Genomic DNA, 51,153 nt, shown 5'->3' on the forward strand with positions numbered 1-51,153 from the left:
GTCCCAGTGTGGCTGATCATCCTCTCAGAACAGCTAGGGATCGTCGCCTTGGTGAGCCATTACCTCACCAACTAGCTAATCCCACCTAGGTTCATCCAATCGCGGAAGGCCCGAAGGTCCCCTCCTTTCCCCCGTAGGGCGTATGCGGTATTAGCAGTCGTTTCCAACTGTTATCCCCCTCGACTGGGCAGATCCCTAGGCATTACTCACCCGTCCGCCGCTCGCCGCCTCAGGAGTAAACTCCCTTGCACTGCCGCTCGACTTGCATGTGTTAGGCCTGCCGCCAGCGTTCAATCTGAGCCATGATCAAACTCTTCAATTAAAGTTTTGTTGCTTCCGTCTTGCGACTTCAGCGGCTCAATGAATTCTGATTTTTTGTTTCTAACTAAAGAAACAAACTGTACATATTACTATGAACACTCAATCACCCTTCCCGTTAAGGAGAATGACTTGAAAACATTGATTTAAATTTTTGACTGCTAACCCGAAGGTTAAGCAGTTTCGATTAACTCAACACCTGTGAGTGTCCACACAGATTTCTTGTTTTATCTTGTTAAAGAGCGTTGACCACATACCGTTGCCGGCGGGTCGGGCTGATGCTTCATCAGCTCAGGGTCGTGCATTTTACGCATTTCCCGTTTCGCGTCAAGGAGTTTTTTACAACTTCTTGCTGCGCTTGAATTAAGTGCTTAAAAGCGACTCAATTCAACCTAACTCGTCAGGCTGCTTAACGCCGTCTGCCGTGTCAGTGGATGCGCATTATAGGGAGATTGAGAAAGTCCGCAAGGGCTTTTTGTAGGAAAATAACGATTAATGGTTTAGACGTTTACTTATCAAACGATACGTATAAAAAAGGGGCTAAAAAGCCCCTTTATCTCGATTAAGTCTGGCAATATATATGAGTCACGCTCAGCTAGATCATCATAAATACTGTTATCTATGGACTAAAGAAGCGAGATTCTTGCTCAACTTCGACTTCTTCACCGTCGATATGAGTTTTCACTTTTATCTCGATATTAGTAACTGAACTAGACAGCTCAACCGGATCGATACCGACACTAATAGGGAGAGTTAACACTTCACCACCCGCAATAGTGACCGAAGTTGGACCGTACCATTTATAGTTGTCTAATCCTTCGACACTCATAGTGTATTCGTGGGATTGCTCTGTCTTATTAAGAATCTTCAAGGTGAAGGTGTTTTCAATCAAACCTTGATTGTTCTCTCTATAGAGTTGGTTGCGGTCACGAATGATGTCCATACGCACAGGTGCTATGGTCGCACTGGAGTATATAAAGACTAATATCATCGCTATCAGTACCACGCCATAACCGACAAGTTTAGGTCGCAGCACTTTTTGCTTAATTCCTTCTAACTTGTTCTCGGTGGTATAACTGATAAGCCCTTTTTCATATCCCATACGATCCATGGTTTGATCGCAGGCATCGATACAAGCGCCGCAGTTAATACACTCATATTGCAGACCATTACGAATGTCGATTCCCGTAGGACATACCTGCACACACAAGTCACAGTCGATACAGTCGCCAAGCCCTAGCTCTTTAGGGTCATCTTTGCGTGAACGCGGACCACGGGTCTCACCACGTTTAGTATCGTAACCCACGATAAAAGTATTCTTATCGAACATGGCCGCTTGGAAACGAGCATAAGGGCACATGTGGATACACATGATTTCACGCATCCAACCCGCATTGCCGTATGTGGCAAGTGTAAAGAACACGACCCAGAAGTAGATACCGCCAGAAGCATTAAGCGTAAATACATCGACATAGACTTCACGACTTGGCACAAAATAGGACACAAAGGTCATCGCCGTCATCAGTGAGAGCAATAGCCAGGCCGTATGTTTTGCCGTTTTGCGCCAGAGTTTGTCAAAGCTCCATGGCATTTGATCTAACTTAATGCGTTTATTGCGTGCGCCTTCAAGTTTTTCCTCGAACCAGATGAACATAAAGGTCCATACTGTTTGGGGGCAAGTGTATCCACACCAAACACGGCCAAGATAGGTGGTCACAAAAAACAGAGCGAAGGCAGCGATCATAAACAACGCTGCAAGCAAGGTGAGATCCTGCGGCCAAATCGTTAAACCGAAGACGTGAAACTTTTGTTCGCCCAAGTTAAACCATACGGCTTGACGGTCGCCCCAAGGGATCCAAGGTAAAAGCAGGAAAAATAACATGGCAATCCAGCCCATGCGGCGACGTACGCTACTCCACAAACCGTCTATGGCTCGGACATAAATCCGATTACGAGGATTAAAGCGATCGGCTTTACTCGCATCTGGCTGGTGAATCTTAATTCGATTGGTTTTCGAATAGTCCTTGTTGTTAGATTCTGAGTTCATCGTTACAGCCTTTTACTGCTTTAATATTGGACGAAAACTAGCTTATTATACCCATATTCTTAATGGTTATTCACTTATGTTGGACTAAAAGATGAAAGGTTGGATCATATTGGCGCTACTCGCGGGTGCTTTATATTACTTATACACAGAAACAGATAAATTAGATGTTCCTATTGCAAAGACTGAGGCGATGATCAAAGAAATAGAGAATAAAGTTGACTCTATGACAGGAACAAAAATTATTAAAATCGACCATAAACTGACTAAGGTAAGAACCGACATCATAGAACGTTTATCCACATTAGAACTCGAAGCCTTCAATCAAATTCCAATGACACCCGAGTCTATTGCCGACTTTAAGGCTAACTATTGCGGTACTATGGCACCTCAACATCCAGTATTTAGCAAAGATAATCAGCTTTATCTATGTGATCACCTTTAATCATTACAGACTCATAGGCAAACGGGATTTTGCTATATAGCGCTAAGGTTTAGACTTAGGTGATTGACCTTATATATGATTCCGCCTAGCCTTTGAGGCATTACAGCATAAAGGCCTATGAATCATGACCCAACAAGTATCAGACATTTTTGATCCCACCCTATGGGATGAAGTCAGTGGATTTCATTTCGACGATATTACTTACCACAGAGCCAAAGCGCACGGCACAGTACGCATTGCCATTAATCGCCCAGAGTGCCGTAACGCCTTCCGACCTAAAACCGTTGATGAATTATTTATCGCACTCGACCATGCACGCCAATGGTCTGATGTGGGTTGCGTACTGCTTACGGGGAACGGCCCTTCGGCAAAAGATGGTGGCTGGGCGTTCTGTTCAGGTGGCGATCAACGTATTCGCGGCAAAGATGGCTATAAATATGAAGGCGCTGAAGAAGGCAAAGCCGATCAAGCCAGAATGGGCCGCTTACATATATTAGAAGTACAACGCCTTATCCGCTTTATGCCTAAAGTGGTCATCGCCGTTGTGCCGGGTTGGGCGGTAGGTGGCGGCCATAGCTTACACGTAGTGTGCGACTTAACCTTAGCCTCGAAAGAACACGCAATATTTAAACAAACCGATCCCGATGTTGCGAGCTTCGACTCAGGTTATGGCAGTGCGTATCTCGCCAAGATGATAGGTCAAAAACGTGCCCGCGAAATCTTCTTCTGTGGTTTTAACTACAGCGCCGATGAAGCCTTCGACATGGGGATGGTCAATAAATCCGTTCCCCATGCAGAGCTAGAAACCGAAGCATTAATGTGGGCCAAAGAGATTAACTCTAAGTCGCCTACGGCTATGCGTATGCTTAAATACGGTTTCAACATGACTGATGATGGTATGGTCGGTCAGCAATTATTTGCCGGTGAAGCGACGCGTTTAGCCTATGCGAGCGCCGAAGCACAGGAAGGACGCGATGCCTTCCTCGAAAAACGCGATCAAGATTTTTCAGCCTTCCCTTGGCACTACTAATTTTAGAATCGTATTAATTTACGTTTAAATGCTCAAAGCCCTCCATCGTGAGGGCTTTATGTTTTTTACAACGGATAAATAGATAAAACCGTTTAAACTAATCTGAAAACACAGCTTTTAACTTTAATGAGAATTGTTATCATCTAAGTATTCCCGCTGGGAGCCTATTTAGAGGACAAGATCATGACTAAGACACTCACTTTTGCTGTACTACATTTTAGCGTCGCTTTTACCGTAACCTATTTATTAACTGGCAGCGTAGTCGTCGGTGGCGCAGTAGCCTTAGTAGAACCCGCGATTAACACTGTAGTGTTTTACTTCCATGACAAAGTGTGGAAACGCATTGAGGCAAAAAAGCAGCACGAGCTAGATGCCATTCCAGCATAGAAAGTTAAGCCACCAGCATTTGCTATTACTGTAAGTTAATCGTCATTTTGTCGTGAATCTAAATGAAAAAACCGCCAATAAAGGCGGTTGTGGGAGAGGAATAAGTCTCATACTAAACAGCCAAGTAACCCTGATCGTACCGTTCTAAATGATACTCACCCAGAAATAAAGATTCATACTAATTCCTACTACAAAATCTGAGTCACGCTACAACTGAGTAATAAAGTATCATACAGGTTGTCTTGAGCATCCACAGATTGATGGCCCCATTCAAACACGTTTCTGGACAGAAATCATTCAGAGCAGAAGTCTGGATTGTGTACTTCCCAAAACAACCCCCATTCTAAATCAACCTAAACCGTTCACTTCCCATTCTAGCGCTGCCGAAGACGTTTGCTCTTCCAAGATGAATTTGACACGACCATTGTCCAGTAAACAGATAGCCAAATAAGTAGCGTATTTTATAATCGATACATTTGCCTTTGATGTGTATTAAAAATTAGATACAAAAATCTTTATAATGTATGCAAAATTAGATACTATTGTCGTTGTAGTGTATTTAATTAGAGATACAAAATTATGAAAAAATCCGGTGTCTATGCCGTTGCACTCAAGCAAGTCAAAGCAAAAATCAGCGCTTTACTCGGTTTATCTGTGCCTAAACCGCCGAAAAATGGTTGGGTGCGCAGTATCCGTGAGGCCTTGGGGATGTCGGGCGCGCAATTAGGTGAACGTCTTAATCTCTCTCGTAATCAAGTCTCCATATTGGAGCGTAAAGAAGCCGATGAAACCATCACACTCAAACAACTTAAACAACTGGCGAGCGGGCTCGATGCCGAACTGGTTTATGCGATTATTCCGCGTCAGTCGATTGATGACATGATAGAAGCGCGCGCTATGGAGTTGGCCAAGCAGCGTTTGGCCATGAGCCACCAATCGATGTTTTTAGAAGCACAGCAGTTAACCTCAGAGCAACAACAGCAAGCGCTGGTTCAATTAGCCAATGAGATTAAATCGGGCAGCACCCGAGATTTGTGGAAAGTCAGTTTGCAGGAGAAATACCAATGAGTCTGTTTGTTGAGCCAGAGGGCGCAACCCAACTAAATGCCGATGATGTTGCCGGGCTGAAATTTGATCACATCACGACTCGCGAAGAGCTTAATGAGCTTGAAAATGCCAACATACTACAAGGGTTGAGTTGGTTAGCCACGACGCCTAAAACCAGCATGGATGACATTCTTTCTATGGCGTTTGTGGAAGAGTTGCATCAACGTTTGCTTGGTGATGTGTGGGAATGGGCCGGCAGCTACCGTCACCGAGAGTTGAACATTGGTGTCGATCCGCTGAATATCCGGCCAGATTTACACAACTTTCTGGAAGACATCAAATGCTGGATTGAGTTTGAACACTATGACAGCCTAGAACTCTCGGCTCGGATACAGCACAGGTTAGTTAAAATTCACCCTTTTCCTAACGGCAACGGACGTCACTCGCGCGTGATGACGGACTACATACGAATGGTACTACTCAAACAAAAGCCTTTAGTTTGGTCCAATACAGATTTGGATAAACAAAGCCAAGAGCGGGGTGAGTACATTGCGAGCTTACGCCAAGCTGATGCCGGCGTTTATGCGCCTTTAATTCAATATCTTCAGGCGAAAGGGAATGTGACTTAAACCAAGCGTTAAGAGCTAAATATACAATTACAGTGTGGATAGTTAATTTCGGCAGTTCACCTTGCTCTTTTGTTTCCGTACTTCTTAGCTATTTTTAAAAAAGGTTTTTGCAAACAGTTTTATACGAAATATCAACGAATTGGCATCGCCGTAGTGTTTATTGGCTTCCATATCACAAGCTATTGCATACCATGCGTTAACCCAATGAGTATTGAGGACCTTAGTTAAGCTACCTATGAGTTTCATGCGAGATTCCGCTCAGTTAACACTAATGATTGAGAGGCCTTTATGCTCCCCACATTTAAGACATGAATCAGGCACTTTGTCCCCTTCAAAATAATGCTTGTTATCACCGCATTTTTCACAATGAGAGCAATAAACAGCATCGTGCATTTTGGCCGCAACTTTATGAAGTTCTGATAAATCTACGTTTAATTTCATGCTTTAATTTCCGAAGTACTCAATGATGCGCTCAGAAGAACGGTAGTTCCGCGACAGTTCGAGTTCGTCCAAATCGATATTGGCCATCGCCTTGAAATCCTCGAAGGCAATCGGATATCCGCCAAGCGATTGATAAATCGCCTGGTTAGGATCTCCGACAATAAAGGCCTTGGTCGCACCTTGACCAGCTTTCAGAATGGCGGTGATGATCGAATACTGAATTCGTTTGGTGTCCTGATACTCGTCGATCAGCACGAAAGAGAACAACTGTGCCAGAAGAGTGCTGATCGCAGGATGACGTGCGATCAGTTGGTACGCATAGTAAAGAATGAGCTCAAAGTCTAGCTGCCGACTTTCGTGCAGAATCTCAAAATACTTGCCCAATATGACGTGAAGACCCGAATGCTTCCAATCTTGTGGGCAGGAGAGCACATATCCAGTTTCGGTGTAATAAAACTCACAATCCCAGAATGTTATTTTTGGCTTCTGGTAAGGCTTGCACAATGCCTCCAGGATTTTCTCGCGCTCATGCTGATCGATCACACGGAAGCCTCGATCCAACGCTTCGTGATAGATGCCGTACGGTTTCAATATCCATTCAAGACAGAACGAATGTATCGTTCCTATCCATAATCGGGATGTATCCACCCCAAGGCTCTCAATGCGCTCGTGGATTTCGTCGGCGGCACGGTGCGTATAAGTGATGGCAACGACAAACTGCTTGTTCGATTTCAGCCTGGACAACTCATAGGCGATTTTGTAGGTGAGCGTGCGCGTTTTCCCGCTGCCCGGGCAAGCGATGAGAAAGACGCTCCCTGGCTTCAGAATGGCTGCTTCCTGCTCGGGATTCAGATCATCTTTGTTCCACATGAACATGATCAGAACACCGCGAGTACATCGTTGATGCGATCATCTGGGAACGTGGCAAGCATCTCGTTTCGGATGCCGACGAAGTCGATGTCTCCATTTCGGAAGGCCAGCAGCTTGGCCCTAAAGTCGTCGAATACGGCAGACGCAGTGAAGATATCTTCTGCATCGATGTAGTTCACGCGGTAGCTCAGCACGTTAAACCAGACTTCCTTAGTGACCACCGGATGCGCAAAAGCGATGGCGTCCAAGATGTACTTCGGAATGGCGGTCTGCGGATCGATCTTCTTTCCCAGCAAGATGGCAAACCATCCCTTGCCGTAGTTGTCCGCCATGGTCAATGCGCGCTGACCGAACAACGCGATGTCCGCTGATTCGAGCTCCGCCTTGGCCGTCGCGATGGTTGGTGCATCCTTGTAGACATCAGGAAGGATGCCGACCACCTTACGCGCATTGCCGGCGGCAATGAAGTCGACCTCGAAGGTATGGGGGGCAAAGAATGGAGAAACCCACCCGTTATCTTTGAAGGTGTCTTCCAATAACGCTTTCCTGGCGACCCCTTTTTCCTGGGATGCCTGATACTTGCCCTTGCGCCGGAGCAGCCCTTCGGAGTCTCCCGCCGCCGGCGTTGTGTCAATGATGGACTTGTCAAGGTCGGTGACGATGCTGCACCGCTTCCGGATTCGGGCATCATCGAAAAGAACCGCGACGTTCTGAAATCCAGTGCTGCGGATATTAATTAAACTGATGCCGAGTTCATCAAGGCTGACGCCTAGCACGTTCTTGATCAGGATCGGAACGAGAATTTCTTCTGCATCGCCCTCCACTAAGAGGACGCTCTTGGCAAACAACAAGTTGCTACGGACAGCATCCAGGTAGCGTTGAATGTTGCCGATCTCTTCTGGGTTTAGGCCAATTGCAGGCTGGTATGCCTCGCAACGATCACCTTCTCTGCCGAGGATGTTCACGTTCTGAACATTGCTGACCTCAGAGATGTGCGTCGAATGGGTCGAATAAATGATCTGTGTGTCGTCGTATTTGAGCTTGTCGAACAGTGTTTTCTGGATATGTGTGTGAATGTGAGCTTCCGGCTCTTCGATAAGCAGAAAGTTGGCGATCGACTGTTTAGCCTTTTGATACTTGAATTCAAGCAGTTTCAACGTGAGGAATATCAGGTTTGCTCCACCAAGGCTCAGCTCGTGGATCGGTCCTTCGTGGCTCTCCCCCGATTCGCCAACGAACAGCTTGAGCGACTGGAACAACTTGTCAGCTTCGTCTGGCAGATCCGACTTGATAGAAAGAGAAGACGGCGAATACGCCTCACCCGCCGCATCCTTGATGGTGTCTCTGATATCCGTCCGGACGACCTGCACGTCTGGCAACGCTTCGATGGAGTCATTCAATGCCTTTACCCCGTCGGTGATAGCCTGGAACGCCACGGGGTCGATATCGCCGCTCTTGCCCTTCAGAAGCGAAAAGAGCGGATTTGTCCGGTTGTTGTGAAATTCGGAGACGACGTCCCGTAGCGCCTGGACGAAAGTGAACGAAATTTCTTTGGAGACGGACAGCACGTTCGGAATCTTCGCGCCGATAACACGAAATTCAACCTCTTCATTGAATCGAACATTCGCGAAGTCGCCGACCACATCCTTATAGAAGGCCTCGTCGTTGAAGTCGGCTTCACTCCGACCTGTGAAAATCGTTTCATAGTCGTCGATGGTGACCGGGTTCAGGATAGCGTCGAGGCCTGCCTGATCACCATCGTTCAATTGAGAAAGTCGCAGCCTGATTTCCTTCTTCGGACGAAAGATCAGGTTGTAAGTGGCCTTGCCGTTCGCCTCTTCCTCAATTACGCCCGTCCCATGTCGGAAGAGCGCCTGCACTGATTCATCCGCAGAGATTTCCTCAAACTCAAGACTGATGATGATCCAATGTCCCTGCCAGCGCCCTAGGCCGCGATGAAAGTCGGTATGCTCCAGCCGGTAGGCAGAGCGAATCATGTTGTCATCAAGCAGCAATCTGATTGCGCGAAAGAGATTGGTTTTGCCAGATCCATTTTCGCCGATGACAGTGTTGATACCCTTCTGGAACAGCAGCTTCGTGTTGGGAAAGTTCCGGTAGTTGACCAGGCTGAGCTTGGATATATGCATTTGATTCAATCTTGTTGTTGAAATCCACATGCCGATCGGCCGATGGATTGGTTGAACACTGCAGCCATTGATCCCAACTACGGAATGGCCAACTGTCAGTTGGTTTTAGAACGGCACCGTGTCTAAGGTAGGAATCGGTTGGAGCGCATTTTTAATCTCGGTTAGCCTTGCAAGTAGTTCATCGAAAGTCACGATCACGATCTCTGCGAACGCATTTCGAACGAGCTCGAATGACTTTCTTTGCTGATGCTCTTGTGGCGTCATGCCAGCGACAACTATGCAGCGAACCGCATAGCTGTGGAGGTCGTATCGGTTCATGTTATTTTTTATGACGGGTAGTTCACTCTGCAATTTGAAACGCTGATCTAGAATTTGAGCAATCGCTCCACCCAATTCTGTCGATGGGCCAAAAACATCATCTCCACGATAGGGAGATTTTCCTAGCAGTTCGGTTTGCGGCTTTTTTATCTCAATGAGGCCAAGATTGCCCGTGGAAGCGGATGCGTATAGAAAATCTGAAAATTTTCCGCCGGACCCGTTAAGTCGCTTGCCACCTGCATAAGCTTGCCCCTGAACCAGCATGGCTGGAACGGCAAATGCAAGACTAAGTATGAAAGGATTTTCCAGAAAGAAGCTTTGCCACTTGCTTTCCGTCAGTCCTTTTCCAAGCATTTCCTGGTATCGCTCAATCAGTTGATTCAGTGTGATGAGCTCAATATCATTCTTTAATGCCAGCAGCGAGCGCGGCTCAGATTCCGCCAGTGCTTCTATATTGTCTTGAACCATGCGAACAGCGGCGCGCCGATCACGCTTGGAAAGCGTCACATGCTGCCGCCCACCATCGGTCATTTCCGTTAGTGCATCAGGTCTTACGCTCTTCTTTAGAGCGGGAAATTGTGCTGAATCGGCAGCATGTAATAAGGTCTGGTAGACATGAAATTGCTTGTCCTTGCGCGCGTCTCTCTGGTGGCGAGAGGCTATGCGATTTAATTCTTTTCTTAATTCATGAAATCTTCTTATTCCGAGAATAAAGAATGGCGAATCAATTTTCGCGTCATTTCCTTTGTGGACAATGAGTATGCTTACGTTTTCTAAGCTGGCGGCTGTTTCGCAAATTTGCCGATATTCCCACAGAAGCCCCAAACCGAATCGAAAATCTTTGGCAAACCCATCCGGCAACTGCTCAAGAAGCCCAACGACATCGTCAGTAGTCTCTGGCAGTATGTAGGGCTCGATAACAGGCCGAGCGACGACGATGCGTTCAAGGGTGCCGTATTTAGGTTGCAGGTAATCGTCGCGATCTTCTCGAATATTAAGAGGCCAAATGGTCAATCTGTCTGGACACACATTGAGCAGTCTCGCTATTGGCGAATCCGGCTTGCGCTCCGCTGCGGGAATATCAGTGAAGAAAACGTTAATGCCTTCCTCTTCCGGTTCGGCTGCTTCAATGACAAGGAAGGGGCCGCCGTCCAAACGCTCACGTTGATTGAATGCTGAAGGTCTGATAGATGCCATGAACTATTCTTGATCCCTACTGTTCAGAGAAACGATTTGCGGGCCTTGCCTCAGCGCAACCTTATGGTGCCTTCCGATCAGAATCGGACGACACACGATTGATGTCAAAGGGGAGTGCCTTATCTGCCGCGATTCGGGTCAGCAGCATCCGAATCGCATCCGAAATTGATAACCCCATTTCAGCCAGAACAACAGTTGCGGCTTCTTTAATCTGCCCGTCAATCCGGGCACGAACGACGTCGTTACTTGCCATTGTTGCGCTCACAATAGATGTAGCTACATTGTGGCTCATAAGTACTATTGCGTCACTTACATTTTGTTGTGAACAGTAGAGCATCCCGGCGTGCCGCCGTCGGGCTCGCGGGCGTTGCCCCGCGCCTCGTGCCGAGTCGCGGCCATGCGGCTTTGATCCCTGATGCCTCCGGCCGTCTCTTCGCTCCTGGCCTGCGCGCGGCGCTTGCCCTCCAGGGGATCGGCTGGACAGCCCATCCCCGCCGCGCCTTGCTTGGCGCCCCTCGCATGCACCGAACAGGTTGCACCTGATCGACCAACAGCCATCCAGCTAGGCGTGCCGCTGGCACGCAGGGGCGCTCGCCGCGCGGCGTTGGTTTCAGCGCACCCCCTGGCCCATTGGCCGCTGTTCGTCTTTCCCCAAGTTCATCGCTTTTTCCCGCGACCGTAGCCCGCGGTGCCTGGCCGTCAAGGCGCGCAGGGCCGAGTCCTCGCTGCGCTGCGGGCCGCACCAACCCTGCGCTTCTCCCTTGACGGCCAGTCCCTCGCTGGCCCGGTTTTTCGCGGGCGATGAACTCAGGAAAGACGGCGGCAAACAGGACCGGCCCAGGTCTCTGCGCCGAACCAACCGAAGCCACAACGGGCTCCGAATCTTGGAATCCGGTCAGCTTTGAAACCACAGCAACTCATTGGAGAAAACCATGCAACTCGCATCTCGATTCGCTTCCCATTCCCCGACGCTGCGCAGTGACTACCCGCTGTCCGACGACCAAATCCGCCGCGTAGCCCCGTCCATCTTCGCGGAGGCCCCGCACGATAGCCGCTCCGAACGGTACGCCTACATTCCCACCGCCGCCGTGCTGGCGGAACTGCGCAAGGAAGGGTTTGAACCCTTCATGGCAGCGCAAACCCGCGTGCGGCACGACGACCGCCGCGACTACACCAAACACATGATTCGCCTGCGCCATGCCAGTCAGATCAACGGCGCGGAAGCCAATGAAATCGTGCTGCTGAACTCGCACGACGGCACCAGCAGCTATCAGATGCTGGCCGGAATGTTCCGGTTCGTTTGCAGCAATGGCCTTGTGTGCGGCGATACCGTGGCCGATGTGCGCGTGCCGCACAAGGGCGACGTGGCCGGTTCTGTCATCGAAGGCGCTTTCGAGGTGTTGAGCGGCTTCGAACGCGTGAAGGAATCCCGCGACCTGATGCGCGCTATCACGCTGGACGAAGGCGAAGCCGAAGTGTTCGCCCGTTCCGCGCTGGCCCTCAAGTACGACCCCACCGATAACAAGCCCGCGCCCATCACGGAAAGCCAAATCCTGATGCCGCGCCGGTTCGACGACCGCCGCCCGGACTTGTGGAGCGTGTTCAACCGCACCCAAGAAAACCTGACCAAAGGCGGATTGCATGGCCGCAGCGCCAACGGACGCCGCCAGCAGACCCGCCCCGTGCAGGGCATTGATTCCGATGTGCGCCTCAATCGCGCCCTCTGGATGTTGGCCGATGGCCTGCGCCAGTTGAAGGCCTGATTCCCCACGCGGCAGGGGCAGGCAGCAGCCCTTGCCGCTTTCTTCGCTGCTGCATCCCTGAACCGATAGGAGTTATCACCATGAACGCCATTACCCAAACCGAAGCCCGCGCCCTCAACACCGCCGCCGCTATCCCGCTGGAAGCCGCCGACCCGACCAAGAACCTGATTTTGGTTCCGCTGTCGCGGCTGGTGTCGCGTCCTGCTGGCCGCAACGTGCGCAAGACCCCGCGCATGTCCATTCCCGAACTCGCCGCGAGCATTCAGCGTGTCGGCCTGCTGCAAAACCTCATCGTCATTGCCGCCGCCGATGGCGAGCATTACGAAGTCGTGGCCGGTGGCCGCAGGCTGGCCGCGTTGAAGCTGCTGGCGAAGAAGCGCCGCATCAGCAAGGAATGGGAAGTGCCTTGCCTGTTGGTGGCCGATGGCACCGCCCGCACGGCCAGCCTCACCGAGAACGTGCAGCGCGAAGCCATGCACCCCGCCGACCAGTTCGAGGCATTCGCCGCGCTGGTGGCCGAAGGCCGACCCATCGAGGACATAGCCGCCGATTTCAGCGTCACGCCGCTGGTGGTGCAGCGCCGCTTGAAGCTGGCGAACGTCTCGCCCCGGCTGCTGGCCGACTACCGCGCCGAAGCCGTGACGCTCGATCAGTTGATGGCCCTTGCCATCACCGACGACCACGCCGCGCAGGAAACCGCGTTCTACGACGCGCCGACGTGGCAGCGCAACCCTTCCCAATTGCGCGACCGCCTCACCGAGCGCGAGATTGACGCATACCGGCATCCGCTGGTGCGTTTCGTGGGGCTGGATACCTACGGAGCCGCAGGCGGTGGTGTGCGCCGTGACCTGTTCGCGGAAGGTGACGCGGGCGTGTATCTGACCGATGCCGCGCTGCTGGAACGGCTGGCGCAAGACAAGCTGGCAGGTATCGCCGCCGAGGTGAAGGACGAAGGCTGGGCGTGGGTGGATGCCACCCCCGCCGTGACCCATGCCGACCTGCACGCCTTCCAGCGTGCGCCGAGGGAGCGCCGCGAACCGAACAAGCGCGAAGCGCAGCGCATCGAGAAGCTGCAAACCAAGATGCACGAACTGGCCGCCGCCGTGGATGACGCGCTTGATACCGAGGACGAGGAAAAGGCCGATGCCTTGCAGGAAGAAGGCGAAGCCGTGGGCGAGCAGTTGCAGGCGCTGGAAGATGGTTTGCAGGACTACGGCGCGACCGTGAAGGCCGCGGCTGGTGCCATCGTCACCATCGACCGCAACGGCGAAGCAGTGATTCATCGGGGGCTGATGCGCGAAGCCGAAGCCAAGGCGCTGCGCACGCTGGAACGCTTGCGGCAGGGTTTTGGCAGCGAACGCGAAGCCGAGAATGACGATGGAGGCGAAGACGACGAGCAGCACAAGACTGCCGCCATGTCCGACAAGCTGGCGCAGCGGTTGAGCGCCCACCGCACCGCCGCTCTGCAAATCGAAGTCGCCCGGCATCCACAAGTGGCGTTGGCCGCGCTCGTACATGGCATGGTGCAGACCGTCTTGCAGGGCAGCCACTACGGCCACGACTTGCCGCTGGGCGTGAGCCTCAAAGCGCAAAACCGGCTGGACGGCATCGCCCCGGACATACCTGATTCGACCGCCGCCGTGGCGCTGCGCGAGTTGCAGCAGTTCGCAGGCGAGGGCTTGCCGGAGGACAGCGCCGAACTGTTCGCCGTGCTACTGGTGAAGTCGCAAGATGAACTGGTGCGGCTGCTGGCGGTATGCGTGGCCGTCACGGTGGACGTGGTGACACCCCGCGCCATGCAGCCGCAACCGGGCGCGGAACTGGCGCAGGCCGTAGGGCTGGACATGGCGGCATGGTGGAAGCCCACCAGCGAAGGCTATTTCCGCCACATCGCCAAGCCCGCGATTCTGGAAGCCGTGAAGCAGTACGCCCCGGCGCACGTCACCCGGCTGGCGAAGTTGAAGAAAGGCGACATTGCCAGCGAAGCCGAACGGCTGGCGGATGGCACGGGATGGATGCCTGTCGTGTTCAAGGCCGAAGGCACCGACGACACGACGGCGCAGGATGCGCCGCAGGCCGTGACGAACGACGAGCCGGAAGCCATCGACAACGAGCAACAGGCCCACGCACTCGCCGCCTGATCTTCACCACCACCGAACGCCCCGGTTCCAGCCGGGGCGCTTCGCTGTTCCATCAGCATTGGCACCAAGCCGTACCGTCCTGGTGCCGATGATAAAAAAAATCCGGGCGCGGCGGGGGCCGCGCCCGGTTTCAATGCCCAAAGCCAGAACGCCCCTTCGTCGCCTTCGAGCAGGCGGCGAAGGGGCGGCGCACAAGTGACCTTGTGCGCGTGAACCCCCCGAAGCCCATGAGTGCTTCGGCGCACAGCGCCGACGACATTCCGAACGCGCCCCGCCGCAATGGGCGGGGCGCGTGGGGCTACGCCCCGGCTTGCTGCGACAGGTTGCACGAAAGCGTGCCGTCCTCGACGCTGGCGGTTCGTCGCCTGTACGTCACGAAGGACGGTTCACCGACACGCCGCCCGGCCCTCCAATGGAGCTTCCACGCCACGCCTCAAGCACCAGGCCGCAAGCTACGGCAGGGCGCTTTCAACTTGTCGCTGGGCGTTCTCCTTGCCCCAGTCAGGGCGCAAGCCGGTCAAGCCGTCGTGCGGGGAGCCGAGTCGGCCATGTTCCCTTTCGGAGCGGGTCGGCCCAAGGCGTCCTGTCTGCTTGTGAATCCTGGCGGTGGCCGGGCTTCTATGGCTGCAACCTTCCAGCGAAAACAATTTCCCCTGCGCTGCGCGCATTCCTCGCGGGACAAATTCTTTTCGCTTTCAGGCGCTCCACTGAGTTGCGCCCGCAAGCGGTGCAGCCAGCCCGTCCCCCGCCGGCCGGATCACAACAGGACGCGATGGGCGCGAACCCTGTTCAACCGAAAGGAAACTCATCATGGCAAACATCGGCACCTTCACCGCAGAGAAAGACGGCTTCACCGGCCAGCTCCGCACCCTGACCCTCAACGTCAAGGCCAAACTGGTTCCCAACGACAAGGGCGAGAACGAAAGCGCTCCGGATTTCCGCCTTCAGGCGGCAGGCCACGATTTCGGCGCGGCTTGGAAGAAAACCAGCGAGGCCGGGCGGGATTACCTGTCGGTGGCCATCGACGATCCTTCATTCCCGGCGACGGTCTATGCCCGCCTGATCGAAGGCGAGAACGGCACACACGACCTGATCTGGTCGCGCAGCAAGCCCAAGGCTGCCTGACGGCCGCACACCGCGCCCCGCCCTTTGCGGTGGAGCGCGGTGCTGCTGATCGCAGCAGCGCGCGCACAGGGTTTCAGTAGTTGCCTCATGCCCCGCATGTCCTGGGCCAGCATCGCATCGTTGATGGTCGAATGGCTCGAAGCCGTGGCAGCAGCAGGAACAGCATGGCGTGTCGGCGCATTGCGCCGCCGGGCTTTCGGGCTGCGCCCCATGCCGCCAATGGCGTCATGTCCATTCGGCTTCAATCCCTCACGCCTTCGCGCCTGCCGGCGCTGCGCACTCCGCTTGCACGAATCAAGACGCGCGCTATGGCGCGTCGCGCTCTTTCAGCACGGCCTCGAACTCTTGCCGCACCTGCGCCAGCAGATCGTCGGCCTTGCGCGCATCGTCGCCGGCGTAGGCCAGCGTCAACAGCGTCAGCGGATGCACTTCCATGACCTCGCACAGCTCGGTCAGCTTGTGCAGGGTCGGACTTTTCAAGTCGCGCTCCAGCGTACTCATGTAGGTACGGCTGGACACGTCGGAGAACGCTTCCTGGCTCAAGCCTCGCGCCTTCCTGACTGTCCGTATTGCCGTTGCCAATGAGTGTTTCGCTGTCACTAACTTGGTTTCCCCATAAAACCAAGATGACAGCCCATTGCGATCTATAGGGCTACAACCTATAGTGTTCATTCATGGCTGGAAGGCCCACTTTCGTGCTTCTACTGAAATCCGCATGCGTGGATTGCGACAGAACCGGGAAATCACATCCGTGCCTTTCCAGCTTCCCACACTCACGTTTTTGCGCTTTCGTTCTTCTATGGATTTGGTGACTTGCGCCTCTGCGCTTCGGATCAGAAGCCCATTCGCCCATCCTAGGCTTCGTAGAGAGGGCTCCCCATGGCCATGCCGCTTGTCACCGTTGATGAACGTGCGCAGTTGCTGACCCACGGTGCGGCACTCGCTGCTGGTCAGGGACTTGACGTGTCACCTGTAGTGCGGTTGTTCACGCCCGACGCACATGCGACGTGGCTGCTGGTGTCACTTGACCCTGTCGATGGCGACACGGCCTATGGCTTGATCGACCTTGGTATCGGCATGCCTGCGCTCGGGAAGGTCAAGCTGTCTGACCTAGCCAGCATCGTCGGGCCACGCAAGCTGCCGGTGCGGCGAGATCGGTACTTCCAAGCGGCACGCCCGCTGGCGGAGTACGTCCAGCGGGCACAAGAAAGCGGTTCGATCACCGACTGATGGAAGCCAGTGCGGCTTGGCGAGCCGGGGCAATTATGACTATTTCGGTACTACCTAAGACCTACTCGGTCTGAATCGGCATTGATGCACCTAGGCGGTGCAAGTCAGATGCAAACGGTCATGATCTTCGGCACGGGTTACGGCACGGTACCTAACGTCGCTCACGATCTTGGACCCCGCGGCTGTCGCATTCAGACGATCCGCGCAACGAGTTGGAGCCACACGATCTTGACACGTGTCGTTACAGCTTAACCGTTTTTTATGACAAACCGATGTCATTTCTGTAGCTCCTACATCTCGTGAATCGTGGCGACGTACCCCAAGCAAAAGGGAGGTTTCGCCATGACAGATCGCAGCGCCGAACACTGGTATCCGACAGCTGCTTATCTCTACGTTCTGCACCTCGACGGCCCCGCACTGGCCTGGGAGTACCTGCGCCGCAATCCCGACTACCGCCGCGACTGGCTACGCCGTCGCCGTCGGCCGGACGCTGCTCAGGCTTGGGGCTTACGTCTCTTGGAAGACCCGGCCTTGGATTCGCGCGACACGCATCCAGCTTGGTTTCCCGATCACGATGCCGTGGTGCAGGTTTATCCCGATGCCGACCCGCCACCCCAAGCCCATGCCTTCGAGTTCTGGCGCGTCCCTGGCAGAAAACAACTGATCCACGACGGCAAACGCCTAGTGCTTGTGTCGCATTGGCCCGGCTGCTGCTTACGCCTCGCGCTTGGGCCGGGGCTGGATGACGGCATGGCCTATCTCTATGCCGCCCGCGCCTGCGCAACACCCTGCGCGCGCTATCGCATGCTCGCCGCTGAAGTGGACACCTTGGCGGCCGCCACGATTGCCACGCCTGCAGCGGCAGCCCGCTCACGGCCTACACCGGCAGCGGTGCTGGAGCTGCACACCTTGCAGGCGCTCGACGCCGCCCTGGCTGGCGCGTCCTTGCGCGACGTGGCCGAAGGGCTTTTTGGGGCCTCTGTCGTCGCAGATGACTGGCACAAGGACAGCGCTTTGCGTGCCCGTGTGCGGCGGCTGGTGCGCCGTGGCGATTCCTTGATGCACGGTGGCTATCGGCGCCTGGCGCAACTCCCGCCACTGTCGCAGTAGGGGGGACGTTTAGCGTCCCCTGCAGAACGTCCCTTAGCAAGCAGCCCGACTTTCTTGAAAGTGCCTCTATCCGGCCGCGTGGTGTGGCCGGGCTTGATGGAGGTACACCCCATGCGACCCGCTCCCTTGCGACCTGCCGCCGCTGCTGTCGCTGCGCCTGCGCAGCCCCAACGTTACCTGACCAACGACGAAGCCGCCGAGTACCTGCGCCTTTCGCCGCGCACGCTGGAGAAACAACGCGTGATCGGCGGCGGCCCGAAGTTTCGTAAGTTCGGCCGCCGCGTCATGTACGCGGTGTCCGACCTCGATGCCTGGGCCGACCAGCGCAGCTACGAGGCAACATCCGACCCGGAGTACGCCGAACGCCATGCGGGTGACTACCGTGATGGCCGCTGATCGCTGGCGCGTGGGTGGCCGTCACCATGTCCAGCCCGCCAGGGCAAGCCTTGCAGCGCGAACAGCTCGACCTGTTCCGCGCGCTGCCTGGCGACATGGCACCCCGCGACAGTCAAGACTTGATGGCCTTTCCGTTCTTCTCGCTAGCGAAATCGCGGCGCGTCGCGCCGATCGACTTTCGCGCCGGCGGCATCACCATCCGCGTGGAGGGCACGGCCGAGCATGGCATAGCCACGATATGGGATGCCGACGTGCTGATATGGGCCGCGTCGCAGATCGTGGAGGCGCGCGACGCGGGCTTGCGCCCGTCGCGCTGGATACGCGCCACCCCCTACGAGATCCTGCGCTTCATCGGGCGCGGCACGTCCCTCAACGACTACCAGCGCCTGAAAGCCGCGCTCGACCGGCTGCAATCGACCACCGTGGCCACGTCCATCCGCGAAACCACGGGAAGACGATTGCATCGCTTCTCGTGGATCAACGAGTGGAAGGAGCTGGCCGATGCCAGCGGCGTGCCGCTGGGCATCGAACTGATCCTGCCGGACTGGTTCTATGCGGGCGTGCTCGATGCCGCCCTGGTGCTGACCATCGACCCAGCCTATTTCCGCTTGAAGGGCGGGATCGAACGCTGGCTGTACCGTCTGGTGCGCAAGCACGGCGGCAAGCAGCCGGGCGGCTGGCAATTCGACTTCCGGTACCTGCACCGCAAGTCGGGCAGCGCTGCGCGCTTCTCCGACTTTGCTTACGACCTGCGCGTCCTGGTGGCGCGGCAGTCGCTGCCCGGTTACGTCCTGGGCATCGAGCGGATGCCGGACGACGGAATGGAGCTACTGACGTTCCGGCCCGTGCTGCACACGGCACGGGGATAAGTCGGGGAAAAGGTGTGGACGGCCTCGTGCTATCAGGAGTACCGGGTATCGTGCTATCGGGAGTACGCCTATCGTGCTATCAGGAGTACGAAAACGCCGGGAAGCCAATAACGGCGCGGGTTTGCGGCCCCTCTAACTTCCCTAACAAGAAATACATAACTTGTAGTAGAAGCGCGCCGTTTCGGTGGACAACCGCGAAACGGCACGGCGAACAGCGTTTTGCACGGCAGGCAAAGCTTGGCTTTCCAGTCTGGAGGGCCACGCCATGATCGTCGCGCTGCTCAACCAGAAAGGCGGCGTCGGCAAGACCACGCTTGCCACACACATCGCCGGCGAGCTGGCGCTACACGGCCAGCATGTCGTCCTGCTCGATGCCGACCCGCAGGGTTCATCTCTGGACTGGACACAGCGCAGAAGTCAGCAAGGCTTGCCACGGCTGTTCAGCGCCGTGGGCCTAGCCCGCGAAACGCTGCATCAGGAAGCGCCAGAACTCGCCAGGCGGGCCGATCACGTCATCATCGACGGCCCGCCGCGCATCGCCGCCCTGGCGCGAAGCGCGGCAATCGCTGGCTGAACAGCCGCTGCCCGCGCTGCGTTCGGAAGTGCATCAGCGCATCGTGTTCGCCGACAGCGTGGCCGCTGGCCGGCTCGCACGCGAGACAGCGCCCGACAGTGCCGCCGCCCGCGAGATCACCGCCCTGGTGGACGAACTGCTGCGGTGGCCGACATGACAGCGCAGCAGCCACCCAACAGCAAACGCACGGGCAAGCGCGTCGGCATCGGCGCGCGTCCGCCCGCGAATCCGCACGCCGAGGCGTGGATTCGTCAGGGCGATGCCGACGCGCTGGGCAAAGGCGACCTCTACACCGCGCGCCTGACCCTCGACATCACGCCCGCCATGCGGGCGCGCATCAAGGTGTTGGCCTTCACGCGAGGCGTGACCGTGGCCGACCTGCTGCGCGGTCTGCTGGAGCGGGAGTTTCCACCGGAGAACACACCATGACCGCATCCGCTTTGCCTGCCGCGAACGCGGCACCGGCTGCGCTGCCGCTGCATCCCGTAGCACTCGCCGGACAGGCCGGCAACGTGCCGCTGACGCGCGTTTCGTTGGCCTATCTCGAACACCGCTTCAAGCTCTACCTGCGCTTCGGCGAACCCGCACGCACGCTGCGCCTGGACGACTGGCGGCGCTGCGCGGTGTTCCTGCCGAGCGCGATGTTCTGCCGCATCCGCTGGCAGGCCAACGACTACGGCACGATCCGCTGGCAACTCATGGTGATGCAGGCTTGCACACCGCTGGACGCGGCGCAGCGCATCCCCGGCGTGCAGCCGGGTGCACGCTTGCTGCTGCACGCCGAAGGCGATGCCAACGTGCGCGCCGTGCTGGAACGTATCGACGGCATCGAGGCGCTGGGCATCGCCGCCATCGACGTGTCGCCCGCGTACTGGTGCACGCTGGGCAACCGTCTTGCGGCTCGCCTTGCGCTGCCCGAATACAACGCCGAGCGGCATACCGCCTGGCTGGCCGGGAAGGTGCTGCCATGACGGCCCCGACCACCACGGCCAACGCGCCCGCCGTACCACCGCGTCCTCGCTCACGCCTGCGCGCTCGCATCGTGCTGGCGACACTGGCCGCCATCGGCTTCGCTGCGCTGACCTGGGCGGCTTTCGTGTCGCCGCTGCCGCGTCTGACCTACAACCCGTCCGACAGCGTGGCGGTCGGTTGGTATCGCATTGACCCGTTCGACCCGCGCACCGCCTCATTGCCACGCCCGTTGTCCGTGGACAACATCGTGCTGGTGCCGCTTTCGGCCACGGCCGCCGCGCTCGCTGCGCAGCGCGGCTATCTGCCGACGCGCGTTCCGCTGCTCAAACGTGTGGGCGCGGTCGCGCCGCAACACGTCTGCATCGTCGCCGGTCAGGTACGCATCGACGGCGTGCCTTCCGCCGCCGTGCTGCCTGCCGACCGGCTGGGCCGGGCGCTGCCGTCCCTGCAACTTTGCCGCCGCCTCGAACCGGGCGAGCTGTTCCTGTTGAGCGTGACCAATCCAGCATCGTTCGACAGCCGTTACTTCGGCCCGGTCAGCGCATCCGCCGTGATCGGCATTGCGCATCCGGTGTGGCTGGAGATACGCCCATGATGGCCGCCGATTCGCTACGCTCCGGCGTGCCATCGGGCATGTCGTTCTCGCTGCTGCTGCCGTGTCGTCGCGGTTGCCGTGCTGGTGCATTCGCACCGCACGTCGCGCAGCATCCGGCGCAGCCGTCCAACGTGCAGGCGTCTTGCCTCGAACGCGCCCGGCCTGCGGCCATTGGCGCGTTCGCCGGCGCGCTGGCTGCTCACGCAGCAGCGCCGCCGGGCCGCCGGTGCCTGGAGCGACAGCGAAGGGCAAAGGCGGAAGGCAAGACAAAAGGACGCGGCACTGGGCCGCGTCGAAAGCCTGTCTGCACATGGGGGGAACACAGCACGGAGCGGCTTTGCCGCCGTGCCGCGTTCGGCGCGAGGGTCGCGCCAATGCAGGCATGCCCGCGTGCTTCGCACGACAGGACACGCCTGAGCTTGCCGGGAGAATGGCGATGACCGACCGCCGCGACGACGATTTCCGGGTGCGCCCCAGCGCCCCGAAGAACCGGGGCAAGGGCCAGGGGCAGAGCTTCGTTTCCAAGGTGCTCAAGCAGGCTGGCAAAGCCAGCAGCGGCAAGTCGGCGGTGCGCCGTCCTGGGGCCGCAGGCACCGGCCAGCGCCCCGGCTCTCGGCTCGGGCGCGGCCACACGGCAGCGCGCTTCGCCGGGGCGAAGCTAACGCCCATGTCGCGGCGCGTGACCATCAAGACCTTGCTGGTCAATCACCAGCGGGCCAGCCCGCAGTCGCTCGCCAAACACCTGCGGTACGTCGAGCGCGACGGCGCGGGCCGCGATGGCGAACCTGGCCAGGCCTACGGACCGCAGTCCGACGAAGCCGACCTGGACGCCTTCAAGGAACGCTGCGCCGATGACCGCCACCATTTCCGCTTCATCGTGTCCCCCGAAGACGGCGTGGAGCTGGACGACCTGCGCACCTACACCCGCCATCTGGTGAACCGCATGGAAGCCGACCTGGGCACACGGCTGGATTGGGTCGCGGTCGATCACTGGAACACCGACAACCCGCATACCCACTTGATCGTGCGCGGGCGCGACGACACCGGCAAAGACCTCATCATCGCGGGCGACTACATCGCACACGGCTTTCGCCATCGGGCCGCCGAACTGGCGACCGAATGGCTGGGGCCGCGCACCGAACTGGAGATCCACCAGACCTTGGGGCGCGAGGTCGAACAGGAGCGATGGACGAGCCTCGATCGCACGCTGCAACGCGAGGCCGGCGAGGATAGCAGGGTGCGAATCGAACGCTTCAATGAGCCGGACTTACAACGCCAGCGCCTGCTGCTGATCGGCCGGCTGCAACGCTTGCAGCGCCTGGGCCTGGCCGACGAGGTGCAGCCCGGCACCTGGGCCGTCCATACAGACGCGGAGAAGACGTTGCGTGCACTGGGCGAGCGCGGCGACATCATCCGCACCATGCAGCGCGCCATGCGCGGCGAGCCGCGCGAGCTGGCGGTGTTCGAGCCAGGCGACGACGGCCGAACCATCCTCGGCCGCGTGGCCGCCAAGGGCTTGGCCGACGAGCTGCACGACCGGGGCTATCTGGTCATCGACGGCACGGATGGCAAGGCCCACTACGTCACGCTGAACGCCCGCGACGAGCTGGCGAACTACCCCACGGGCGCGGTGGTGGAAGTGAAGGGTTCGGCCGACGTGCGCGCCGCCGACAAGAACATCGCCGCGCTGGCGAGCGATGGCCTGTACCGCGCCGATCATCACCTGGCGATCGAGCAAGGCCGGGCAGTACCCGGACGCGACCCGCAGGAAGTTGTCGCCGCCCACGTCCGGCGGCTGGAAGCCCTGCGCCGGGCCGGCGTCGTGGAGCGCGTGGCCGAAGGGCTATGGAAGGTGCCGGACGACATGGCCGAGCGTGGCCGTCAGTACGACGCGCAACGGCTGGGCGGTGTGTCCGTGGAGCTGAAAACGCATCTGCCCATCGAGCGGCAGGTGCGCGTGATCGGCGCGACTTGGCTCGACCAACAATTGATCGGCGGCGGTCGTGGGCTGGGCGAACTGGGCTTTGGCGGCGACGCCAAGCAGGCTATGCAGCAGCGCGCCAACTTCCTGGCCGAACAAGGGCTAGCCGAGCGGCGCGGGCAGCGCGTGATCCTTGCCCGGAATCTGCTGGGCACGCTGCGCAGTCGGGAACTGGCACAAGCCGCCAAGGACATTGCGGCGGAAACCGGCCTGGAACATCGCTCTGTCACAGACGGCCAGCGCGTCGCCGGCATTTACCGGCGCTCCGTCATGCTCTCCAGCGGGCGCTACGCGATGCTCGATGACGGCATGGGGTTCAGCCTAGTGCCGTGGCGGCCGGTGATTGAGCCGCGGCTGGGGCAACAGCTTGCCGCCAAGGTTATCGGCGGAAGTGCCTCTTGGGAACTCGGACGAAAGCCCGGTATCGGTATCACTTAAATATCAAGGGGAGCTGAGTCCTAGGCACTGTCTGCTTGCCCGTCGAGATTCTTTTTAAAGATTCAATCAGCGCCAGAAACTCCTCGGATTGCCTCAGTGCTTCGCTTCCCGCAGTTTGCAGGTCCAAGACATCCTTGGCCTCGATTGTGAAGGCTGTGGGCACGCGTAGCAGCGAGTGCCGGATCTTGTCGTCCGGCACGTCGTTCAGACTTACGCTTACTACATGGATTTCTGCGTCAGCTGCAAAGGGGCTGTCCGCTTGGCCACGGGTGCGAGCAATCTCGGAACGCCAGTGCTGCAGGTCGTCGTTAAGCATGGCCAGCGTCACCTGGGTCTCGCGAGCGCCTGCACCGAAGATCAGCGACTCAAGTACTTGCGTCGTACTGGGGACTCGGTCGCTACTGTCCACGCGCTCGCTCAGGCCGCGTTCGGAGTTCACAGTCACCAACACGAGTCGGCGCAGGCTTCCGGGCTTGACGTCCGAGAAGTTGGCGCTCATTGAGCCCGAGGCTACTAGCCGGTCTAGCATCAGACGTACGCCGAGGTTGTCGGAGACACCACCGTCTACGAGGTGGATAAAGGGCCGATCCTGCGCATTGCGGTAGCTGTCTATGCTGCTTTGCAGGATGCGTGATCTGAAATCTTGCCCACGGATAGGCAAAGATCGAAGAGGCGGCGGACAAGTATTCGCGTTGTTTCGTACCGTTACGGGCGACAGCAGCAGCGGCACTGCCGACGAGGCCGCCACCGCGAAAGACAGCGGCGTGGCATCGAGGTCGGAACAGATTAGCCGGAACTGCTCGGTAGTGAAATCGAAAGGGGCACCGGTAGTGAGGTCGGTTGCCGTGATCATCAGATCGGGCGCGCCCGGTCGTCGACGCACGTCACCAAAGGTGCGACCTTCGAAAAGTTCGTCCAGGCGTTGAGCCAAGATCTGGCTGCGTCCAAACCAAGGTGAAGTTAGTCGATAGAGACGCGCAGGCCAGAGAGCTTCACGTACGAGTCGCGCCTCAAAGGGTACAAGCAGAAAATCCGGTTCGAAACGAGTCAGCGTGGCATCGCCGAATGCCGCGAAATGCGCGGCAAGGATGCTGCCCCCCGACACGCCGCTGACCAAAGACACCTGGTCCAGCAGAGTTGTCTCCTGGCCCTCTAGAGCGAAGCGTGTGGCCTTGAGTTCGCGCAGCACGCCCAGGCCAAAGGCCGCCGCCCGCGCGCCTCCACCTGACAGTGTTACCGCGACAACGACCGGTTGGTTGACCTCTGGCGGCCGGATGCGTTGGTCGCCCTCGGCGGAAGCCACTAAGGTGGCCTCGGAAAGTGGTGGGTTGATCCAAGGACGGTAGGTGGAGCACCCTGTCAGAACTACCATCGCCATCGCGCAGGCCAAACCCAACCGCGTGGATCTACACGCCTCCAGTCGCTTTACCCCCGCAAATAGCATCGCGCAACCTCTCGAATAGAAAAGAACGAAAGGCCACGGCAATTTTGCGGTGGAACCGAGCGAATTCAGAATGATGCTGGCGATCCAAGAAAGGCACCCCACCAACCCTCTTAATGGGGTTTCTCGCACTTTGCTTGTGGCGCGCGCAGGTATGGAATAAATGCTATTCACGAGTCAGCACTTCTCCAAGCGCTATTGATCTGTTCAAGGCAGGTGGAGATTGCAGACTTTGCATGTCCGAGCAGTGTATAGGACCCTTTGAAATCAGCGAGAGCGTTGCCGTGCCCGAAGCAGCTAGCAGCAGCAACTCGACGACCTGTTTGTTCATCTACTGCCTCGAACTCCAAACTGGCTCCGCCGGTTGTCACTGGCCCAACAAGCAACGTCGTTAGGGTATTGACTGCTCGATTAGGTGTCTCAATGGTCGTAATTGCCACACGCACACGTATGCGGCCTGACGAGGAGGGAGCTTCGGACTTGGTTTGGAGGTGTCGCAGTTCACTGTTGACATGATCGAGAAGCTCACGCACTTGCTCCGAGTCAAGACCATCAATGCGTCCAGTTCCCGTCACTATCTGAGCACCCTCGACTACTATTTCCCGGTAATGACGGGGCTCAAAGCCAGGCGCTTTAAAGAGTAAAACGTTCTCGTACTTCGTTTTTTCCAATGCATCGTAATTACCAAGAAACGCAGATCTCGTCATTCCGTTTGATGCACAGCCAGACAAGGTCGCAGCAAGGCTTAGCACCAGAAGGAGCCGGGCCGGTGAAATAGAGGTATTCATAGAAAGTTTCGCTTATCCCATTTTCAAACAGACAATTCCGGAGACAACAAGCGCAATGCCGGCCCAACGTATCAAGGAAGCCGTGTCACCGAACACATACACACCCACAAGAAATGCACCTAGTGAACCGATGCCGGTCCAGACCGCATAGGCTGTTCCCATGGGAATATGCTTGAGTGATAGCCATAGGAAAAATCCACTGGCTGCCATACAGGCAACCGCAATGGCCGGCCCCACGTAGCGCATCGCCACATTGATTGCACCCAGCTTGAGGCCGAGTGGCCAACCTATTTCGAAAAGTCCAGCAAGCAGAAGCACTAGCCATGGATTCCACATCAGCGGGTTCATGTATTTCTCCAAATCTATTCAGAAAAACTTAGCCATCCAACCATCGACAAAATCGGCAGGTTGGCGACAGTTAGTTTTATTCCTAGAGTCTTTCCAATAACGCTGAATCAGCCCCCTGCGTTGCCCCAGCTACGGGACATGACGGGGCCTAACACGTTGATCAGATGGTTTAAATCGGCTGCGTCGGATGTCGCGTCGCTTCTTGACGCTGCTTTCTGCCGGGCCACTTCATCCCAAACAGCACTTCGTAGAGCAGCGGGATCAATCCCAGCGTCACGAGAGTGCCAAGCGCTAAGCCACCAATCATGGCGATGGCCATGCCCTTCCACAGCGGACCTGCAAACAACATCAGTGGCACCAGACCGGCGATACAGGTCACCTTCGTCATCACGATCGGACGCAGCCGCTGCATCGCCGCCCCCACCAGGGCCTCATGCCGCGCGAGCCCTTCCGCGAGGCCCTGTTCAATGCGTTCGAGCAGCAGAACAGCGTTGTTGACGATGATTCCAAAAAGCGCGAGCACACCAAAGGTCGCCATGAAGCTGAAAGGCGTCCCTGTCGCCTTCAATGCAATCACGACACCAATCAACGTGAACGGAATGGTTGCTAGGATGACGATCAGCTTGCGGAACGAGTTGAACTGCCAGATGAACAGCAGCAGCATCGCCAGAAGAGCAAACGGCATGTAGTGCGAAAGCGAAGCATTCGATTCAGCTGATTCTTCAATTTCTCCACCAAGCTCTATGGCATAGCCTGCAGGTAGTTCGATTGCAGCGATCCTAGGTGCGAGATGATCCACGATCTCTTGCGCGGTGTATGCCGTGTTCTGCCCCTGAACCGTAACCGTACGAATGAGATTGCGGCGTTGAATAACGGACGGCTCGCTGGACAGCGTGACATCGGCCACTTGAGCAAGAGAAACGGGTTGTCCACCCGACGCAGGATAGATGGTCGTCGCACCTACGTCTGCAGTACTGCGCCGATCACTGGACGTCCCACGCATCACGATTGGCACGCTGGTATCACCATCGCGGATCACCGAGATCGACTGGCCGATGTAACGGGTGCCAAGCCAGGCGGCGATGTCGTCGGTGGTAACGCCAGCACGTCGCGCACGGTCTTGATCGACTCGAACATCGAGACGGCCGACACGAGTGTCCCAGTTGTTCTTGATGTTGGCAGTTCCAGGCAAATCCCGAAGTGCGGACTCGATCTTTGCCGCTGCATTCATGAGCACCTCATGATCCGGCCCGCTGACCCGGTAGACGGCTGTGCCAGCTTCGGTAGTACCTAACGAGAACCGCTGAGGCTCTGCGCGTACCTCTCCATGATGCTGGGCGAAATAAGCCCGCGTCCGGGCAATCACCGCATCAATGTTGGTGCCTGTCTTGACCGTCACGACGAAGTACGCAATGTTCGATGCTGGCAACGGTGGATTCAATCCGAGGATGAAGCGCGGTCCACCGTCAGCCACGTAGCCAATGTGATCCGTAATTTCGGGGTTGATTTCTTGATCGCCGAGCCAGCCACTGACCTCCTTCACTTTCGCAAGCGTGAGGCGTGAATCCGTTCCTGGTGCGAGTTGAACAGGTATCTGGAATTGCACACGGTCGGACTTCGGCAAGAAGTCGTATGGCAGTGTCGTAAATCCGTACAGAGCGACGGCCAATGCGCCCGTCATCACACCGACGTAGATCGCCTTGTGGCCGAGTACCCACTCAAGCACCTTGCGATAGCCGCGATAGAAGCGTGTGTTGTAGGTCTGCGCGTCGTCTGCTGGCTGATGGTGCACTTTGGCGAAGTGGTAGCACAGCAGAGGTGTGACGGTCAGGCAGAGCAGCCAAGATCCGAGCAAGGTGAGCGCAAGGACGATGACCAGAGAGCGCAGATATTCACTCGTCGCACTCTGTCCAAAAAAGAACGGTGAAAAAGCGATGACGATGACCAAGGAGGACGTCAGCAGTGGCAGTGCAAGCGTGCGGCCAGCTTCGAGACAAGCCTGTTTGCGGTCTTCCCCAGCAGCCAGGCGCCGTTCAATGTCTTCGGCAATCACGATGCCGTTGTCTACCAAAAGACCCAGCGCGATGATGATGGCGGCCATCGAAACGCTCTGCAGTTCGATGTTCAACGCGCGCATCACAATCAGCGCCCCCAGAATGGTCAGCGGTACGATCATGCCGACGATGATTCCTGTGCGCCAGCCCAGGAATAGGACGACGACGCCAAGCACGATGACGATCGTTTCGATCATCACATGGTTCATCTTGCCCATCTCGTGCTTAACGATGTCCGCCTGGAATGTCACATAGGACAGCTCGAAACCTGCGGGTAGAAGTTTCTCAAGCTCGGCCACGCGGGATTTGAGGGCCGCGCCGAATTGCTCCACGTTCTGGCCCGAAGTCATGGACACTGCCATCACCACGGCAGGCTGGCCCTTATAGATTGCGGCGGACTCAGGTGGATCTGCAGGTTGAACCTGCACCTGCGCAAGTTCTCCCAGTGAAATTGAAGGAGCAGGAGAAGCACCGCGCACACCCTGAGCTTGCGCCATCATGATCGGCAATGCGCGCAGCGATGCAGCGTCGCGAACCTCTCCACTAACGGCCAGCGAAGCGTTGATGCCGCCGATGGCGATTTGCCCGCCTGAAAGAACGACGTTTTGTTTAACGAGTTGATCGATCACCCCTTGAGGGGTCAATCCAAGCTGGGCTAGCTTGGGCCGGTCAAATTCAAGATAGACGCGCTCTTCCTGCAGACCATAGAAGCTGATGCGATCAACGCCAGGAAGCGCGTACAGGCGGTCGCGCATCTCTTTCAGCGAAACCCGCATCTCGCTCATGGAGTAGCCTGGAGCAGTCACAGCAATGGACGCCACGGCAACACGGCCAAAGTCGTCGTTGACAAACGGCCCCAACGTTCCCTGGGGGAGCATCGGTTGAGCATCGGCAACCTTTGCACGCACGCGCTGCCAAATGGGGGCTAGGTCGGTGTACCGCTCCCAGATCGTGACTTGTATGACGGCCCCGCCCGCGCGAACGGTCGTGGTTACGCGCTTGACCTCGGCCAGCTCCCGCAAGCGCTCTTCAATCGGGCGCGCAATCAATTGTTCGACGCGTTCAGCCGGCATGCCAGGGTTCAGAACGGCGACAACCGCATCTCGAATCGTGACCGATGGCTCTTCCTGCGAAGGGAAATTGAGGAACGTGGCAATGCCGGCAACAAGAATGATGACCGCGGCAAGGTAGGTGAGTCTGCTGGCGCGCAGCGCCATTTCTGTGATCTTCATAGCGACGTCTTCCTATAGCGCGTCAGCGTCCGGCCAATTGAGTCGTGGCTTTGAGTGGAGTGACTTGTTGTCCGTTCGTCAGCCAGCCCGCGCCAGCCGCGACCACCATCTCGCCCCGCTTCAGGCCACCCACGACGCGAACGTTGTCGCCGCCTGGCTCGCTCTGGAACTGCACTTCCCTGCGGTGCACCTTCTTCCCCGTCACGTCATACACAAACACTGCGGCTTGTCCCGCTTTCTCACTGAGCACCAGTGCCGAATAGGGAAGCATCAGGCGGTCTGGTGAGGCATCCTTCGCTTCCGGCGCCTTCAGCAATACTTGAACGGCTGACCCGGGTCGAAGACTGCGCGCCTGAGTGGCATCTTGAGGAACTAGCACGACAGGCAAAAGTGAGCCATTTTCTGCACGCAAGCCAATGCGTTGTACCGAAGCACGAACGGGACTTGCTGACTCGCTCAGACGCAGTTCTGCGACTTGCCCAACTTTGATGTGCACTGCTTGGGTCGTCGATGCAGTCGCAAGGACTTCTACGCCGCTGCGCAGTCCATCCACTTGAAGCACGGGCGCTCCGGCTGCAATATCAGTGAAAGGCAGAGCGAGCTTCTCCGCGACGACGCCGTCAAATGGCGCATGAATGGCGGTACCCCGTCTCGCACGCTCGGCGAGGCCCAATGTGGCCTTTGCATTGCGTACCTGGCTTTCAGCAGCAACCAACTGTGCTTTCACACTCTCGAATGCCGCGGGGGATATCACGTTGCCCTCAAGCAGCCCCCGTTGCTGCGTTGTTTGAACGATTCTGTCTGCCAATGCGGCTTCCGCAGCAGCGAGTGTCGCCCGAGCCTGTTCTAGGCGGAGTTGCTCGGGCTGAACATCCAACTCAGCCAGAAGCTGTCCGCGAGAGAAGCGATCTCCCACGTCCACATGAAGCTTGCTGATACGCCCGCCAGTCTCGAACCCCAAGGTACTCCGCTCACTGGAGCGAGCTAGACCACTCAATTCAATGCGATTGGCCACAGAACCTACATCCCCCACCGTGAGCAGCTTGACCGCTCGCGGTGGATCGGAAGCAGGCTCCTTCTGACTACCACAGCCGGCAAGCGATGCGAGCAGAACAAACGCGAGGCCGACTTTCTGCATTTGCCAGGACTGGGATTTAAAGGGAGTGCAAGACACGGGAAGGCCTTTCATCAGCGTTTATCAATAGGGGTGAGTTCCAGTTCGCCGCGGGCGAGCGCCTGGAGGGTGTGCATGAGTCGAGAAAGGTCTTCGGCAGCAAACGTCGGAAAACCCATCATTTCGGCGAGGAAGACTCCGTCCAAGGCAAATAGAACGATTCCGGCGATATCGGTGCCGCGTGGAGATTTGCTCGCGTTCTCGTACTGCCTGCGGTACCAGCCGCGCACAGGCTCAAGCAGCGTGGGGTCTTCAGCCACGGCCGCCAGCAATGCAGCGCTCATCTTTTGCATCCCGCCGTCAGGCATAGCCGAGACCTGGCTGGATAGCCAAGGGTCTGGATCGCCGACGAATGGCAGCTCTCGCTCTTCCTGCCCGCCATCAAACGCCGAGACCTGGTCATCAATCATCGTGAGGAGCAGATCGCGCTTGGTCTTGAAGTGGTACAGGAACGCACCTTTGCTCATTCCTGCCCGTGCAACGACCGCGTCAAGCGTTAGGTGCCCGGCACCTCCCTCCATGACTACGTCACGCGCAGCTTGAAGGATGCGCTCCCGTGTTTGTTGCGCTTTCTTAGAGATGGAGGGGGCTTCAGCGCCGTTGTCCGCCGAATGCGACTCCTCTGGGCTTGATTTCATACGAGTTGCCATGGTGAAACTCCAAAGATGCTTGATTTTTGAATCGTCTGGACTGTATAGTACACGCCATGAACTATGCCCGTCAAGACGGCCTCCTCAATTCACAACCTAGTGGCTCAACATGTCCGATCCCTACGCCCGCCGCGGCCTTACTGCTGTTGCATTCCTATCGATCACGCTTCTCGCCGCGTGCAGCCACTCGCCTCACAGGGTGGAGACATCACGCGTTGAGGTTCCGGCCAAATTCATGAACGAAGCGGGTCTGGCTGTGCAGCAGGTGCCAGCACAAGCACTCCCGGCCGAGTGGTGGACGGCGTACGGTGATCCGCTGATTGACGCGCTGGTGCGCAACGCGCTGGAGCACAACACCGATCTCGCTATTGCAAGAGCGCGGATTGATGAAGCTGTGGCGATCACCCGACGTACACGCGCTTCAATGTTCCCTAGCTTGGCGCTCACGCCCCAAGCAACGCGCGCGCGCGACTTTTCTTTGGCACCGACCATCAGCAGCGATGCCAGGCTTCCGCTGTCGGCTTCATGGGAAGTTGATCTAGCGGGCCGCCTCTCGCATGCCGCTGATGGCGCACGGATGGACGCAGTTGCTGTCGAACAGAACTGGTTCGCGACACGTTGGCAGATCGCCTTTGAGACAGTGTCCGCTGCACTGCAGCAGCGGCAGGCGGCAGAGCTGGAAGATCTGGCAAAAGAGCGACTTCAAGTCGCCGAGCGCCTTGAGCGTCTGACAGAGCAGAAGTTCAAGGCAGGTCAAGCTACGGGCTTTGACATTGAACGCACGCGTTCCGAGGTCATCGCCCTCCGGGTGGAGCAAGAGCAGTTGCGACGCGTACGCGGCGAAGCAACGCATGCCTTGGATGTGCTCGTTGGCCGGATTCCGGGGGCGCTTGGCAGCGGTCCTGCGCTTGCCTCTCTCACCATGCCCGATTGGACTCCCCGAAGCGTGCCTGGCGAGTTGCTGCAGCAGCGCCCCGACGTCCGAGCCGCGCAGGCGCGCCTTGCGGCGGCGACGGCGCGATGGAACGCTGCAGAAGGCGAGCGGTTCCCCAAACTTGTGCTCGATTTGAGTGGTGGTCGCCAACGCTTCGAGAACAACGGAACCCGTGTGGCGGGGAACATTTTCTCTTTGGGCTTGGGTGTGACGCTCCCGATTCTTGACGGTGGCGCAATACAAGCGGGAATCGACGAGGGCTCCGCACGCAGTCGCGGCGCACAAGCTGACCTGGACCGCACGGTGTTGCTCGCACTTCAGGATGTGGAGAACGCTTATCTGGGCTGGCAGACCCAGCGGACCTCCCTGCAGCATCAGGTCGATGGTCTTGCCGTCGCTGATCGACTCCTTGACCGCAGCCGACGCCTATTTGAAGCGGGACAGGTGGACGCGACCGTTGTCGCAGAAGCGGAGCGTGGCACCTTGTCTCAGCGAGCGGCTCTGGTCCGTGCTCGCGCCGAAGCAGCAGTGCAATGGGGTGTTCTCGCTAAGGCGCTTTCTGGTTCGCCAGAGCATGTGAATTTGCAGTCTTCACCCTGACTCCTTGAGTTGGAAGAACGCAGCAAGGCAGCGCATCTTGAATACTGAATAGATTAACGATTGGCAGGGGCGCATGGAAATCCGACATCTACGTTGTTTTATGGCGCTCGCCGAGGAACTCCACTTCGCTCGCGCCGCTGCGAAACTACATATTGAGCAGTCCCCGCTGTCTCGCACGATCAAAGAACTCGAAGAGGAACTAGGGGCGCAGCTATTTGTTCGAAATACACGAAGCACGAGATTGACACGAGCGGGGTTGATGCTCATGGAGCACGCTCCTCGGGTGTTTGCATCCTTGCAACAGGCGCGGGACTGCGTGAAAGCGGCAAAGAATGGCTTTCATGGGCAACTCCGCGTCGCCTTGTCAGACTGCACAACACTATTGCGCTTGCCAGCACTATTGGCATTGTGTCGCGAGGAGGAGCCCGAGGTCGAGATTCGCTTCTTCGAGGTGCCACTGTCCCAACAAATCAAAGGGCTTCACGACGACCTGTATGACGTCGGTTTTGCACAGTCCGACGAAGTCGGGGATGGAATCGTCGCACTTCCCGCGTGGACTGACGCGCTTATGGTTGCGCTGCCAGCTCGGCATCCGTTGCTGGCTCTCAAACGCATTCCACTGGATGAACTGCTGCGCTACCCGCTAGTGCTGTCCGATCCTCAAGTATGCGAGGGCCACGCCAAGCACATTGAGCGAGTACTTAGTCGGGCTGAAATGCAGCCTCTAATTGCCGAGCGGGTTACCACTTTCGACCTGATGATGGCGTTGGTATCCGCTGGTTTTGCGCTCGGAATTACAGGGGCTGCACAAATTGCAGCCTCCCGAGAGCCAGGAGTCGTGGCGAGGCCGCTTTCGACACGCGTACCCCCTTTGACGACCTATCTGCTCCGACTTGAAGGCGATCCGTTTGACGAGCTTGCACGCTTCATCCAGCGCGTACAGGCCATCGAATTCCCAGAGTTTCCTAGGTCAACAAAGAGCCGAAATCCCGATCTTCCGGAGGAATTGATGCCATGAAACTCGCCATCCCGCTCATCGCTGTACTGCTAGTCGCATGCGGCCAATCCGAGAAACCGCATAAAGCCACTAGTGCAGAAAAGAAAACCCCGACCGTAGAAGAGCTGGCGGCAGACCCGGAGCAGCTCAAGCAGTTGCGCCAGCAATGCAAGACGGATCGGCCTAGTTTGGGCGACCTGCTTTGCGACCGGGTTGCGGAGGCAACACGTAAGCGGTTCTACGGTGACGGAAAAACACCATACACACCGCCTAAAGAATCCCCCAAGTTCTGAATTTCAGCAATTCGCTAGTCTGCCTGAACTTTCTGTTCGGCACGCTGATGTTCGCCTGTGATTGCGGAGTCATTCCCTGGCTGGACACAGCGCGAATTCATTCTTTCTTCTCGACCTTTCTGCCCCAAACGGTCTTTGACCGGCACTAAGCCAGCACCGATCCTGACGCCTGCGGCACGTTTCTAAGCCGCGTTTCCCAAGGGAATCAGCGTAGGAGAGATTGGAGGCGGGGCTATGCAAGGTACGAATGTGCTGTTCGGTCAGATAGCCGTGGTATTCGGCATCGTGATCGCCGGTGTGTGGGGCGCCACGCAATGGACTGCAGCAGCCCTCGGCTATCAGGTACGCCTTGGCACCCCCTGGTTTGATTTCCTCGGCACACCGGTCTACCTCCCGTGGAAGCTGTTTGAGTGGTGGTTCTTCTTCGATGCCTACGCGCCACGCGTTTTCGACACGGGCGGAGCCATAGCGGGTGGCAGTGGCTTGCTGGCGGTGGTGGTCGCGGTCTGCATGTCGATCTGGCGCTCTCGTCAATCACGCCTAGTCACGACCTATGGCTCGGCACGATGGGCAAGTACGGAGGACATTCGCAAAGCCGGCCTTACGCAGCCGATCGGCGTGTTCCTCGGTCAGCACGATGGCAAGTACCTTCGGCATGAAGGCCCGGAACACATCCTGACATTCGCGCCTACGCGCTCAGGCAAAGGCGTCGGCCTAGTGGTGCCGACGCTGCTTTCTTGGCCTGCATCAGCCGTGGTCCACGACATCAAGGGCGAGAACTGGCAGATCACAGCAGGTTGGCGCTCACGCTATTCACACTGCCTGCTGTTCAACCCGACTGATGCGAAGTCGGCGGCCTACAACCCGCTGCTAGAGGTTCGGCGCGGCGCACATGAAGTCCGTGATGTACAGAACATAGCCGACATTCTGGTAGATCCAGAAGGCGCGCTTGAGAAGCGCAACCACTGGGAGAAGACTTCGCACGCGCTGCTGGTCGGGGCCATCCTGCATGTGCTCTACGCGGGCGAAGACAAGACGCTGCGCGGTGTCGCCAACTTCCTCTCCGATCCGGCCAGCCCCTTCGAGCTGACCTTGCACCGGATGATGACCACGCCCCACCTGGGCGCTGGTCCGCATCCGGTGGTGGCCTCTGCGGCACGCGAAGTACTCAACAAGTCGGACAACGAACGCTCGGGTGTGCTGTCCACGGCTATGTCGTTTCTCGGCCTGTACCGCGACCCCACGGTGGCCGAAGTTACCTCGCGCTGTGATTGGCGCATTGCTGACCTCATTTCCGCCGAGCACCCCGTGTCGCTGTACTTGGTGGTGCCGCCTTCGGACATCAGCCGCACCAAGCCGCTGATCCGCTTGATCCTAAATCAGATCGGACGACGGCTTACCGAATCACTGGACGGCAGCGACGGCATCGAGCGCCGCCACAAGCTGCTGCTGATGCTCGATGAGTTTCCGGCCCTGGGCCGGCTCGACTTCTTCGAGACGGCCTTGGCCTTCATGGCGGGCTACGGCATCCGCAGCTTCCTCATCGCGCAGTCGCTCAACCAGATCGACAAAGCCTACGGCCAGAACCATTCGATCCTCGACAACTGTCATGTGCGCGTGACGTTCGCCACGAACGATGAGCGCACGGCCAAGCGCATTTCCGAGACGCTGGGCACCGCGACCGAGCTGCGCGCGCAGCGCAACTATGCAGGCCATCGGCTCGCGCCGTGGTTGGGGCACCTGATGGTGTCCCGCCAGGAAACGGCTCGTCCGCTGCTGACGCCTGGCGAAGTGATGCAACTTCCGCCTGACAAGGCGGTAGTGATGGTGTCCAGCGTGGCCCCGATCAAGGCTACGAAGCTGCGCTACTACGACGACACCAATTTCAAGCAACGCGTGCTGCCGCCGCCCGTGTTGGCGGACGGCCGATACGCCGACACGCCGCCACTGCGCCCGGACGACTGGAGCGGCCTGCCAATGCCCGCTGTACCCGCCGCGCCAGCGGCCGACGCCGCCGAAGGCTTCAGCGCATCGGCCGACGACGGTGGTCCACGCCGCCAACCAGAGCTTCACGAAACCGTCGCATACGACCCCGAACTGGCAATGAGCACCACCGACCTCGGCCTGTTCGATGACGACGACGACTCGCCACTTCCCCTTCCTCGCCAGCTTGATCCGGCCATGCAGCGCTCGGCTCGGCTGGTGTCCCTCGACCCTAACGACGGAATCGAGCTATGAGTCACTACCGCCTGAATCTCTTTATCCAGCCCGAGCATGCAAGGCGGCTTGACGAACTGGCCGCCATGAAAGGCGTGTCCAAGTCGTCCATAGTCGCGGCAGCACTCGCATCATGGCTTTCGCCCGATGCCGCCGACCAGCGGGAGGCGGCCATCGCTAAGCGCCTTGATCGGCTATCCCGCCAGGCCGAGCGCATTGAGCGCGACCAGAACATTGCCATCGAGACGCTGGCATTGTTCATCCGCTACTACCTGACGGTAAGCACCCCGGTGCCTGAAGCGCATCAAGACGCGGCCCGCGCCCAGGGCAAGGCGCGCTTCGAGCAGTTCACCGAGCAGCTTGGTCGCCACCTGCTGCGCGGGCGAAGTCTGGTGCGCGACGTGGTGGAGGAACTGCATCCCGACCCGATGCGAATGGAGGAGACCGGGGCAGCCGTCCGAGAGCAGGAGCGTGCTTCATGAGCACTGCACCGCAGATCAGCCCCGAGCCGTGCTCGCCTGCTGCGGCCTCACTCGACCGGCGCATCCAGATGCTGCGCACAGCAATGGGTCCACTGATCGCCTCCGCGCTGGAAGACGCCGATGTGGTGGAAATCATGCTCAACCCCGATCGCACACTTTGGGTGGATCGCCTGTCGTCGGGCCGCGCGCCGATGGGCGTGGAACTGCCCGAGGCCGATGGCGAGCGAATCATCCGCCTCGTCGCAGCCCACGTCGGCGCGGAAGTACATCGTGGCCAGCCGCTGCTCTCCGCCGAGCTACCCGAAACCGGCGAACGCTTCGAGGGCATCTTGCCGCCCGCCGCGCCGGGGCCAGCCTTCGCATTGCGCAAGCGCGCTATCGGCGTGATTCCGCTGGAGCGGTACGTCGTGGAAGGAATGATGACCGCCGCCCAGGCGGGCTTTCTGGTTCGCGCCGTGCGCGAGCGCCAGAACCTCCTGATCGCCGGGGCCACCAGCAGCGGCAAGACCACGCTCGCCAATGCCTTGCTCGCCGAAATAGCCGCCACGGGCGACCGCGTGCTGGTGCTCGAAGACACGGTGGAACTGCAATGCGCGGCCCGCGACCACGTTCCGCTACGCACACGCGCCGGCGTGGTGTCCATGACAGAGCTGGTGCGTTCGTCCATGCGCCTGCGCCCGGATCGCGTCGTCGTCGGCGAAGTGCGCGGAGCTGAGGCACTGGATCTCATCAAGGTGTGGGGCACCGGCCATCCCGGTGGCATCGCCACGATCCATGCGGGTTCCGCGCTGGGTGCGCTACTGCGCCTGGAACAACTGATTCTCGAAGTGGCAGTGAATCCGCCACGTGCGCTGATCGCCGAGGCGGTCAACGTGGTGATCCACATCGCCGGACGCGGGCGCAAGCGCCGCATCGAGAGCATCGCCCGCGTCGTCGGATTCGACGGCGTGGGCTACCAACTGGCGGACGCGCTGGAAGCGCCGTTTCCCGAGCTTTCGCCACTTCCCGATGCCGCACCCACTGCGGCGACTTCCCCATCCCTCGACCTTTCTGGAGAACTTTCATGATGACGCACGCCCATGCTTTCCGTGTTTCCGTAAATCCGCATTTCAATCAGTCCGGCTTCGCGCGGCTCCACAGCCTGGCCCGCCCTGCGACGCAAGGGCTGATGCTCGCCGCGCTGCTACTGTTCCTGGCAGGAACCGCGCAGGCCGCTGGTTCCTCGATGCCTTGGGAAGGCCCGCTGCAATCCATTCTGGAGTCGATTCAGGGGCCGGTGGCACGCATCGTCGCGGTCATCATCATCATCGCCACGGGCCTCGCGCTCGCCTTCGGCGACACGTCGGGCGGCTTTCGCAAGCTGATCCAGATCGTGTTCGGTTTGAGCATCGCGTTCGCCGCGTCCTCGTTCTTCCTGTCGTTCTTCAGCTTCTCCGGCGGGGCTGTCGTATGAGTGGCCCGGATAGCTTCGCGGCCGGCTTCGAGGTGCCGCTACATCGCTCGCTGACCGAGCCGCTCTTGATGGGCGGCGCACCGCGCACGGTGGCGATTGCCAACGGCACGCTAGCCGCTGCCGTCGGGCTGGGCCTGCAACTCTGGATTCCTGGCGTAGTGCTCTGGATCGTCGGTCACTCGCTGGCCGTGTGGGGCGCGAGGGTCGATCCGCAGTTCATGCAGGTCTTCGCCCGGCACATCAAGCACAAGCCGCTGCTGGACGTGTAGGAGACGCCGCCATGCTTAACCTTGCCGAATACCGCCAGCGGCCCGCCTTGCTGGCCGACTGGCTTCCCTGGGCTGGGCTGATCGCGCCGGGCGTGGTGCTGAACAAGGATGGCTCGTTTCAGCGCACGGCGCGCTTTCGCGGGCCTGATCTGGACAGCGCCACGCAGGGCGAATTGATCGCCACGACGGCACGGCTAAACAACGCGTTGCGCCGGCTGGGTTCGGGCTGGGCGCTGTTCGTGGAAGCCGAGCGCCAGTCGGCCGCGGACTATCCGCATTCCGACTTTCCCGAACCGCTGTCCTGGCTGGTGGACGAAGAACGCCGCGCTGCCTTTGAGGAATCGGGGAACCACTACGAAAGCAGCTATCACCTGACGCTAGCCTATCTGCCGCCGGAGGAATCCCGCGCTCGTGCAGCCAAGCTGCTCTACGAGCACGCGCCGGGCGATGGTGTGGACTGGCGCGGTCGGCTTGACGCCTTCCTGGCAGAAACGGATCGGGTTTTCGACCTGCTCGATGGCGTGATGCCAGAAATCGTCTGGTTGGACGATGCCGCGACGCTGACTTATCTTCACGCCACGGTGTCCACGCGGCGCTACCGGCTGGCCGTGCCCGAGGTGCCTTTCCACCTCGACGCACTGCTGGCCGATTCCGCCCTAGTCGGCGGCCTTGCGCCCATGCTGGGTGACCAGCATCTGCGCGTGGTGTCGGTGCGGGGCTTTCCGACCTCGACCTGGCCGGGCCTGCTGGACGACCTCAATCGCCTGGGCTTTGCCTATCGCTGGAGTACCCGGTTTCTCTGCCTCGATAAAGCCGAGGCGGAAAAGGAGCTGGGCCGCCTGCGTCGCCAGTGGTTTGCGAAACGGAAGAATGTCATTGCGCTACTGCGCGAAACCATCTTCCAGCAGGAATCGCCGCTGGTGGACACGGATGCCAGCAACAAGGCGGCCGACGCGGATGCCGCCTTGCAAGAGCTTGGCAGCGATCAAGTCGCCTTCGGCTACCTCACCGCCACGGTGACGGTGTTCGATGACGACCCTGCCGTAGCCGACGAAAAGCTGCGCATGGTGGAACGTGTCATCCAAGGACGTGGCTTCGTCACCATCCCCGAAACCTTAAATGCAGTCGATGCGTGGCTGTCGTCCATACCAGGCAATGCCTATGCCAACGTGCGCCAGCCCATCGTCTCGACGCTGAATCTGGCGCACATGATGCCGGTGTCCGCCGTGTGGGCTGGGCCGGAGAAAAACGCCCATCTCGACGGCCCGCCGCTGATCGTCACGCGCACGGATGGCGCGACGCCGTTCCGGCTGGTGACGCACATCGGCGACGTGGGGCATACGCTGGTCGCGGGGCCGACGGGCATGGGAAAATCTGTCCTGCTGGCGATGCTCGCCTTGCAGTTCCGCCGCTATGGCGGCTCGCGCATCTTCGCCTTCGACATGGGGCGATCCATGCGGGCGACGGTGCTGGGCCTGGGCGGCGAACACTACGACCTCGGCGCGGACGGCGCCATTGCCTTTCAGCCCTTGGCCCGTATCGACAGCGAAGGCTATCGCACCTGGGCCGCCGAGTGGATCGAAGGCCGCCTGCTGCATGAAGGCGTGACCGTCGGCCCCGACGAGAAAGCCGCCATTTGGTCGGCGCTCGGCAGCCTCGCTGGTGCGCCGGTGGAGCAGCGCACGATGACCGGGCTTTCGGTGCTGCTGCAATCGAACGCGCTGCGGCAGGCATTGTCGCCGTATGTGCTGGGCGGCGCGCACGGCAAGCTACTGGATGCCGACCGCGACCGGCTCGGCAGCGGCGACGTGCAGGGCTTTGAGATGGAAGAGCTAATGCACAGCCCCGCCGCCGTGCAAGCGGTGCTGCGCTACTTGTTCGCCCGCTTCGATGCACGTTTCGACGGTGCTCCCACGCTGCTGATTCTCGATGAAGCCTGGCTATTCCTTGATGAACCGTCCTTCGCGGCACGCATCCGGCAATGGTTGAAAACTCTGCGCAAGAAAAACGTGTCGGTGATCTTCGCCACGCAGTCGCTTGCCGACATCAAGGATTCGACCATCGCGCCCGCGATCATCGAAAGCTGCGCGAGCCGGATTTTCTTGCCCAACCCGCAGGCGACCGAGCCGCAGATTCGCACGGTCTACGAGGGCTTTGGCCTCAACAGTCGGCAAATCGAAATCGTCGCCACCGCGCAGCCCAAGCGCGACTACTACTACCAATCGCGCCTGGGCAATCGTCTGTTCGACCTCGACCTGGGGCCAGCCGCGCTCGCCTTCTCGGGCGCATCCACACCGCAAGACCAACGCGACATTGACCGAGTGCTGACGCAGGCCGGCGCTCCCGGCTTCGCCGGTGCGTGGCTACGCCATCGCGGCCTCGATTGGGCCGCCGACCTGCTGCCGTCCTCGCCGTCGGCGGCTTCTTTCCTCGCTACTCAACCCCTGGAGATTTCGCCATGAAGACCCGTGTAAATTCCGTTGCTTACTGGAGCATCTACTATAAACAGACCCATGCTCTTTGGGCGTAAACCCATCGCTCACAGACCAATACACTTTATTGGTCTGTACCAGCCAGATACCACAAACTGCGATAGGGAGACCTACCACTACGCCAAGGGCTACTTGCCAAACTGTTTTGGCAAAAAGGCAAGAAATAATGACCATTGCTCCAATGATGCAAATCATTACACCGTTAAACTGGTTGTGGATTTTTTCTTTTTCTATCTCGGACATAATGGCTAATCTCCACATTTTGGACATTAATTACAAACTACTCTTTAGATGGTTTTCTTGACTGGCTCCACAGGCCGCTGATTCTACCTTTGCCAACTGACGCAACCTGTCTTGAGCACATTGGCATTCAAAATCTGCGGCACTTGCTAACTCTGACCATGTTTGAAGTTGATGGTACTCATTACTGCCGACAGAGTTAGCAATCAGAATTTCTTTTGCTTCTTCAAAGTCCATGCCTAGATTCCGATCTGGTGTTTCAATGGTTTCCATATTTGGAATATGACTAACCTCACCCGCAGTAAAGATATGCCTCTTGCCAGCCGCTTTTCGCCATCAAAGGATTCAATCACATCAATAATCATTAAATTTTCCGCTATCTGTTTGCCTACTTCTCAACATCAAAAGCTTCATCAATAAAAAACTCTGCTTTTGACTCCCAACTGTCATGCTCAGCAGTCATATAGTCACTGTATGCATTAACCACCTGTGCTGGCAATTCGGCCTCAGCCTCGTTTTCAATAAATGCCTCAACAAGACTTTTCGGAAAGCCTAGAAATGTTGGTTCCTGAAAACGCTTTGCTGCCTCAACCAGATTTAAGGCGGTTTCCAATGAAAGACCAACACTCACGCCCATATAACCGAGTTCTTTAGCCGATTTGATCGCCTTTTCAGTTTCATCAACAAACCCCGTCAATGACTCGATAACTTGTGGTTCTGGCATATCAGGATCTAACATTTTTTAAACTCCGATTTTCCGCTATTCTATTTCGGTTGAACGTAAATCACTTGACTTGGTAAGTTAGCCATTTCATAAGCGCCAACAAGAACAGCAACGACACAAACCGCAACAACAAAAATGCTTATTTTAAGCTGTTTGTGAAGTCGGTTGTGAGTTCGGACGAAAGCCTCTAAATCGTCCTGATTTACAGTGACGACAGACTCACCATCAGCGGTGCTATATGCCGCTGGGAATGGCAATGATTCATGGATTGATAATCTAGTTGTTGTTTCCATTTTATATTCCGTTATTTGGCTAATTGATAATCTTTGATCAAGCAAGGAAGCGGGATTTTAAGCCCCTCATTCAGCTTACGGATCATGTTAAGGCTTAGCTTGCGTTGGCGGTTTAACACTTCTGACACTCTGCTACGTTGCCCAAAAAATGGCACCATATCGACATCCTCAAGCTCTTGCTGCTCCATCCGAAACTGAATCGCCGCGATTGGATCTGGCGCTTCAATCGGAAAATGAGCGTCCTCAAACGCGCTCACCAGCGTAATCAACACTTCCAGCTCGTCACCCTCTGGCGTGTTAGGTTCAGCATCAAAAAGCTGCTCAATGCGCTTTAAGGCGGCTTCATTATCAGCCACGGTTCTGATCGGTTTAATTTGCATTGCAAACCTCCTAAATTGTGGTTGCATCAACTTTGTCATACTCAGCATGAGAACCAACAAAGCGAACATAGACCATTGCAAACTTGTAATTCACGGCCACAATAAGACGGTACTTATTGCCGTGGATGTTGAATACCACCCTGTTATTGCCAACAAAACTCGCATTGCGATACTGATCTTTAATCTCCTGCGGATTTTGCCAGTTAGCGTTTTTAGCTTCCTCGTACCATGACTTGAGCGGTTGCTCACTATCTTGATAAATGGGCTGCTCCCAAAACTCCCGCAAGGCGGCTCTTGAAACAACTCTCATGCAATCCCCTTGTCTATATTTCCCATTATGGGAAACGTATAAACGCTAGTCAATAATTAATTTCCCTTTTTGGGAAAATATATTAATTTTTTGATTTTTACCATCAAATCCATTCGATGCTGCACATATCGCGAATCACATGTTGCTGAATCACGACATACCCCAACGTTGTTGATGCTTCTGAATGGCCTAGAACTCGCGCCATTGTCTCTAAACTAACTCCAGACAATACAGAGTTGGTCACTAGGCTTTTACGCCCTGTATGTGACGAACACTGCGGCAATCCGCAACGTTTGTAAACATTACGTATAGCTTGCTCTAGAGCGTCACAGCACCAGTATTCTTTGATAGTTCCATCATCAAGGAGTCTTGGTTTCGGCTGCAATGAATAACTTGATCCACGGTTCGTTAAGATCAGCTTTGAGTCTGGATTAAGCCCTTGGTAATCAGGCGAAGTACCTAACCCCCACTTGTGTTGTATACGGTAGTCAATCCAATCTTGGATAGCTGTTCTGGCAGTTAGATTGGTTAACCATATAGTGCGGGGCTTGGTATTTTTACAGATCAGGCTCGGCAGGTTTATTTCTTGTCGAAGTAAGCCAGTGGGGAATAGAACGGTTTTTACATCAAGTCGAGCAATCTCACTCACTCTCATTGCAGCATGGCTAAGGGCAATTGCTCCCGCTTTAGCTTGTCCATGCTGCATCAATCGGCAGGTTTTCAGGACTCGGTTGATTTGGGAGGGTGTTAGTGCGTCAGCGCGGCTCATTGTCTGTATTTCCTCTTTATTTGGGGATATGCAGACAATAGGATTTTTTCACTGCCTAATCAGTTTAACACGGTATTGCGTAAGCCTTTCACGGAAAGCAATTTACACAGGTAAGAGAATAAAAATTCATCAGTGGTAACTTGAGATCCAGCCGAATGCCCATATTTATATCATGGGTAATTTCGCCCTGTCCTAGTACGGTAAAGATCAATGGCTTTAGTTAGAAATGGTAATAAAGATCAAGTAAAAGAGGCCAACACTGAGTCCAACAAAGCTTTCGATAAAATACATAAGCCTGGCGAAAAGTGTGTTCATGAAGGCATCTATAAGTGTGTTGGCTGCAACAAAGAAGTAACCGTTGCCGGAGGGAAAACAATCCCCCCACAAAATCACCATCAGCACACGTCGGCGCAGGGTGATATTCGTTGGAAGCTTTTTGTTTTCGCACAGTAATGATAGAAATCGTCCCCCCTGTGTTCTCTTGACACTCGCGGACAAGACAGAATATCCATACTAATAGCGCGAAAATATGATTATTCAGATAAATAACGCACAAGCGGAACCTTTGGCTCCGCTTTTTTGTACTTTAAATTCATCGTTTCCGAGTTCGGCCTGCCTGTGTCCACGCGGTACGAAAAACAATATTCCCTCATTATGTGGACGCTTTAGGGATTCAACAGTTTCAGTTCACTAAAGCCGACCGTTGGATCACAGAGCGTTAGCAAGTTGGATAAGATTATCATTATCGATGTTCATCGCTAAGGAAGTGATAGCTTCCCTACCCTGTTCGGTGTCTCCCAGCTTGATTAGCAGCGTTCGGACTATGCCAGCACGAGCGGTTAATTGATCGACTGTCAGATTTTGGTAGGTACTATTCGCGATCGATAGAGCATGGATCGATAATGTCTGGAACTCTTGCTTGTCAGCCTCCCGGGTAGTTTGTCTCCCTTTGGTATATTCGTTATAGGTATCGGTTGCTTCATACAAGGCTGCGGTCACTTGTTCTGAACCTGTGCGCACGGTGCCGTAGACAACGTCAGTCAGCCCGCCTGAACTGTCAAAATTGGCGGTAAAAGAGTTGCTTTCCCCAAGATGATTCTTGAATGGCAGTATGGCCACATAGCCAAACTCTGGCGCGGTAATAAACCCACTGAACAGCAAGGACCCTGCGGATGCATTACCTTTTTCCGTACGATTTAGTTTAAGCTGGCGCGTGCCAAAAGTTGAATAATACAACCCAAAATAATCATTTTTCGGCTGGACCGTTGTTTCTTTCTTCTGATAATTTGAAGCCGTATTCTCAATGCTTAACTTGAAACTGTATTTGACGGCCATATTCTCAGCGAGGTAATTCCTGCGGCTGGAATCATTAGAGTAAACCCATGGAAGGAAGTCTTCCAGTCTGTTAGTGATCTCAATGCTGGCATCTGCAATTTTCGCCGTATCGTAGGTGTATTCGCGCTGCAGAGTGATCTTCTTCTGGAACTTCTCGAGGGCTAAAGAGGCCTGCGAAACCGCTTTTTGTGCGGCAAGTACCGCTTGCTCTTGTACAGTGGTATCCCCCTTGGCTGCAGCTAACTTCTTCTGCTGTTTATTTAGCTCTGTAGTTTTACTTAGCACCGTGGCCGTGAGTGAATCCATCACTACCGACACAATAGGTTCTTGGCTGAGTTCGGGAATACACATCCCTTTGGGTTCAAAACTTTTTACTATCTCCTTTGGAGGACTGGCTAATGAGATTGGTATTCCTTGAGAAATGGCTGCAATATTGACAATGGTTTTCACGGCGGCCATGCCCAACTCAATAGATTTATCATCGGCATTGGTTGCAAAAGACTTAAGGAGCCCATTGGGATGCATAAACACTGTCATCCCCCAGTCTTTGGTAAATTCATGCAGTTCTTCAGGGTCTACTACGAACACCTTAGTGAGATCGGGGTGAGCAGTTTGTTTGACTGTCGCTGTGGTCTGATAATCAAAATCAAGTATACCTTTGTTCATTTGACAATAAAGCAGCTTGTGAGTCAGCGTGACAACTTGACTCGATGCCGGTAAGTAGTAGACAAGTCCTTGTTGGGCATATTTAGCGTTGTCAGAGTTGCTAATTGTAACGACTGTTGTCTTGAGGGTACTTGTACAGCCAGAAAGTAACAAAATGGCGGCAGCGATTCGCGTCGTATGCATCGTGAATTCCTTTTCAATGAGTAATAGGGACTACTCATTAAAAATAATATCTCATTCAGGATCTAGCAAACTTAATGCTACTTAACCGGCGCCATATAAGCACAACCTAATTCGTTATCGGGCGAAAACGTCTCTCATGCGTGGCAATAGTGCTTCTATATTCGGGTCCATCAGCTCAAATTCGATTAGTTTGTTGGCAGGCGTGCGAAACGGGGTACCGGAGAGTATGCCTTCACGGAAGAGAGCAACAATGGCCTGATCGATGTCGCGGCGCTCGTATTGCTGGATATCGACAGGGGCATACCAAAAGCCGTCTTGGTGGAGCCATGTCTCTGTTCCTAATTTGTCGAAAAAGGCCCCTAACGGGAGTGCTGTGTCATCGCGCATTTCAAAAATGCTGTGGACGGCCGCGGTGAGATACTTTGGGAGCAAGCGACGTGAATGCGCAGTGGGTTTGAATAGCATAAACTTCTCCTACCGGTTGGAATTATCCTATTAAAGCACCTAGGGATTGCTTTAGGCAAATCAGGAAGGGGCAAAAATGGCCAACACTGCAAACCGGTAGTGGCGCCGTATCATCCAGTCTCGTTTCAGTGGTGCTTAGCCGATGGCCATAACGTCACAGAATCCTGTTACGCTTTAACCGTCGGTATATCGGACCAACGAGTAGTGTATTGAGGCGATAGAAATTCTCGGCGCATAGTCCAATGCTGATCACTCCCCTGTGCAGCAATATACAACACATCACGGCCATAGCGATTATTCAGACTATCAAAGATTTTCATTAAGTTAGGGTCGCTCTTGGGCGCATTAAATAAGTCATATTGCACTGAGGTTTTAGGGCAAAGATCAATCAGGCCTACACCAATACGGTAATAGCGCACACCAGGGCGATAGAGGTTTGATAGCTCGCGGCTAACCGCGGCGCACAGTTCACGACTGTCATCAGTGGCACAAGTAAACTGAACAAGCCTTTTAAAATACATAGGCTGTGGATCATGTGTCGAGTTGGCAGCAAACACGACCATTGTTTTACACAATGAGCCTTGTTCTCGAACCTTCGCACCGGCAATTGCGGCATGCTTTGCTAACGCTTGGTGTAAATGTTCCCGGGTACATATTCGTTCGCCTAGGCTGCGGGTGGAAAATATTTGCTGCTTATCTGCTTTGGTGACATCCCACGTTTTACAGATCTGCCCATTGAGTTCTCGCACTGTTCGCTCTACATCGATAGAAAAATGTTGTCGTGCTACTTTCGGCGCCAGTTGTGCCAAATCATAGGCAGTATGCACACCCAGTAATCCCAGTTTTACCGTTAGTTTGCGGCCAATCCCCCAAACCTCATCAACTGGCATCGATTTTAATATCTCAATACGCTGCGCATCGTTATCAATAACGCAAACACCTTTATATTGAGCCAATTGTTTCGCGGCATGATTAGCCAATTTCGCAAGGGTTAATGTCTCACCAACACCCACGCAAACAGGTAAACGGCACTCACGCCAAACAGCACGGCGCAACAGGGTACAATGGGCGTTTAAATCTGGGATTGCTGCACAGTGTTGAAATGACACAAACGACTCATCAATAGAGTACACGTATTGCTCGGGCGCAAACCGTCCGATCACTTGCATCATTTTTGCCGATAGATCGGCATAAAGTGCATAATTAGATGAAAACACCTGCACATTATGTCGTCTACATAGATGTTGCTGCTCAAAGTAAGGAGCAAATTTCTTCACGCCAACGGACTTGGCCGCGCGGTTGATTGCCACACAACAGCCGTCGTTGTTACTGAGCACAATCGCGGGAAGTCCGCGCAAGTCGGGCCTAAACACCATTTCGCACGACACATAAAATGAATTGGCATCAATCAGTCCGTACATGATTGACTCAGATATTGTTCAAGTAAGCTTGAATGCTCATGAAGTCGAATAGACTTGATGATCACCCCTTCCACCGAGAAGGTATCTGCATCATCGATAGAAACGGACGTCATATTTTGCTGCTGATCAATCGAAACCAGAAGCCGGCGCTTTTCATCAAGGAGCTTTACGGTAAATTCTCCGTTATAGCTGGCAACAACAATAGAGAGATTGCGGCGCTTGGCAGCACGGTCAATCACCAGTATATCGCCATCATAGATCCCAACCCCTTCCATTGAGCGGCCCGCAGCACGACCAAACCAGGTCGAGCTAGGATGCTCAACAAGCAGCTGATCAAGACTAAGGGGTAATTCAACGTAATCCGCTGCAGGACTTGGAAAACCCGAAATTCCCGCACTCGCATGGCATATTATGAGTTTCATACTTGCAAACCACTGTATAAATAATCAGTAATAATAGCAGTATTTATAAAAAATTTGAAAATTTAGATCAGACCTTGTGGGAGAGTAATAAAAATTCTATCCTGAACAATCAAGTACCCCTGCTCGTACCGTTTTAGATGAAACATGACCGAAATTCAAAATTGATTGATGATCCATCTGGTGCTTGATAGAAGAAAGTAATTATGAACCTCATCCCCTTTGGTTTACGCAGTGATGGTGTATATATCGATGTGGAAGAAGCAACTCGGGGTAAGTCCTGCGATTGTGTTTGCCCATCGTGCGGCATAGCCTTACTCGCTCGGCTGGGAGAGGTTAATGCCCCCCACTTTGCCCATGACTGCAAAGAAGTAAGTAAGGAAGAAATTGAGGCTTGTAAATTCTCGTTCTATGTCTCAGTGCGCTACATGCTTAAGCAGCTGTTTAAGGAGCAAGGCCTGTTAATGTTGCCGCCTCTTGATGTTGACCTGGATGGCGAAAAGCACGTCATTACTAAAAACACTAGAATCACCTATGAACTGAAGGATTTAGCGCAAGATACCTATGTTAATAATGTGAAGGTTGACATGGTTATAGCGGTATCTGAACGTAAGTTATGCCTTTACATATCCCACCCGGGGCGCCCAGCGCCGATATATGATGACTTACGAAAGGACAAGCATACGGCGGTGTTAGAGCTAGAATTAATTCATTTCGCGAAGTTATTCAGCGAATCACACAGGCTAAAATCGGCTAAACAGTTGCTACAGGATTGGGTTGAGTCATCTATCAAGGGGAAGCATTGGATCTACAACCCAAGACGCAGCGCATGGCTTGAGTATCAACGAACTAAAGAAAAACCTGCCGAATCACCCAAGTCCACATTAGACAGAATTAAAGAGCAGATTGCTAAGACGGAGACCTGCAAATATCACTGTGTATTTTGTAAATTGGATTTTGAAGGCAGTTCGTTACTCAACCGCTGCCCAAAGTGTAATGACTATTTGTGTGTTATACGAAAACATCTAAATAGCGTCACATCCACTGCTGCAAAAGGAAAGTACCGCTATCGATGATAACAATGCCGTTGTTAGAGCAGTGAAATCGTATAATTGTGAGGGTTAAACCATGATTTCCGGCCAGTTTCTAAACTTCTTACCAAAAACCAATCTTCAGACTTAAGGTGTTCTGGTAATTAGTTCTCAATAGTTTTGTGCTGTCCGTCGTCAGTAATCACTTTCTCTGGTTTAGGTAATACTTCAAACTCACGACGTCGCACTGGAAATTCAACTAGAGAACTGTCTAAATCCTCAAATGAATATGCTTCTGAAACTGCAAAAAATTTTTGGCCAATTTGCATAATCTTCAACCTTTATTGATTGTTCTTACAAGAGCTTGTATTGAAGGACTTTAACATTTGGGAGCACGATTGAGTCACTGAAGATTTCAATGTTGAAATGGCGTAGAAAGTAATTAATCGTCACGCGGTGTTTACCACCAGCCAAGTAATACTTTCCATCCAGTTTTGCGAGCCAAACTCCGGCATCTTTGGGCCAATTGTCATCACAAAAATACTTCTGTGATTCCTCGAGACGCTTTAAGTAATCCGACATTCTTGAGTTACTATGGCCATCTAATAATTCTCCCCAAGTAATAGCTGAAACCATCGTAAAATCATGGCCTACTATTAGCGAGTATGGGACCGTTTCACGGGTAACCTCACAATTGAGCTTTTCAATTTTCCACCCCATTTCAATTTCAATGTCGAATAGGTTCCGCAATACAAAGTCACTCAGCGGAGCGGGTTGAATAGCATTTAACTCTCTCAGATTTGTCTTCAATTCAATTTATTCCTTGCATGTGTCACCGGCGTTTATCGTCTATTAGGAATGAACAAACGCTTCCGCGGCTTTAATCTCTGTAAATACCTAACAATTATTATCGCTTTTCATGATGCGACGAGTGTTTGGTTCATCGTAAGGTTTCATATCCCAGTATTTAGGGGTTTCCGCCCGCAGCTCCGCGGCAATCCGTGCTCTTGCTTGTCTTCCCCCTTGCTTGCATGATGGCCTAAGTTAAATTATTTTAGCATCGGTTGTGCTGGGACTTATCATTTGGTGCTAATGTCTTGCCCAGAAATACATTTGGAAATCTTTTGCTCAGGACGAAACAATGTTACGTGAGATGTTCAACTTCAATAGTGCTAGTGACTGTAGTGGTCAAGTAAAATTGGCCACGGTTTTAGAGTCATTCCAATATAAACGTTCTGACTCATTTGGCGTTAACCCACCATTATATTGATGGGGCCTAGTCTCGCTGTAATATCCAGTGATGTAATTTGTGATCTCTTTATCTGCTTCTGTAAAATTCCCATAACCACTTGCGGGTATCCACTCAGATTTCAAACTTCTAAAGAAACGCTCCATTGGTGCGTTATCCCAACAATTCCCGCGACGA

52 protein-coding genes, 1 rRNA gene and 1 pseudogene are annotated in these 51,153 nt (G+C 55.7%); 28 read left to right on the top strand and 26 right to left on the bottom strand.

Going from position 1 to position 51,153, the window contains the following annotated elements:
- Both L5M40_RS21160 and ccoG read right to left on the bottom strand, forming a co-directional pair.
- A 16S ribosomal RNA gene (locus L5M40_RS21160) occupies nt 1-322 on the bottom strand; the annotation flags it as partial.
- A gap of 615 nt (nt 323-937) precedes the next feature.
- Entirely contained in the window at nt 938-2,365 is a 1,428-nt protein-coding gene (gene ccoG, locus L5M40_RS21165) for a cytochrome c oxidase accessory protein CcoG (RefSeq protein WP_263257209.1), read from the bottom strand.
- A 91-nt stretch (nt 2,366-2,456) separates the two neighbouring features.
- Between ccoG and L5M40_RS21170 the strand changes: the two genes are divergently transcribed.
- From L5M40_RS21170 to L5M40_RS21190, 5 genes are all read left to right on the top strand, one after another.
- Nucleotides 2,457-2,807, top strand: a complete 351-nt coding sequence (locus L5M40_RS21170) for a hypothetical protein (RefSeq protein ID WP_105250770.1) — start codon at nt 2,457-2,459, stop codon at nt 2,805-2,807.
- Nucleotides 2,808-2,931: 124 nt separating this feature from the next.
- A complete protein-coding gene (locus tag L5M40_RS21175) occupies nt 2,932-3,837 on the top strand; it encodes a 1,4-dihydroxy-2-naphthoyl-CoA synthase (RefSeq protein ID WP_113941423.1) in 906 nt (301 codons plus the stop codon).
- Nucleotides 3,838-4,020: 183 nt separating this feature from the next.
- Nucleotides 4,021-4,224 carry a DUF2061 domain-containing protein gene (locus L5M40_RS21180; protein WP_105250772.1) on the top strand — a complete coding sequence of 68 codons (204 nt, stop codon included), beginning with the start codon at nt 4,021-4,023 and terminating at the stop codon, nt 4,222-4,224.
- 579 nt (nt 4,225-4,803) lie between these two features.
- Nucleotides 4,804-5,292 carry a mobile mystery protein A gene (locus L5M40_RS21185; protein ID WP_263202751.1) on the top strand — a complete coding sequence of 163 codons (489 nt, stop codon included), beginning with the start codon at nt 4,804-4,806 and terminating at the stop codon, nt 5,290-5,292.
- Nucleotides 5,289-5,900, top strand: coding sequence for a mobile mystery protein B (locus L5M40_RS21190; RefSeq protein WP_263220986.1), 612 nt, complete (start codon nt 5,289-5,291; stop codon nt 5,898-5,900). The genes L5M40_RS21185 and L5M40_RS21190 overlap by 4 nt, the downstream gene beginning before the upstream one ends.
- A gap of 444 nt (nt 5,901-6,344) precedes the next feature.
- Here the strand turns inward: L5M40_RS21190 and L5M40_RS21195 are convergent, their stop codons facing one another.
- The 4 genes from L5M40_RS21195 to L5M40_RS21210 all read right to left on the bottom strand — a co-directional run bounded on the left by L5M40_RS21195 (nt 6,345) and on the right by L5M40_RS21210 (nt 11,126).
- Nucleotides 6,345-7,217: a UvrD-helicase domain-containing protein gene (locus L5M40_RS21195; protein ID WP_263257211.1), complete on the bottom strand. Its 873-nt coding sequence runs from the start codon at nt 7,215-7,217 to the stop codon at nt 6,345-6,347.
- Nucleotides 7,218-7,219: 2 nt separating this feature from the next.
- Nucleotides 7,220-9,358 carry an AAA family ATPase gene (locus tag L5M40_RS21200; protein WP_004883041.1) on the bottom strand — a complete coding sequence of 713 codons (2,139 nt, stop codon included), beginning with the start codon at nt 9,356-9,358 and terminating at the stop codon, nt 7,220-7,222.
- A 105-nt stretch (nt 9,359-9,463) separates the two neighbouring features.
- Nucleotides 9,464-10,873 carry a Shedu immune nuclease family protein gene (locus L5M40_RS21205; protein WP_004883043.1) on the bottom strand — a complete coding sequence of 470 codons (1,410 nt, stop codon included), beginning with the start codon at nt 10,871-10,873 and terminating at the stop codon, nt 9,464-9,466.
- 61 nt (nt 10,874-10,934) lie between these two features.
- Complete coding sequence (locus tag L5M40_RS21210; RefSeq protein ID WP_004883046.1) at nt 10,935-11,126, bottom strand: type II toxin-antitoxin system RelB/DinJ family antitoxin; 192 nt, start codon at nt 11,124-11,126, stop codon at nt 10,935-10,937.
- A 679-nt stretch (nt 11,127-11,805) separates the two neighbouring features.
- Here L5M40_RS21210 and L5M40_RS21215 point away from each other — a divergent pair.
- The 3 genes from L5M40_RS21215 (at nt 11,806) to L5M40_RS21225 (ending at nt 15,902) form a co-directional block, all read left to right on the top strand.
- On the top strand, nt 11,806-12,636 hold the full coding sequence (locus L5M40_RS21215; protein ID WP_004883049.1) for a DUF932 domain-containing protein: 831 nt from the start codon (nt 11,806-11,808) through the stop codon (nt 12,634-12,636).
- 80 nt (nt 12,637-12,716) lie between these two features.
- Nucleotides 12,717-14,777, top strand: coding sequence for a ParB/RepB/Spo0J family partition protein (locus L5M40_RS21220; protein ID WP_263204446.1), 2,061 nt, complete (start codon nt 12,717-12,719; stop codon nt 14,775-14,777).
- An 810-nt stretch (nt 14,778-15,587) separates the two neighbouring features.
- Complete coding sequence (locus tag L5M40_RS21225; RefSeq protein WP_049445269.1) at nt 15,588-15,902, top strand: DUF736 domain-containing protein; 315 nt, start codon at nt 15,588-15,590, stop codon at nt 15,900-15,902.
- 306 nt (nt 15,903-16,208) lie between these two features.
- On the opposite strand, the gene L5M40_RS21230 is transcribed toward L5M40_RS21225, so the two are convergent.
- Nucleotides 16,209-16,502: a helix-turn-helix domain-containing protein gene (locus L5M40_RS21230; protein WP_164176495.1), complete on the bottom strand. Its 294-nt coding sequence runs from the start codon at nt 16,500-16,502 to the stop codon at nt 16,209-16,211.
- Between the two features lie 279 nt (nt 16,503-16,781).
- On the opposite strand from L5M40_RS21230, the gene L5M40_RS21235 reads away from it, so the two are divergent.
- From L5M40_RS21235 to L5M40_RS21275, 9 genes and pseudogenes are all read left to right on the top strand, one after another.
- Nucleotides 16,782-17,132: a DUF2958 domain-containing protein gene (locus L5M40_RS21235; protein WP_164176496.1), complete on the top strand. Its 351-nt coding sequence runs from the start codon at nt 16,782-16,784 to the stop codon at nt 17,130-17,132.
- A gap of 342 nt (nt 17,133-17,474) precedes the next feature.
- Nucleotides 17,475-18,242, top strand: a complete 768-nt coding sequence (locus tag L5M40_RS21240) for a DUF2285 domain-containing protein (protein WP_164176497.1) — start codon at nt 17,475-17,477, stop codon at nt 18,240-18,242.
- 111 nt (nt 18,243-18,353) lie between these two features.
- Nucleotides 18,354-18,638 carry a helix-turn-helix transcriptional regulator gene (locus tag L5M40_RS21245; RefSeq protein ID WP_004883058.1) on the top strand — a complete coding sequence of 95 codons (285 nt, stop codon included), beginning with the start codon at nt 18,354-18,356 and terminating at the stop codon, nt 18,636-18,638.
- A gap of 26 nt (nt 18,639-18,664) precedes the next feature.
- On the top strand, nt 18,665-19,507 hold the full coding sequence (locus L5M40_RS21250) for a replication initiator protein A (protein ID WP_210943932.1): 843 nt from the start codon (nt 18,665-18,667) through the stop codon (nt 19,505-19,507).
- Nucleotides 19,508-19,772: 265 nt separating this feature from the next.
- Nucleotides 19,773-20,238: pseudogene (locus L5M40_RS21255) on the top strand (AAA family ATPase).
- Nucleotides 20,235-20,510 (top strand): chromosome partitioning protein ParB, encoded by a 276-nt coding sequence (locus L5M40_RS21260; protein WP_100185503.1) that lies wholly within the window; start codon nt 20,235-20,237, stop codon nt 20,508-20,510. Before L5M40_RS21255 ends, L5M40_RS21260 begins: the two are co-directional and overlap by 4 nt.
- Nucleotides 20,507-21,052 carry a DUF2840 domain-containing protein gene (locus L5M40_RS21265; protein ID WP_100185504.1) on the top strand — a complete coding sequence of 182 codons (546 nt, stop codon included), beginning with the start codon at nt 20,507-20,509 and terminating at the stop codon, nt 21,050-21,052. Before L5M40_RS21260 ends, L5M40_RS21265 begins: the two co-directional genes overlap by 4 nt.
- A complete protein-coding gene (locus tag L5M40_RS21270; RefSeq protein WP_100185505.1) occupies nt 21,049-21,648 on the top strand; it encodes a S26 family signal peptidase in 600 nt (199 codons plus the stop codon). The genes L5M40_RS21265 and L5M40_RS21270 overlap by 4 nt, the downstream gene beginning before the upstream one ends.
- A gap of 436 nt (nt 21,649-22,084) precedes the next feature.
- Complete coding sequence (locus L5M40_RS21275; protein WP_100429576.1) at nt 22,085-24,067, top strand: relaxase/mobilization nuclease domain-containing protein; 1,983 nt, start codon at nt 22,085-22,087, stop codon at nt 24,065-24,067.
- Here L5M40_RS21275 and L5M40_RS21280 read toward each other — a convergent pair.
- The 6 genes from L5M40_RS21280 to L5M40_RS21305 all read right to left on the bottom strand — a co-directional run bounded on the left by L5M40_RS21280 (nt 24,060) and on the right by L5M40_RS21305 (nt 31,754).
- Nucleotides 24,060-25,445: a patatin-like phospholipase family protein gene (locus L5M40_RS21280; RefSeq protein WP_198511358.1), complete on the bottom strand. Its 1,386-nt coding sequence runs from the start codon at nt 25,443-25,445 to the stop codon at nt 24,060-24,062. The genes L5M40_RS21275 and L5M40_RS21280 overlap by 8 nt on opposite strands.
- Nucleotides 25,446-25,678: 233 nt before the next feature.
- On the bottom strand, nt 25,679-26,296 hold the full coding sequence (locus L5M40_RS21285) for a DUF3313 family protein (RefSeq protein WP_036412908.1): 618 nt from the start codon (nt 26,294-26,296) through the stop codon (nt 25,679-25,681).
- Nucleotides 26,297-26,308: 12 nt separating this feature from the next.
- Entirely contained in the window at nt 26,309-26,644 is a 336-nt protein-coding gene (locus L5M40_RS21290; RefSeq protein WP_080750184.1) for a DMT family transporter, read from the bottom strand.
- A 169-nt stretch (nt 26,645-26,813) separates the two neighbouring features.
- The gene (locus tag L5M40_RS21295; RefSeq protein WP_069455575.1) at nt 26,814-29,930 is read right to left on the bottom strand and encodes an efflux RND transporter permease subunit; all 3,117 of its coding nucleotides are present in this window, start codon (nt 29,928-29,930) and stop codon (nt 26,814-26,816) included.
- Between the two features lie 22 nt (nt 29,931-29,952).
- Nucleotides 29,953-31,119, bottom strand: coding sequence for an efflux RND transporter periplasmic adaptor subunit (locus tag L5M40_RS21300; RefSeq protein ID WP_263204450.1), 1,167 nt, complete (start codon nt 31,117-31,119; stop codon nt 29,953-29,955).
- Nucleotides 31,119-31,754, bottom strand: a complete 636-nt coding sequence (locus tag L5M40_RS21305) for a TetR/AcrR family transcriptional regulator (protein ID WP_022652140.1) — start codon at nt 31,752-31,754, stop codon at nt 31,119-31,121. The genes L5M40_RS21300 and L5M40_RS21305 overlap by 1 nt, the downstream gene beginning before the upstream one ends.
- 109 nt (nt 31,755-31,863) lie before the next feature.
- Between L5M40_RS21305 and L5M40_RS21310 the strand changes: the two genes are divergently transcribed.
- From L5M40_RS21310 to trbE, 9 genes are all read left to right on the top strand, one after another.
- A complete protein-coding gene (locus tag L5M40_RS21310) occupies nt 31,864-33,288 on the top strand; it encodes an efflux transporter outer membrane subunit (RefSeq protein ID WP_069455572.1) in 1,425 nt (474 codons plus the stop codon).
- A gap of 73 nt (nt 33,289-33,361) precedes the next feature.
- Nucleotides 33,362-34,306, top strand: a complete 945-nt coding sequence (locus L5M40_RS21315; RefSeq protein WP_069455571.1) for a LysR family transcriptional regulator — start codon at nt 33,362-33,364, stop codon at nt 34,304-34,306.
- Nucleotides 34,303-34,578: an EexN family lipoprotein gene (locus L5M40_RS21320; RefSeq protein ID WP_128344138.1), complete on the top strand. Its 276-nt coding sequence runs from the start codon at nt 34,303-34,305 to the stop codon at nt 34,576-34,578. Before L5M40_RS21315 ends, L5M40_RS21320 begins: the two co-directional genes overlap by 4 nt.
- 234 nt (nt 34,579-34,812) lie before the next feature.
- The gene (locus L5M40_RS21325) at nt 34,813-36,816 is read left to right on the top strand and encodes a conjugal transfer protein TraG (RefSeq protein WP_128344140.1); all 2,004 of its coding nucleotides are present in this window, start codon (nt 34,813-34,815) and stop codon (nt 36,814-36,816) included.
- Nucleotides 36,813-37,277: a ribbon-helix-helix protein, CopG family gene (locus L5M40_RS21330; RefSeq protein WP_128344142.1), complete on the top strand. Its 465-nt coding sequence runs from the start codon at nt 36,813-36,815 to the stop codon at nt 37,275-37,277. Before L5M40_RS21325 ends, L5M40_RS21330 begins: the two co-directional genes overlap by 4 nt.
- Nucleotides 37,274-38,344, top strand: a complete 1,071-nt coding sequence (gene trbB / locus L5M40_RS21335; protein ID WP_206618399.1) for a P-type conjugative transfer ATPase TrbB — start codon at nt 37,274-37,276, stop codon at nt 38,342-38,344. The genes L5M40_RS21330 and trbB overlap by 4 nt, the downstream gene beginning before the upstream one ends.
- Nucleotides 38,344-38,730, top strand: coding sequence for a TrbC/VirB2 family protein (locus L5M40_RS21340; RefSeq protein ID WP_128344167.1), 387 nt, complete (start codon nt 38,344-38,346; stop codon nt 38,728-38,730). Before trbB ends, L5M40_RS21340 begins: the two co-directional genes overlap by 1 nt.
- Complete coding sequence (locus L5M40_RS21345; protein WP_004883097.1) at nt 38,727-38,999, top strand: VirB3 family type IV secretion system protein; 273 nt, start codon at nt 38,727-38,729, stop codon at nt 38,997-38,999. Before L5M40_RS21340 ends, L5M40_RS21345 begins: the two co-directional genes overlap by 4 nt.
- Nucleotides 39,000-39,010: 11 nt before the next feature.
- Entirely contained in the window at nt 39,011-41,461 is a 2,451-nt protein-coding gene (trbE, locus tag L5M40_RS21350; protein WP_004883099.1) for a conjugal transfer protein TrbE, read from the top strand.
- Nucleotides 41,462-41,764: 303 nt separating this feature from the next.
- On the opposite strand, the gene L5M40_RS21355 is transcribed toward trbE, so the two are convergent.
- The 6 genes from L5M40_RS21355 to L5M40_RS21380 all read right to left on the bottom strand — a co-directional run bounded on the left by L5M40_RS21355 (nt 41,765) and on the right by L5M40_RS21380 (nt 44,207).
- Nucleotides 41,765-41,968 (bottom strand): hypothetical protein, encoded by a 204-nt coding sequence (locus L5M40_RS21355; RefSeq protein ID WP_263204500.1) that lies wholly within the window; start codon nt 41,966-41,968, stop codon nt 41,765-41,767.
- A gap of 151 nt (nt 41,969-42,119) precedes the next feature.
- Nucleotides 42,120-42,470 (bottom strand): hypothetical protein, encoded by a 351-nt coding sequence (locus L5M40_RS21360; RefSeq protein WP_263204499.1) that lies wholly within the window; start codon nt 42,468-42,470, stop codon nt 42,120-42,122.
- A 26-nt stretch (nt 42,471-42,496) separates the two neighbouring features.
- Nucleotides 42,497-42,748 carry a hypothetical protein gene (locus tag L5M40_RS21365; protein WP_263204498.1) on the bottom strand — a complete coding sequence of 84 codons (252 nt, stop codon included), beginning with the start codon at nt 42,746-42,748 and terminating at the stop codon, nt 42,497-42,499.
- Between the two features lie 11 nt (nt 42,749-42,759).
- On the bottom strand, nt 42,760-43,128 hold the full coding sequence (locus tag L5M40_RS21370; protein WP_263204524.1) for a type II toxin-antitoxin system HigA family antitoxin: 369 nt from the start codon (nt 43,126-43,128) through the stop codon (nt 42,760-42,762).
- A gap of 10 nt (nt 43,129-43,138) precedes the next feature.
- Entirely contained in the window at nt 43,139-43,438 is a 300-nt protein-coding gene (locus L5M40_RS21375; RefSeq protein ID WP_263204525.1) for a type II toxin-antitoxin system HigB family toxin, read from the bottom strand.
- A 103-nt stretch (nt 43,439-43,541) separates the two neighbouring features.
- Entirely contained in the window at nt 43,542-44,207 is a 666-nt protein-coding gene (locus L5M40_RS21380) for a site-specific integrase (RefSeq protein WP_263204526.1), read from the bottom strand.
- A 210-nt stretch (nt 44,208-44,417) separates the two neighbouring features.
- Between L5M40_RS21380 and L5M40_RS21385 the strand changes: the two genes are divergently transcribed.
- Nucleotides 44,418-44,660, top strand: a complete 243-nt coding sequence (locus L5M40_RS21385) for a hypothetical protein (RefSeq protein ID WP_263183758.1) — start codon at nt 44,418-44,420, stop codon at nt 44,658-44,660.
- Between the two features lie 255 nt (nt 44,661-44,915).
- Here L5M40_RS21385 and L5M40_RS21390 read toward each other — a convergent pair whose 3' ends face one another.
- The 4 genes from L5M40_RS21390 to umuD all read right to left on the bottom strand — a co-directional run bounded on the left by L5M40_RS21390 (nt 44,916) and on the right by umuD (nt 48,699).
- Complete coding sequence (locus tag L5M40_RS21390; protein WP_263204519.1) at nt 44,916-46,391, bottom strand: hypothetical protein; 1,476 nt, start codon at nt 46,389-46,391, stop codon at nt 44,916-44,918.
- Nucleotides 46,392-46,505: 114 nt separating this feature from the next.
- Complete coding sequence (locus L5M40_RS21395) at nt 46,506-46,856, bottom strand: hypothetical protein (protein ID WP_263174705.1); 351 nt, start codon at nt 46,854-46,856, stop codon at nt 46,506-46,508.
- Nucleotides 46,857-47,023: 167 nt separating this feature from the next.
- Nucleotides 47,024-48,277: a Y-family DNA polymerase gene (locus tag L5M40_RS21400; RefSeq protein ID WP_263174704.1), complete on the bottom strand. Its 1,254-nt coding sequence runs from the start codon at nt 48,275-48,277 to the stop codon at nt 47,024-47,026.
- Nucleotides 48,265-48,699 carry a translesion error-prone DNA polymerase V autoproteolytic subunit gene (gene umuD, locus L5M40_RS21405; protein WP_263174703.1) on the bottom strand — a complete coding sequence of 145 codons (435 nt, stop codon included), beginning with the start codon at nt 48,697-48,699 and terminating at the stop codon, nt 48,265-48,267. The genes L5M40_RS21400 and umuD overlap by 13 nt, the downstream gene beginning before the upstream one ends.
- Before the next feature lie 203 nt (nt 48,700-48,902).
- Between umuD and L5M40_RS21410 the strand changes: the two genes are divergently transcribed.
- A complete protein-coding gene (locus L5M40_RS21410; RefSeq protein WP_263174701.1) occupies nt 48,903-49,772 on the top strand; it encodes a hypothetical protein in 870 nt (289 codons plus the stop codon).
- A gap of 119 nt (nt 49,773-49,891) precedes the next feature.
- Here the strand turns inward: L5M40_RS21410 and L5M40_RS21415 are convergent, their stop codons facing one another.
- The 3 genes from L5M40_RS21415 to L5M40_RS21425 form a co-directional block, all read right to left on the bottom strand.
- Complete coding sequence (locus tag L5M40_RS21415; RefSeq protein ID WP_263174700.1) at nt 49,892-50,056, bottom strand: hypothetical protein; 165 nt, start codon at nt 50,054-50,056, stop codon at nt 49,892-49,894.
- Nucleotides 50,057-50,081: 25 nt separating this feature from the next.
- Nucleotides 50,082-50,537 carry a hypothetical protein gene (locus L5M40_RS21420; protein WP_263174699.1) on the bottom strand — a complete coding sequence of 152 codons (456 nt, stop codon included), beginning with the start codon at nt 50,535-50,537 and terminating at the stop codon, nt 50,082-50,084.
- A gap of 378 nt (nt 50,538-50,915) precedes the next feature.
- Nucleotides 50,916-51,153 (bottom strand): integrase core domain-containing protein (locus L5M40_RS21425; protein WP_263146819.1); only part of this gene is annotated, 238 nt, incomplete at its 5' end.

The organism is Shewanella sp. SM68 (assembly GCF_025653925.1).
GTDB lineage: Bacteria > Pseudomonadota > Gammaproteobacteria > Enterobacterales > Shewanellaceae > Shewanella > Shewanella oncorhynchi.

Coding starts and splice junctions, on each gene's coding strand:
- ccoG (WP_263257209.1), bottom strand. CDS start 2,365: ATGAACTCAGAATCTAACAACAAGGACTATTCGAAAACCAATCGAATT.
- L5M40_RS21170 (WP_105250770.1), top strand. CDS start 2,457: ATGAAAGGTTGGATCATATTGGCGCTACTCGCGGGTGCTTTATATTAC.
- L5M40_RS21175 (WP_113941423.1), top strand. CDS start 2,932: ATGACCCAACAAGTATCAGACATTTTTGATCCCACCCTATGGGATGAA.
- L5M40_RS21180 (WP_105250772.1), top strand. CDS start 4,021: ATGACTAAGACACTCACTTTTGCTGTACTACATTTTAGCGTCGCTTTT.
- L5M40_RS21185 (WP_263202751.1), top strand. CDS start 4,804: ATGAAAAAATCCGGTGTCTATGCCGTTGCACTCAAGCAAGTCAAAGCA.
- L5M40_RS21190 (WP_263220986.1), top strand. CDS start 5,289: ATGAGTCTGTTTGTTGAGCCAGAGGGCGCAACCCAACTAAATGCCGAT.
- L5M40_RS21195 (WP_263257211.1), bottom strand. CDS start 7,217: ATGTTCATGTGGAACAAAGATGATCTGAATCCCGAGCAGGAAGCAGCC.
- L5M40_RS21200 (WP_004883041.1), bottom strand. CDS start 9,358: ATGCATATATCCAAGCTCAGCCTGGTCAACTACCGGAACTTTCCCAAC.
- L5M40_RS21205 (WP_004883043.1), bottom strand. CDS start 10,873: ATGGCATCTATCAGACCTTCAGCATTCAATCAACGTGAGCGTTTGGAC.
- L5M40_RS21210 (WP_004883046.1), bottom strand. CDS start 11,126: ATGGCAAGTAACGACGTCGTTCGTGCCCGGATTGACGGGCAGATTAAA.
- L5M40_RS21215 (WP_004883049.1), top strand. CDS start 11,806: ATGCAACTCGCATCTCGATTCGCTTCCCATTCCCCGACGCTGCGCAGT.
- L5M40_RS21220 (WP_263204446.1), top strand. CDS start 12,717: ATGAACGCCATTACCCAAACCGAAGCCCGCGCCCTCAACACCGCCGCC.
- L5M40_RS21225 (WP_049445269.1), top strand. CDS start 15,588: ATGGCAAACATCGGCACCTTCACCGCAGAGAAAGACGGCTTCACCGGC.
- L5M40_RS21235 (WP_164176496.1), top strand. CDS start 16,782: ATGGCCATGCCGCTTGTCACCGTTGATGAACGTGCGCAGTTGCTGACC.
- L5M40_RS21240 (WP_164176497.1), top strand. CDS start 17,475: ATGACAGATCGCAGCGCCGAACACTGGTATCCGACAGCTGCTTATCTC.
- L5M40_RS21245 (WP_004883058.1), top strand. CDS start 18,354: ATGCGACCCGCTCCCTTGCGACCTGCCGCCGCTGCTGTCGCTGCGCCT.
- L5M40_RS21250 (WP_210943932.1), top strand. CDS start 18,665: ATGTCCAGCCCGCCAGGGCAAGCCTTGCAGCGCGAACAGCTCGACCTG.
- L5M40_RS21260 (WP_100185503.1), top strand. CDS start 20,235: ATGACAGCGCAGCAGCCACCCAACAGCAAACGCACGGGCAAGCGCGTC.
- L5M40_RS21265 (WP_100185504.1), top strand. CDS start 20,507: ATGACCGCATCCGCTTTGCCTGCCGCGAACGCGGCACCGGCTGCGCTG.
- L5M40_RS21270 (WP_100185505.1), top strand. CDS start 21,049: ATGACGGCCCCGACCACCACGGCCAACGCGCCCGCCGTACCACCGCGT.
- L5M40_RS21275 (WP_100429576.1), top strand. CDS start 22,085: ATGACCGACCGCCGCGACGACGATTTCCGGGTGCGCCCCAGCGCCCCG.
- L5M40_RS21280 (WP_198511358.1), bottom strand. CDS start 25,445: ATGGCGATGGTAGTTCTGACAGGGTGCTCCACCTACCGTCCTTGGATC.
- L5M40_RS21285 (WP_036412908.1), bottom strand. CDS start 26,296: ATGAATACCTCTATTTCACCGGCCCGGCTCCTTCTGGTGCTAAGCCTT.
- L5M40_RS21290 (WP_080750184.1), bottom strand. CDS start 26,644: ATGAACCCGCTGATGTGGAATCCATGGCTAGTGCTTCTGCTTGCTGGA.
- L5M40_RS21295 (WP_069455575.1), bottom strand. CDS start 29,930: ATGAAGATCACAGAAATGGCGCTGCGCGCCAGCAGACTCACCTACCTT.
- L5M40_RS21300 (WP_263204450.1), bottom strand. CDS start 31,119: ATGAAAGGCCTTCCCGTGTCTTGCACTCCCTTTAAATCCCAGTCCTGG.
- L5M40_RS21305 (WP_022652140.1), bottom strand. CDS start 31,754: ATGGCAACTCGTATGAAATCAAGCCCAGAGGAGTCGCATTCGGCGGAC.
- L5M40_RS21310 (WP_069455572.1), top strand. CDS start 31,864: ATGTCCGATCCCTACGCCCGCCGCGGCCTTACTGCTGTTGCATTCCTA.
- L5M40_RS21315 (WP_069455571.1), top strand. CDS start 33,362: ATGGAAATCCGACATCTACGTTGTTTTATGGCGCTCGCCGAGGAACTC.
- L5M40_RS21320 (WP_128344138.1), top strand. CDS start 34,303: ATGAAACTCGCCATCCCGCTCATCGCTGTACTGCTAGTCGCATGCGGC.
- L5M40_RS21325 (WP_128344140.1), top strand. CDS start 34,813: ATGCAAGGTACGAATGTGCTGTTCGGTCAGATAGCCGTGGTATTCGGC.
- L5M40_RS21330 (WP_128344142.1), top strand. CDS start 36,813: ATGAGTCACTACCGCCTGAATCTCTTTATCCAGCCCGAGCATGCAAGG.
- trbB (WP_206618399.1), top strand. CDS start 37,274: ATGAGCACTGCACCGCAGATCAGCCCCGAGCCGTGCTCGCCTGCTGCG.
- L5M40_RS21340 (WP_128344167.1), top strand. CDS start 38,344: ATGACGCACGCCCATGCTTTCCGTGTTTCCGTAAATCCGCATTTCAAT.
- L5M40_RS21345 (WP_004883097.1), top strand. CDS start 38,727: ATGAGTGGCCCGGATAGCTTCGCGGCCGGCTTCGAGGTGCCGCTACAT.
- trbE (WP_004883099.1), top strand. CDS start 39,011: ATGCTTAACCTTGCCGAATACCGCCAGCGGCCCGCCTTGCTGGCCGAC.
- L5M40_RS21355 (WP_263204500.1), bottom strand. CDS start 41,968: ATGGACTTTGAAGAAGCAAAAGAAATTCTGATTGCTAACTCTGTCGGC.
- L5M40_RS21360 (WP_263204499.1), bottom strand. CDS start 42,470: ATGTTAGATCCTGATATGCCAGAACCACAAGTTATCGAGTCATTGACG.
- L5M40_RS21365 (WP_263204498.1), bottom strand. CDS start 42,748: ATGGAAACAACAACTAGATTATCAATCCATGAATCATTGCCATTCCCA.
- L5M40_RS21370 (WP_263204524.1), bottom strand. CDS start 43,128: ATGCAAATTAAACCGATCAGAACCGTGGCTGATAATGAAGCCGCCTTA.
- L5M40_RS21375 (WP_263204525.1), bottom strand. CDS start 43,438: ATGAGAGTTGTTTCAAGAGCCGCCTTGCGGGAGTTTTGGGAGCAGCCC.
- L5M40_RS21380 (WP_263204526.1), bottom strand. CDS start 44,207: ATGAGCCGCGCTGACGCACTAACACCCTCCCAAATCAACCGAGTCCTG.
- L5M40_RS21385 (WP_263183758.1), top strand. CDS start 44,418: ATGGCTTTAGTTAGAAATGGTAATAAAGATCAAGTAAAAGAGGCCAAC.
- L5M40_RS21390 (WP_263204519.1), bottom strand. CDS start 46,391: ATGCATACGACGCGAATCGCTGCCGCCATTTTGTTACTTTCTGGCTGT.
- L5M40_RS21395 (WP_263174705.1), bottom strand. CDS start 46,856: ATGCTATTCAAACCCACTGCGCATTCACGTCGCTTGCTCCCAAAGTAT.
- L5M40_RS21400 (WP_263174704.1), bottom strand. CDS start 48,277: ATGTACGGACTGATTGATGCCAATTCATTTTATGTGTCGTGCGAAATG.
- umuD (WP_263174703.1), bottom strand. CDS start 48,699: ATGAAACTCATAATATGCCATGCGAGTGCGGGAATTTCGGGTTTTCCA.
- L5M40_RS21410 (WP_263174701.1), top strand. CDS start 48,903: ATGAACCTCATCCCCTTTGGTTTACGCAGTGATGGTGTATATATCGAT.
- L5M40_RS21415 (WP_263174700.1), bottom strand. CDS start 50,056: ATGCAAATTGGCCAAAAATTTTTTGCAGTTTCAGAAGCATATTCATTT.